At 70.0% G+C, this 57,671-nt stretch carries 44 protein-coding genes; 27 read left to right on the top strand and 17 right to left on the bottom strand.

The window, feature by feature from the left end; all coding sequences use genetic code 11:
• Positions 1 to 117: 117 nt before the first annotated feature.
• The 4 genes from cgtA to ACX93N_RS10525 are packed head-to-tail and all read left to right on the top strand — an operon-like array spanning position 118 to position 3,758.
• Positions 118 to 1,299: an Obg family GTPase CgtA gene (gene cgtA, locus ACX93N_RS10540; RefSeq protein WP_459428379.1), complete on the top strand. Its 1,182-nt coding sequence runs from the start codon at positions 118 to 120 to the stop codon at positions 1,297 to 1,299.
• Entirely contained in the window at positions 1,296 to 2,432 is a 1,137-nt protein-coding gene (gene proB, locus ACX93N_RS10535) for a glutamate 5-kinase (protein ID WP_459428378.1), read from the top strand. The genes cgtA and proB overlap by 4 nt, the downstream gene beginning before the upstream one ends.
• The gene (locus ACX93N_RS10530) at positions 2,425 to 3,309 is read left to right on the top strand and encodes a ZIP family metal transporter (RefSeq protein ID WP_459428377.1); all 885 of its coding nucleotides are present in this window, start codon (positions 2,425 to 2,427) and stop codon (positions 3,307 to 3,309) included. The genes proB and ACX93N_RS10530 overlap by 8 nt, the downstream gene beginning before the upstream one ends.
• Positions 3,306 to 3,758, top strand: coding sequence for a methyltransferase family protein (locus tag ACX93N_RS10525; protein ID WP_459428376.1), 453 nt, complete (start codon positions 3,306 to 3,308; stop codon positions 3,756 to 3,758). The genes ACX93N_RS10530 and ACX93N_RS10525 overlap by 4 nt, the downstream gene beginning before the upstream one ends.
• Before the next feature lie 7 nt (positions 3,759 to 3,765).
• Here ACX93N_RS10525 and hemH read toward each other — a convergent pair whose 3' ends face one another.
• Positions 3,766 to 4,854 (bottom strand): ferrochelatase, encoded by a 1,089-nt coding sequence (gene hemH, locus ACX93N_RS10520; protein WP_459428375.1) that lies wholly within the window; start codon positions 4,852 to 4,854, stop codon positions 3,766 to 3,768.
• Between the two features lie 258 nt (positions 4,855 to 5,112).
• Between hemH and ACX93N_RS10515 the strand changes: the two genes are divergently transcribed.
• From ACX93N_RS10515 to ACX93N_RS10505, 3 genes are all read left to right on the top strand, one after another.
• Positions 5,113 to 5,463, top strand: a complete 351-nt coding sequence (locus tag ACX93N_RS10515) for a UrcA family protein (RefSeq protein WP_459428374.1) — start codon at positions 5,113 to 5,115, stop codon at positions 5,461 to 5,463.
• Positions 5,464 to 6,028: 565 nt separating this feature from the next.
• Positions 6,029 to 7,453 carry an amidohydrolase gene (locus ACX93N_RS10510; protein ID WP_459428373.1) on the top strand — a complete coding sequence of 475 codons (1,425 nt, stop codon included), beginning with the start codon at positions 6,029 to 6,031 and terminating at the stop codon, positions 7,451 to 7,453.
• A gap of 60 nt (positions 7,454 to 7,513) precedes the next feature.
• Entirely contained in the window at positions 7,514 to 9,190 is a 1,677-nt protein-coding gene (locus ACX93N_RS10505; RefSeq protein ID WP_459428372.1) for an alkaline phosphatase D family protein, read from the top strand.
• A 535-nt stretch (positions 9,191 to 9,725) separates the two neighbouring features.
• Here ACX93N_RS10505 and ACX93N_RS10500 read toward each other — a convergent pair.
• The gene (locus tag ACX93N_RS10500; RefSeq protein WP_459428371.1) at positions 9,726 to 12,092 is read right to left on the bottom strand and encodes a TonB-dependent receptor; all 2,367 of its coding nucleotides are present in this window, start codon (positions 12,090 to 12,092) and stop codon (positions 9,726 to 9,728) included.
• A gap of 274 nt (positions 12,093 to 12,366) precedes the next feature.
• Between ACX93N_RS10500 and ACX93N_RS10495 the strand changes: the two genes are divergently transcribed.
• The 8 genes from ACX93N_RS10495 to ACX93N_RS10460 all read left to right on the top strand — a co-directional run bounded on the left by ACX93N_RS10495 (position 12,367) and on the right by ACX93N_RS10460 (position 23,723).
• Positions 12,367 to 13,539 carry an acyl-CoA dehydrogenase family protein gene (locus ACX93N_RS10495; RefSeq protein WP_459428370.1) on the top strand — a complete coding sequence of 391 codons (1,173 nt, stop codon included), beginning with the start codon at positions 12,367 to 12,369 and terminating at the stop codon, positions 13,537 to 13,539.
• 24 nt (positions 13,540 to 13,563) lie between these two features.
• Positions 13,564 to 14,199 carry a glutathione S-transferase family protein gene (locus ACX93N_RS10490; protein ID WP_459428369.1) on the top strand — a complete coding sequence of 212 codons (636 nt, stop codon included), beginning with the start codon at positions 13,564 to 13,566 and terminating at the stop codon, positions 14,197 to 14,199.
• A 24-nt stretch (positions 14,200 to 14,223) separates the two neighbouring features.
• Positions 14,224 to 15,426: an acyl-CoA dehydrogenase family protein gene (locus ACX93N_RS10485; RefSeq protein ID WP_459428368.1), complete on the top strand. Its 1,203-nt coding sequence runs from the start codon at positions 14,224 to 14,226 to the stop codon at positions 15,424 to 15,426.
• A 10-nt stretch (positions 15,427 to 15,436) separates the two neighbouring features.
• Positions 15,437 to 16,558: an acyl-CoA dehydrogenase family protein gene (locus ACX93N_RS10480; protein WP_459428367.1), complete on the top strand. Its 1,122-nt coding sequence runs from the start codon at positions 15,437 to 15,439 to the stop codon at positions 16,556 to 16,558.
• Positions 16,559 to 16,749: 191 nt separating this feature from the next.
• Positions 16,750 to 18,150, top strand: coding sequence for an ABC1 kinase family protein (locus ACX93N_RS10475; RefSeq protein ID WP_459428366.1), 1,401 nt, complete (start codon positions 16,750 to 16,752; stop codon positions 18,148 to 18,150).
• On the top strand, positions 18,147 to 19,487 hold the full coding sequence (locus tag ACX93N_RS10470; RefSeq protein ID WP_459428365.1) for an ABC1 kinase family protein: 1,341 nt from the start codon (positions 18,147 to 18,149) through the stop codon (positions 19,485 to 19,487). The genes ACX93N_RS10475 and ACX93N_RS10470 overlap by 4 nt, the downstream gene beginning before the upstream one ends.
• 182 nt (positions 19,488 to 19,669) lie before the next feature.
• Positions 19,670 to 22,135 carry a penicillin acylase family protein gene (locus ACX93N_RS10465; protein ID WP_459428364.1) on the top strand — a complete coding sequence of 822 codons (2,466 nt, stop codon included), beginning with the start codon at positions 19,670 to 19,672 and terminating at the stop codon, positions 22,133 to 22,135.
• A gap of 49 nt (positions 22,136 to 22,184) precedes the next feature.
• Positions 22,185 to 23,723, top strand: a complete 1,539-nt coding sequence (locus tag ACX93N_RS10460) for a cryptochrome/photolyase family protein (RefSeq protein ID WP_459428363.1) — start codon at positions 22,185 to 22,187, stop codon at positions 23,721 to 23,723.
• Here ACX93N_RS10460 and ACX93N_RS10455 read toward each other — a convergent pair.
• From ACX93N_RS10455 to ACX93N_RS10420, 8 genes are all read right to left on the bottom strand, one after another.
• Entirely contained in the window at positions 23,720 to 23,875 is a 156-nt protein-coding gene (locus ACX93N_RS10455; protein WP_459428362.1) for a DUF2256 domain-containing protein, read from the bottom strand. The genes ACX93N_RS10460 and ACX93N_RS10455 overlap by 4 nt on opposite strands.
• A gap of 2 nt (positions 23,876 to 23,877) precedes the next feature.
• Positions 23,878 to 25,182 carry a DASH family cryptochrome gene (locus ACX93N_RS10450; RefSeq protein ID WP_459428361.1) on the bottom strand — a complete coding sequence of 435 codons (1,305 nt, stop codon included), beginning with the start codon at positions 25,180 to 25,182 and terminating at the stop codon, positions 23,878 to 23,880.
• A gap of 63 nt (positions 25,183 to 25,245) precedes the next feature.
• A complete protein-coding gene (locus ACX93N_RS10445) occupies positions 25,246 to 28,278 on the bottom strand; it encodes a PAS domain-containing protein (protein ID WP_459428360.1) in 3,033 nt (1,010 codons plus the stop codon).
• On the bottom strand, positions 28,275 to 31,721 hold the full coding sequence (locus ACX93N_RS10440) for a hybrid sensor histidine kinase/response regulator (RefSeq protein WP_459428359.1): 3,447 nt from the start codon (positions 31,719 to 31,721) through the stop codon (positions 28,275 to 28,277). The genes ACX93N_RS10445 and ACX93N_RS10440 overlap by 4 nt, the downstream gene beginning before the upstream one ends.
• 27 nt (positions 31,722 to 31,748) lie before the next feature.
• Positions 31,749 to 32,183: a response regulator gene (locus ACX93N_RS10435; protein ID WP_459428358.1), complete on the bottom strand. Its 435-nt coding sequence runs from the start codon at positions 32,181 to 32,183 to the stop codon at positions 31,749 to 31,751.
• On the bottom strand, positions 32,180 to 35,251 hold the full coding sequence (locus ACX93N_RS10430; protein ID WP_459428357.1) for a sensor histidine kinase: 3,072 nt from the start codon (positions 35,249 to 35,251) through the stop codon (positions 32,180 to 32,182). Before ACX93N_RS10430 ends, ACX93N_RS10435 begins: the two co-directional genes overlap by 4 nt.
• 116 nt (positions 35,252 to 35,367) lie before the next feature.
• A complete protein-coding gene (locus ACX93N_RS10425; RefSeq protein WP_459428356.1) occupies positions 35,368 to 36,591 on the bottom strand; it encodes a hypothetical protein in 1,224 nt (407 codons plus the stop codon).
• 6 nt (positions 36,592 to 36,597) lie between these two features.
• Entirely contained in the window at positions 36,598 to 37,692 is a 1,095-nt protein-coding gene (locus tag ACX93N_RS10420; RefSeq protein ID WP_459428355.1) for a GGDEF domain-containing protein, read from the bottom strand.
• A 190-nt stretch (positions 37,693 to 37,882) separates the two neighbouring features.
• On the opposite strand from ACX93N_RS10420, the gene ACX93N_RS10415 reads away from it, so the two are divergent.
• Positions 37,883 to 38,941 (top strand): GGDEF domain-containing protein, encoded by a 1,059-nt coding sequence (locus ACX93N_RS10415; protein WP_459428354.1) that lies wholly within the window; start codon positions 37,883 to 37,885, stop codon positions 38,939 to 38,941.
• 24 nt (positions 38,942 to 38,965) lie between these two features.
• Here ACX93N_RS10415 and ACX93N_RS10410 read toward each other — a convergent pair whose 3' ends face one another.
• From ACX93N_RS10410 to flgA, 7 genes are all read right to left on the bottom strand, one after another.
• Complete coding sequence (locus tag ACX93N_RS10410; RefSeq protein WP_459428353.1) at positions 38,966 to 40,060, bottom strand: HD-GYP domain-containing protein; 1,095 nt, start codon at positions 40,058 to 40,060, stop codon at positions 38,966 to 38,968.
• Positions 40,061 to 40,079: 19 nt separating this feature from the next.
• Positions 40,080 to 43,853, bottom strand: coding sequence for a PAS domain-containing protein (locus ACX93N_RS10405; RefSeq protein ID WP_459428352.1), 3,774 nt, complete (start codon positions 43,851 to 43,853; stop codon positions 40,080 to 40,082).
• 128 nt (positions 43,854 to 43,981) lie between these two features.
• Positions 43,982 to 45,241: an EAL and HDOD domain-containing protein gene (locus ACX93N_RS10400; protein WP_459428351.1), complete on the bottom strand. Its 1,260-nt coding sequence runs from the start codon at positions 45,239 to 45,241 to the stop codon at positions 43,982 to 43,984.
• 17 nt (positions 45,242 to 45,258) lie between these two features.
• Complete coding sequence (locus ACX93N_RS10395) at positions 45,259 to 45,954, bottom strand: flagellar brake protein (RefSeq protein WP_459428350.1); 696 nt, start codon at positions 45,952 to 45,954, stop codon at positions 45,259 to 45,261.
• Between the two features lie 48 nt (positions 45,955 to 46,002).
• The gene (locus ACX93N_RS10390; protein WP_459428349.1) at positions 46,003 to 46,491 is read right to left on the bottom strand and encodes a flagella synthesis protein FlgN; all 489 of its coding nucleotides are present in this window, start codon (positions 46,489 to 46,491) and stop codon (positions 46,003 to 46,005) included.
• A gap of 17 nt (positions 46,492 to 46,508) precedes the next feature.
• A complete protein-coding gene (gene flgM / locus ACX93N_RS10385) occupies positions 46,509 to 46,802 on the bottom strand; it encodes a flagellar biosynthesis anti-sigma factor FlgM (protein WP_459428348.1) in 294 nt (97 codons plus the stop codon).
• 72 nt (positions 46,803 to 46,874) lie between these two features.
• Complete coding sequence (flgA, locus tag ACX93N_RS10380) at positions 46,875 to 47,624, bottom strand: flagellar basal body P-ring formation chaperone FlgA (protein ID WP_459428347.1); 750 nt, start codon at positions 47,622 to 47,624, stop codon at positions 46,875 to 46,877.
• Positions 47,625 to 47,833: 209 nt separating this feature from the next.
• On the opposite strand from flgA, the gene flgB reads away from it, so the two are divergent.
• From flgB to flgL, 11 genes are read left to right on the top strand one after another with little or no spacing between them, the layout of a single operon-like run.
• Complete coding sequence (gene flgB, locus ACX93N_RS10375; protein ID WP_459428346.1) at positions 47,834 to 48,244, top strand: flagellar basal body rod protein FlgB; 411 nt, start codon at positions 47,834 to 47,836, stop codon at positions 48,242 to 48,244.
• Positions 48,244 to 48,654 carry a flagellar basal body rod protein FlgC gene (flgC, locus tag ACX93N_RS10370; RefSeq protein WP_459428345.1) on the top strand — a complete coding sequence of 137 codons (411 nt, stop codon included), beginning with the start codon at positions 48,244 to 48,246 and terminating at the stop codon, positions 48,652 to 48,654. Before flgB ends, flgC begins: the two co-directional genes overlap by 1 nt.
• Positions 48,655 to 48,659: 5 nt before the next feature.
• Positions 48,660 to 49,325 (top strand): flagellar hook assembly protein FlgD, encoded by a 666-nt coding sequence (locus tag ACX93N_RS10365; protein WP_459428344.1) that lies wholly within the window; start codon positions 48,660 to 48,662, stop codon positions 49,323 to 49,325.
• Positions 49,326 to 49,337: 12 nt separating this feature from the next.
• Complete coding sequence (gene flgE, locus ACX93N_RS10360; protein WP_459428343.1) at positions 49,338 to 50,552, top strand: flagellar hook protein FlgE; 1,215 nt, start codon at positions 49,338 to 49,340, stop codon at positions 50,550 to 50,552.
• 36 nt (positions 50,553 to 50,588) lie between these two features.
• Positions 50,589 to 51,332 carry a flagellar basal body rod protein FlgF gene (locus tag ACX93N_RS10355; protein WP_459428342.1) on the top strand — a complete coding sequence of 248 codons (744 nt, stop codon included), beginning with the start codon at positions 50,589 to 50,591 and terminating at the stop codon, positions 51,330 to 51,332.
• 27 nt (positions 51,333 to 51,359) lie between these two features.
• The gene (gene flgG / locus ACX93N_RS10350; RefSeq protein WP_459428341.1) at positions 51,360 to 52,142 is read left to right on the top strand and encodes a flagellar basal-body rod protein FlgG; all 783 of its coding nucleotides are present in this window, start codon (positions 51,360 to 51,362) and stop codon (positions 52,140 to 52,142) included.
• 11 nt (positions 52,143 to 52,153) lie between these two features.
• Entirely contained in the window at positions 52,154 to 52,852 is a 699-nt protein-coding gene (gene flgH, locus ACX93N_RS10345) for a flagellar basal body L-ring protein FlgH (protein ID WP_459428340.1), read from the top strand.
• Positions 52,853 to 52,863: 11 nt separating this feature from the next.
• A complete protein-coding gene (locus tag ACX93N_RS10340) occupies positions 52,864 to 53,988 on the top strand; it encodes a flagellar basal body P-ring protein FlgI (protein ID WP_459428339.1) in 1,125 nt (374 codons plus the stop codon).
• A gap of 2 nt (positions 53,989 to 53,990) precedes the next feature.
• Positions 53,991 to 54,365 carry a rod-binding protein gene (locus ACX93N_RS10335; protein ID WP_459428338.1) on the top strand — a complete coding sequence of 125 codons (375 nt, stop codon included), beginning with the start codon at positions 53,991 to 53,993 and terminating at the stop codon, positions 54,363 to 54,365.
• A gap of 48 nt (positions 54,366 to 54,413) precedes the next feature.
• Positions 54,414 to 56,291, top strand: a complete 1,878-nt coding sequence (gene flgK / locus ACX93N_RS10330; RefSeq protein ID WP_459428337.1) for a flagellar hook-associated protein FlgK — start codon at positions 54,414 to 54,416, stop codon at positions 56,289 to 56,291.
• A gap of 10 nt (positions 56,292 to 56,301) precedes the next feature.
• On the top strand, positions 56,302 to 57,495 hold the full coding sequence (gene flgL, locus ACX93N_RS10325) for a flagellar hook-associated protein FlgL (protein ID WP_459428336.1): 1,194 nt from the start codon (positions 56,302 to 56,304) through the stop codon (positions 57,493 to 57,495).
• The last annotated feature ends 176 nt before the right edge of the window (positions 57,496 to 57,671 follow it).

Below are 57,671 nucleotides of genomic sequence, written 5' to 3'. Positions count from 1 at the left end.
CGGGGCGGGTGTCGATTACCGGAGCGGGCGCCCCGGAACTCTGCGATAACCTTCTCCATCTGCACCGTACTTTTTGTACCGGTGGGAGCGCCACGGGCGCCGGGATAAACTGACAGTATGAAATTCGTCGACGAAGCCATTATCCGGGTCAGCGCCGGCAAGGGCGGCAATGGCTGCCTGAGCTTCCGGCGGGAGAAGTACGTTGCGAAGGGCGGCCCGGACGGGGGCGACGGCGGCGACGGGGGCAGCGTGTACCTGCGCGCCGACCCGGCGCTGAATACCATGGTGGACTACCGCTACCAGCGCGCCTTCCGCGCGGCCAACGGCGAGCCCGGCCGCGGTCGCAACTGTACCGGCGCCGGCGGTGACGACCTGGTGCTGCCGGTCCCCGTGGGCACCACGGTCATGGATGCCGACAGCGACGAGGTGCTCGGCGACCTCACGACACCGGGCGAGGAACTGCTGGTCGCCCGCGGCGGCTTTCACGGCCTGGGCAACACCCGCTTCAAGTCCTCGGTCAACCGCGCGCCGCGGCAGACCACCGCGGGCACGGAAGGCGAGGAGCGGCAGCTCCGCCTCGAGCTCAAGGTGCTCGCGGACGTCGGCCTGCTGGGCCTGCCCAATGCCGGCAAGTCCACCTTCGTACGCGCCGTTTCCGCGGCGCGCCCGCGGGTGGCGGATTATCCGTTCACGACGCTCGTTCCCAGTCTCGGGGTCGTTCGCGTCGACCCGCTGCGCAGCTTCGTGGTCGCCGATATCCCGGGCCTCATTGCCGGTGCGGCCGAGGGTGCGGGGCTCGGCGTGCGCTTCCTGCGCCACCTTACGCGGACGCGCATTCTCCTGCATCTCGTCGATGCAGCGCCGCCGGACGGCAGCGATCCGGTTGAGGCGGTGCGTACCATCGCCCGGGAAATCGAGGCCTTCAGTCCAGCCCTGGCGGCGCGGCCGCGCTGGCTGGTGCTGAACAAGGAGGACCTCCTCGACGAGGAGGCCATGGATGCCCTGGCGGCGCGGCTGCGCGAGGAACTGTCCTGGGAGGGACCACTCTACCGGATCGCCGCCGCCAGTAGTGCCGGTACCGAGCGGCTCTGCCAGGACCTCATGACCGCCCTCGAGGAACGCCGCGCGGCCGAGGCCGCGGACCCGGCCCTCGCCCAGGCGGAGGCCGAGGCGCAGGCGCGACTGCAGCGGGAGGCACGGGAGCGCATCGACGCCCTGCGCGCCCGGCGCCGGGCGGCCCCGGAGGATGACAGCGACGACGACAGCGATTACGACGTCGAGGTCGAGTACGCCCCATGACCGACAGCCGCGCCGAACTGGCCAGCGCCAGGCGCTGGGTCGTCAAGGTCGGTTCGGCCCTGCTGACCGCGAACGGCCGCGGCCTCGACGCGGGCGTGATCGGGGGCCTGGCAGCACAGCTCGCTGCCCTGCGCGCGGACGGTCGCGAGGTGGTGCTGGTGTCCAGCGGCGCCGTGGCCGCCGGTGTCGTGCGCCTCGGCTGGCCGGCGCGACCGGCGGCGCTGCACGACCTGCAGGCCGCGGCAGCGGTGGGGCAGTCGAGCCTGCTCCAGGCCTGGGAGCAGGCTTTCGGCGCGCACGGGATCGCCACGGCGCAGGTGCTCCTCGGCCACGACGATGTCGTCGCCCGCGACCGCTACCTGAATGCCCGCGCCACTCTGAACACGCTCCTGCGCCTGGGCGTGATGCCGGTGGTCAACGAGAACGACACCGTGGCCACGGACGAAATCCGCTTCGGCGACAACGACTCCCTCGCAGCGCTCGTCGGCAACCTGATCGATGCCGATGCACTGCTCCTGCTGACGGACCAGGCCGGGCTCTTTGAGGCTGACCCCCGCCGTGTCCCGGGCGCAAGCCTCGTGGGCGAGGCGGAGGTCGGGGACCCCGCCCTGGACGCGATGGTGGGCGAGGGCGGCGCCCTCGGCCGCGGCGGCATGGTTACCAAGCTCCGCGCCGCCCGCCTCGCGGCCCGCTCGGGCACCGAGACGGTGATCGCCGGGGGCGGTAAAGCGGGTATCATCGCCGCTGTGGCTGCCGGTGACCCCGCGGGAACCTGGCTGCGCAGCGGCCGGGAGCCGCAGCGCGCGCGCAAGCAATGGCTCGCGGGGCTGGTTCAGGTCGCCGGCGCGGTGGAACTGGACGATGGCGCCGTGGCGGTGCTGCGCGGCGCCGGGCGCAGCCTGCTGCCCGTGGGCGTGCGCGCCGTGCGCGGCGATTTCCGTCGCGGTGACGTGGTGGCCTGCGTCGATGGCGCGGGGCGTGAGATCGCCCGGGGCCTGGTGAACTACCACGCCCCGGAAGTGCGGCGCATCGCCGGTCGGAGCTCCCGGGACATCGAGGCGATCCTCGGGTACGGTGGCGACGAGGAGCTTATCCACCGCGACAACCTGGTACTGCTGGACCCCTGTGACTGAGCCGCTGTTCCTGCTGCTGGCCTACTGCGCCGCCATTGCACTCGCCTCCGTGGCCGGTGGCGCGCTACCCAACCGCGTGCGCATGACGCACACGCGCACTCAGCTGGCCATGAGCGGGGTGTCCGGCCTCATGCTCGGTGTGGCGTTCTTCCACCTGCTGCCCCATGCCATTGTCCTCGGCCCCGCGCCCGACGCCATTGACCACGCCAGCGGTTTCGTGGTGCTGGGCCTGGTGACGATGTTTCTCCTGCTGCGCATGTTCCACTTTCACCAGCACGAGTTCGAGGCGCAGGGGCGGGGCTGTAACCACGACCACCGGGACGGTCACCCGCAGGTACACGGCCACGATCCCCGGAGCGCCGCTGAGGCGCACGGCCTGAGCGGCCTGGGCATCGCCCTCGGCCTCTCCGTACACACGGTCATCGATGGCATCGCCCTCGGCGCGGCAGTCGGCGGGGGCGGGCACGCGGGCGGTTTCCTCGGTGCGGGGGTGTTCCTGGCGGTGCTCCTGCACAAGCCGCTGGACGCCATGTCCATCACCGCGCTCATGCAGGCCGGCGGCTGGCGCCGCGGGGCGACCGGCCGCGTCAACCTGGCCTTCGCGGTGCTCTGCCCGCTCGCCGCGGTTCTTTTCTACCTCGGCCTGGACAGCCTGAGCGGTGACGCAGCGCCGGTACTGGCCGCGGCCCTCGCCTTCGCGGCCGGCGCCTTCGTCTGCATTGCCCTGTCGGACCTCCTCCCGGAAGTGCATTTCCACAGCCATGACCGGCTGAAGCTCACCGCCGTGTTCCTCGCGGGCATCGCCCTGGCCTGGCTGATCGGAGGCTTTGAACCGGCCGGCGCGCACCATGTCGCGATCCTGGAGTCCCATCCGTGAGCGAGCAGCGCATCATCTACCCGCCCGTGTGGCTGGTCATCGGTGTCGTGGTGATCTTCGTCCTGGACGAGTTCCTGCCGGGGCCGCGCTTTGCCGGCGCGGCGGCGCAGTTCGCGGGCAGTGCGCTGCTCGTCGCCGGGCTCGCCCTGCTGGTGGTGGCCGGTGGGCTGTTTACCCGGGCCGGCACGGGCATGGTGCCCTTCAAGGACACCCGGGCCCTCGTCACCCATGGCCTGTACCGCTACAGCCGCAATCCCATGTACCTCGCCATGGCCCTGGTGCTGCTGGGGGTCGCCGTCACGGTGGGTGCCTCGCTGGCGCTGCTGGTGCCGGCAGCTTTCCTCCTGGTCATCGACCGGCGTTTCATCCGCGCCGAGGAGCGGCAGCTGGAGGCGCTGTTCGGCGAGGAATACCGGGCCTACTGCCGGCGGGTGCGGCGATGGCTTTGAGCGGCCTTCACGCGGCCCCGGAGTAGCCGAGGGCCGCCGCCCGCTCAGCGGCGACGGCGGGGTCGGTACGCTCCTCGAGCCAGCCGCCGAGCTGCTCGCCGGCGAGGTCGGCCAGGAACGCCACGTGCGCTTCGCTGGCGTTGAGGCAGGGGATGTACTGGTAGGTTTCGCCGCCTGCCTCGAGGAAATACTCCCGGTTCTCCTCGCCGATCTCCTCGATAGTCTCGAGGCAATCCGCCGAGAAGCCCGGGCAGATCACCTGCACGGACTTCACGCCCTGCGCCGGCAGCCCCTTCAGGGTCTCGTCGGTGTAGGGCTGCAGCCACTCCTCGCGGCCGAAGCGGGACTGGAAGCTGGTCAGGTACTCGTCTTCCGCAAGGCCCAGGGCCTCTGCCACCAGCCGCGTGGTCTTGTGGCACTGGCAGTGGTAGGGGTCTCCCTCCTCGAGGTAGCGCAGCGGCTCTCCGTGATAGGAGAAAACAAGCTTCTGCGCGCTGCCGTGCTCGGCGCGGAAGGCGCGCACGCTGTCCGCGAGGGCCGCGATATAGCCCGGATGGTCGTGGTAGCAGGAGACGAAGCGCAGGTCCGGGAGCCAGCGCCGGGCGCGGAAATCCTCCGCCACCGCGTCGAAGGTCGAGCCGGTGGTGGGGCCGCTGTACTGCGGGTAGAGCGGCAGGACCAGCAGCTTTCGCGCGCCGGCCTCGATCAGCCCCTGGATTTTCTCCGCCACCGAGGGCTGCCCGTAGCGCATGGCGAAATCGACCAGGACGCGCTCGCCGTAACGCTCCCTGAGCACGGCCCGCAGGCCCTCGGCCTGGTCCCGGGTGTGCAGCAGCAGCGGCGACCCCTCGTCTGTCCACACCGTTTCGTAGGCCTCGGCGGAGCGGGCGGGGCGCACGTTGAGGATGATGACGTTGAGGATGAACCACCAGAGCAGCCGCGGCACCTCGACGACCCGCGGGTCCGAGAGGAATTGCTTCAGGTAGGGGCGCAGGGCCTGGCGCGTCGGCGCCTCCGGCGTGCCGAGGTTGGTGATCAACACGCCAATGCGGGGAGCCTGGCCGTGATCAAAGCCGGGGGAGCCGAGGTATTTCATAACCGCGCCAATATACGTTCGTGTGCTTGTCGTGCCAAGCGAAACGGCTCGCCGCAGCGCTTTGCATCCCTCCGCGCCATGATACGGCAACCGTTCGTCGCCGGATTCCGGCATTTGACCGCGCGCTAGCTGCTATCCGGCGAAAGCGCCTGTCGACAGGGGCGGCGCTGCCCTAGCCTGTGACTGTCGGCGAGCGATGGCGCTTGACCGGAAACAGCAGGCAGACAGCGAAGGACAGCGAATGTGGAGAGAGACACCATGAACAGCAGCAGAAAGAGCATGATGGCAGGTATCGGGGCGAGCATCGGGATCCTCGTGCTGTCGGTGAGCGCCGGCGCGGGGGCCTTCGAGGGCGAAACCGTGAAGACGACGGCCCCGGCGGCCCGGGAGACGACGGTCGCTTACGGCGACCTCGACCTGGGGAGCCCCGCCGGGCAGGCCACCCTGGCGTACCGCATCGAGCGCGCCGCCCGCGAAGTTTGCGGCGCGACGGATCTGCGCCGGGCCGGCAGCCTGGCCCTGGCGACGCGCAACAGCGCCTGCGTCGAGCAGGCGGTGAATGCGGCCACCCGGAAGGTCCCCCGGCCGATGGTTGCCACCGCAGAGTAAGCAGCACCACGGCCGGCGTTTCCCCTGGCGTCGACCGTGCGGGGAGCGGGTTCCGCCCGCTCCCCTTTTTATTATGGGTTGCTTTAGGGGCTGCCAGTTTGAGGCCGGCGTCGGATTGACGGGGAGACCGCGCTTCTGTCCTGCAGGTCCCGGGGCGATGGCGGGCGTCTTCTCTCAGTCGCTCCCCGATACACGCTTGGTGAGAGAAGACGCCCGCCCTCACCCCTCGCGCCTCGCCTGTTTCCAGGGCGGCCGACGCTCCACCCACGGCAGGGGCGGGTGCGGGGAAAATGCCCCCACAAAGCAAGTATCGGGGAGCGACTGGGGGCATTTTCCCCGCATCCGTCCCGGGAAACTGCGATAAGTGACCGGCAGCGGGCGACCGAAAGAGAGAAAGAGAGAAAGAGAGAAAGAGAGAAAGAGAGAAAGAGAGAAAGAGAGAAAGAAGTCTTCCGCCCTCTCCCCGTGAATCCTGTGAGCAACCTGTCCCGTCGCAGGTGAGGTGGGTGGCATTCACAGTCGCAGGTGCTATCGTGAGCGACCCGTTCACCGACAGGAGCCCGCCATGCGACGCCTCGCGATCCTCGCTCTTTGCTGTTTCGGCCTCGCCACCCCGGCGCTTGCCGACGACCGCGACAGCATCCTCGCTTACCTCGACACCCAGGGCGAGCGGTTCGGCAGCCTCGCCCGGCAGATCTGGGAGGAGGCCGAGGTGGGCTACCAGGAGACCGAGAGCTCCAGGCTGCTCCGGGAGGCGCTCGCCGGGGAGGGCTTCAGCATCGAGAAGGGGGTCGCCGATATCCCTACCGCCTTCGTCGCCAGCTACGGCAGCGGCGAGCCGGTGATCGCGTTCCTCGCCGAGTTCGACGCGCTCCCGGGCATCAGCCAGTCCGATCAGCCGGTGCGCGACCCGCTGCCGGAGAAAGCCGCCGGCCACGCCTGCGGCCACCACCTCTTCGGCGCCGGCTCCACCGCCGCCGCGGTGGCCCTGCGCCACTGGCTGGAGGACACGGGGCAGCAGGGTACCGTGCGCCTCTACGGGACGCCGGCGGAAGAGGGTGGCTCGGGCAAGGTCTACATGGTCCGCGCGGGCCTCTTCGACGACGTCGATGCGGTCCTCGGCTGGCACCCCTCCGACCGCAACGCCGCCGATGCCGCCACCACGCTGGCCAACAAGTCGGCGAAGTTCCGCTTCCGCGGGACCTCCTCCCACGCCGCCGTCGCGCCGGAGCGCGGCCGCTCCGCTCTGGACGGCGTCGAGGCCATGAACTTCATGGTCAACCTGCTGCGTGAGCACGTGCCGCAGGAAACGCGCATCCACTATGTGATCACCAGCGGTGGCTCCGCGCCCAACGTGGTGCCGGATTTCGCCGAGGTGTTTTATTACGTCCGCCACCCGCAGCGGGATGTCCTCGCCGGTATCTGGGACCGGGTCGTGGCCGCTGCCGAGGCCGCTGCGCAGGGCACGGGGACCGAGCTCGACTTCGAGGTCATCCATGGCAACTACAACAAGCTGCCCAACGAGACCCTCGCCGAGATCATGCACGGCAACCTGCTGCGCGTGGGCGGGGTCAGCTGGAACGCCGACGAGCAGGCCTTCGCCGATACCCTGGCCGGGTCCCTCGACCGCGATGCGTCGGTAGTCGGCCAGCAGGGGCGCATCAAGCCCCTCGGCTTCACCCAGAGCATGGGCTCCACGGATGTGGGTGACGTCAGCTGGATGGCCCCGACCACGGAAATGCGCGCCGCGACCTGGGTGCCCGGCACCGCGCCTCACTCCTGGCAGGCGATCGCCGCCGGCGGCACCAGCATCGGGACCAAGGGCATGCTGGTCGCGGCCAAGACCCTCGCGCTCACCGGCGCCGAGCTGATCCGGTCCCCGGCGGTGCTCGCAGCCGCAAAGGAGGAGTTCGAGGAACGCCGCGGCGCCGACTTCGAGTATGTGCCGCTGCTCGGCGACCGCGCGCCGCCGCTGGACTACCGTCGCTGATGTCATGGCGCCGTAACAAAGGCCCGCTAGCCTTGCGGTGCCACTAGCCGGAGAATGCCCATGCTGTCCCGCCGCCACTTTCTGCGCCTCTCGTCCGGCGTCGTCCTCTCCACCGCCGTCACCGGCTGCGCGCTGGGCGGGCGCCAGCCGGCGCTCTCCGCGGCCCGCTTCGATCACGGCGTCGCCAGCGGCGACCCCCTCGCCGACGGATTCATGCTCTGGACCCGCGCCAACCCGGTGGCCGGCGCGGGCCCGGTGAGCGTGGCCTGGGAGCTGGCGGCGGACGCGGCCTTCCGCGAGGTGCTGCGTGACGGTGTGGCCGAAACGGGGCCGGCCCGCGACTACACCGTGAAGGTCGACGTGCGCGACCTCCAGCCGGGGCAGACCTATTACTACCGCTTCCGGGCCGACGGCGCCGAGAGCACCACGGGCCGCGCACGCACGCTGCCCGCCCCGGGTGCCCGGCAGGTTCGCCTCGCTGTATTCTCCTGCTCGAACTACCCGGCGGGCTATTTCTATCCCTACCGCGAGGCGGCCCGCCGGGACGACCTCGATGCCTTCCTCCACCTCGGCGACTATTTCTACGAGTACGGCGCCGGCGGCTACGCCACGGAGCGCAGCGAGGAACTGGGCCGGGCGCTGCCGGCGGACAACGACGGCGAGCTGTACACGCTCACCGACTACCGCCGCCGCTACGCCCTCTACCGCGGTGATGCGGATCTGCAGGCGATGCATGCCGCCGCGCCCTGCATCAGTGTCTGGGACGACCACGAGTTCGCCAACGACGCCTGGCGCGGGGGTGCCCAGAACCACGGCCCCGGCGAGGGTGACTGGGAGCCGCGCCTGCTGGCGGCGCTGCAGGCCTACTACGAGTGGATGCCCATCCGTCCGCCGGCGGGCGAGGGGTCCCTGCGCATCTACCGCAGTTTCGATTTCGGCGGCCTGCTGGCCCTGCACATGCTCGACACGCGCCTCATCGGCCGGGACGAGCAGCTCGAGTACGAGGATTACATCGACGAGGCCACGGGCCGGCTCGACCGCGACCGCTTCCTCGCCGACCTCGGCAACCCTGCCCGCCGTCTCCTCGGCGACGCCCAGCGCGAGTGGCTCGCCGGCCGGCTGGCGCAGTCCAGCGCGCCCTGGCAGCTCCTGGGCCAGCAGATTCTCATGGCGCGCATGCTGATGCCCGCGGAAATGCTCTCCGCCCCGTCCTACGCCGACATCCCGCCGATCCTCGAGGAACTCGCGCGCCTGAAGGCCGCCGCCGAGGCCGGACAGTCGCTCACGGACGCCGAGCTTGCGCGCCTCGCCGACGTCACGCCCTACAACCTCGATGCCTGGGATGGCTACCCGGTGGAGCGCGAACTGCTCTACGCCGCGGCACAGGCCGCGGGCAAGCGCATCGTCTCCCTCGCCGGCGATACGCACAACGCCTGGTTCGCCACGCTGCGCGACCGCAGCGGCAGCGAGGTGGGCATCGAGCTCGCCACCCCGAGTGTCTCCTCGCCGGGCATGGAAAGCTATTTCCGGATGGATGCCCCCACGGCGCAGCAGATGGCCCGGGCCCTGCCCCTGCTCATCGACGAGCTCAACTACTGCAACCTCCACCAGCGCGGCTATCTCCTGGTCACCGCCACCCCGGACGAGCTACGCGCCGACTGGACGTTCGTCGACTCGGTGCAGACGCCTGAGTATTCGATTGCAGGGACGCACACGGAGCGCTTTACCCACGGTTAGAGCCGGGTGATTCCCCTAGCCACGATAGCCCGTGGGGTTGGCAGGTTCGCGGAATCGTGTCCTAGCGGCCGCTGGGGGTGCCAGTAGGTCGGCCCGGCCGTGATGGTATACCCCCCGGGAACCGCAAAAGCGCCGTCCATGGCAGCTCGACGGAGGCCATCCATGGCCTCCGACGTTCCCGGGGGGTATACCACCACGTCCGGACCTTGCGCCTGAGCAGCTTCAGGGCTGCGGTCTTCGCGACGTTCTGCGAGAAGGTACATCACATTTGCTGGAGCATGCTCATGCCCACCGGCAGTTACCGCTAGCGCCAGTTCGCTGGCACCACGGTCAGGCGCTGGCCCGCTATAAACTCTCACGGGACGTCAGCGGCCATGGATGGCCGCTGCCGAGCTGCCATGGATGGCGCTTTTGCGGTCCCGTGAGAGTTTATAGCGGGGCAGCGCCGAAGCTAGAGGCACCCCCGGTCCCAAGCGCCTGCACTGCCCCAACTGGAGAAGTTGAAACGGGGTCGGGTGGCCCGCAAAGTGCAGCTTCAATAAGCCCCGAAGTCGTAATCCAGCTGGACGCCCCAGAAGAGGGGCGGGCCGGCGACGAAGGTGGGGTTGCCGAAGGAGCCGCCGGTGTTGCCGGCGTCGACCAGGTACTCCTCGTCGAGGAGATTGCTGGCGAAGACGCTGAGCTCCCAGCCCCGGCCCGGGTTGGCGATGCCCAGGCGGGCGTTGAGGAGGCCGTAGGCGTCCTCCTCGATGGGCAGGCCGGCGATCGGCGCGTTTTCCGGCTCGAAGAACACCTCCGACCGCCAGCTGTAGACCAGCGAGCCCGTGAGCCTCATGTCGCCGGCGAGCGGGTGGTCCAGGAACAGGCCCGTACTGGCCGTCCACTCCGGCTGCAGGCGGAAGCGGTTGCCGGCGAGCGTGCCGTTGCTGGCGTCGTCGTCGATCTCCGCGTCTATCCAGGCCGCGTTCGCGAACAGCTCGACGCTGGCGCCGAGGAGGGCGCGCACGTCCGCCTCCACGCCGAGGTTCGTCGCCGAGCCGGCGTTCGCCGTGAAGAAATTGCCGGCGTCATCCTGCAGCGTGACCTGGAAATCCGAGTAGTCCTGGTAGAACACGGAGACGTTCCAGGACACGCGGCGGTCGTCGCTGGAGCCCTTCGCACCGAGCTCGTAGTTCCAGACGATCTCGGCGGGGACCTCCGTGACGTCGGCGACCGGGTTGCCGGTGGCTCCCGTGGCGGCGACCACGTCGATCACGTCCGAGCGGCGGCCCTTCGAGACCGTGGCGTAGAGGTTGGTGTTGTCGTCCATGCGCCAGAGGGCGTTGAAGCGCGGCAGCCAGTCGTCGAAGCTGCCGTCGGCGCTGACGATGACGCCGTCCGTGTTGACCACCGGCAGCAGCGGCTGGTTGAGGCCGAGGAAACCCAGGATCGTCGAGTTCGGGGCGATCGCGCTGAAGCCGCTCTCGCGGGTCTCGTCGATATAACGCAGGCCGACGGTGAGCTCGAGGGCATCGTTCACGGCCCAGGTAACGTCGGCGAAGGCCGAGAGGATCTCGTTCTCGCCGTAGTTGGCAAACTCCGACTCGTAGGGCAGGGCCTCGACGAGCCCGCCGGACAGTACCGGTGTCAGGAGGTTAACGCGGCCGTCTGGCTCAATGCAGGGGGCATCGACGAGGCCGCTGAGTGCGCCGGCGCAGTTCAGGAAAATCGATTCCTCGGTGCTGAAGGGCACCCGCTGGCTGCCTTCCTCCTCGAAATAGTTGGCGCCGAGGATCGTCGTGAAGCGGTCGCCGCTGTAGACGGCGCGCAGCTCCTGGTTGAACTGCTCGCCCTCGGCGTCCTCGCCGAACTCGAGGAACCAGGCCTGGGTGCCGTCGGCGTCGAAGACCTCGAGGGACTCGAACTCGCGCCAGGCGGAGATGGAGGTCAGCGTGAGCCGGTCCGTCGGCTGCCACTCGATGCGCAGGTTGTAGTCCTCCACTTCGCGCTCGATGCCGAGGTCCGCCTTGCCCAGGGCCGCCTCGGATACCGGGCTGCCGGCCATCTCGACGAAGGAGAAGGGGCTGCTGTCGCCGCCGGTGGGGGCGTAGAGGCCGTTCTTGAAGGAGGTGCCGGTGTCGTCGTTCTCCTCCCAGGTGTAGACGAAGTCGATGGTCAGTTCGTCCGTCGGTGTCAGGCGCAGCGACGGGCGCAGGGCCGTGCGCTCGATGCCCTGCATGTCGTCCTGGCGGAAACCGCCGGGGTTCTGCGAGGCGGGGCCGCCGGCGATATTGTCGATGAAACCGTCGCGCTCCCGGTACTGGAAGGCGAGGCGCGCCTGCACGAGGTCGCTGCCGCCGGTGACGTAACCGCGGGCGAGGCGGGCATTGTAGTTGCCGGCGTTCAGGGTCAGGGCGCCGGCGAGTTCCTCCTGCGGCCGGGCCGTGTAGACGCTCACGGCCCCCACGGAGGCGGCGGTACCGAAGAGCGTGGCCTGCGGGCCCTTCACCACCTCGATGCGCTCGATGTCGAAGAGCTCGAAATAGGAGCCGCGAGAGCGCGATACGTCGACGCCGTTGTAGTAAACGGAGACGCGCGGCGCGGCCTGGGCGGAACCGCTGTCCGAGGTAATGCCGCGGATGACGAAGCCCGGGTTGTTCGGGCTCTGCTCCTGGATGACCAGGCCGGGCGTGATGTCCGAGACCGCGTCGAGCTCGACGATGTTGGCGCGCTCGAGGAGATCGCCGCTGTAGGCGGTGATGCTCATGGGCACATCGGCGACGGTCTGCTCCCGGCGCTGGGCGTAGACGGTCACCTCTTCGATCCGGCCCGCCGCGGGCACACCATCACCCTGGGCCAGGGCGCTCGTTGCGCCGGCCGACAGGGCGGCGAGAGCAAGGTAGAGGGCTGTGTGTTGTTTCATCGCGGGCTCCGCATGGCTGGTTGGTGAAATCGGCGGGAGCTTACGCCGGAAACGGGGCGTCTTGATGACGCTTCGGTGAAGCTTCTGTGACAGGCGGGGGGGCTGGCGGCGCCCCGGGGCTTGCTGCGGGTGACCTGCCCCGCGTTTTGCGCGTGCCAGCAGGGCGCGTGCCGGCAGGGTGCGGGCTTTCGCCGGGCAGGGGCTAAAGTTATACTCAAATATCTCAAGCATCACTCAACGCCGATTCTCAAACAAAGCGCCCGGAGGCGTGCCCATGGCCCTGGACTTCGACAGCGCCCGCTTGCCCAATCCCAACCTCACGGAAGCCCACGAGGCCTGGCGCACGCAGCTGCGGCGCTTCGTCGATACGGAGATCGCGCCCTTCGCCGACGACTGGGATGAGGCCGGTCGAATCCCGGCGGAGCTCTGGCCGAAGGCGGCGGCGGTGGGCCTCCTCGGCCTCGGTTACCCCGAGGCGTACGGCGGCACCAGCGAGGGCATCGACAGCTGGTACCACTGGATTGCCGCCGAGGAGCTGGCCCGCTTCGCCGTCGGCGGTGTCAACGCGAGCCTCATGGTCCACGGCATCGGCCTGCCGCCGGTGCTCAACTGGGGCAGCGAGGCGATGAAGCAGGCCGTGGCGCCGCCGGTGCTCGCCGGCGAGAAGCACATCTGCCTCGGCATCACCGAGCCCGGCGGCGGCTCCGACGTGGCGGCACTCGCCACGACGGCCGTGCGTGACGGTGACCATTACGTGGTCAACGGCTCCAAGACCTACATTACCGGTGGGCTGCGCGCGGACTGGGTGTCCACCGCCGTGCGCACGGGCGGCGAAGGCCCGGGCGGTGTCTCCATGCTGCTCATCCCCACCGATGCCGCTGGCTTTTCCCGCACGCCGCTGGACCGGAAGATGGGCTGGTGGGCCTCGGACACGGCCACGCTGTACTTCGATAACGTGCGTGTGCCTGCGGACAATCTCATCGGTGAGGAAAACCAGGGCTTCCGGGTGATCATGACCAACTTCAACGGTGAGCGCATGGGCATGGCAGCGGCCATGGAGGCGCTCGGCCGCGTCTGCCTCGAGGAGGCCGTGCAGTGGGCGCGGGAACGGCGTACCTTCGGCACGCGCCTCGCCGACCACCAGGTGATCCGCCACAAGATCGCCCAGATGAAGCAGCGGTTGAACGCGACCCAGGCCTACCTCCGCGCCTGCTACGAGGCGATCGAGGCGGGCCGCGCCAACCCCGGCGATATCGCCCTGCTCAAGGTCCAGGCCAGCGAGACCCTGGAGTTCTGTGCCCGCGAGGCCATGCAGGTCCTCGGCGGTATCGGCTACCTTCGCGGCAACCGCGTCGAGCGGATCTACCGCGAGGTCCGGGTCAACGCCATCGGCGGCGGCTCGGAAGAGATCATGCGCGACCTCGCGGCGCGCCAGTACGGGCTGTGACCGGGGCGGAAGAGGAGAATGACGATGAAACTCTGGCACTGCGGCGGCGCCCGCTCCCTGCGCCCCCTCTGGACCCTCGAGGAGCTGGGCCTTCCCTACGAGCTCGAGGTGCTGCAATTCCCGCCGCGGCTTCTCGACAAGGATTTCCTCAAGCTGAATGCGCTGGGTACGGTGCCTTACTTCACCGACGGCGACAGCTCCATGACCGAGTCCGTCGCCATCTGCCAGTACCTCGTCGACCGCTACCCGAACCAGGGGCTGGGGCTCGAGCCCGCGCACCCGGAATATGGCGACTACCTGAACTGGCTGCACCAGGCGGACGCCACACTGACCTTCCCGCAGACGATCTACCTGCGCTACACGGCCTTTGAGCCGGCTCCTGAGAAGCTCGCCGTGGCCGAAGACTATGCGAAGTGGTTCCTGGCGCGCCTGCGTCGCCTGGATGCCTTCCTCGAGACGCGTGACTACCTGGTCGCCGGCCGCTTTACCATCGCCGATGTGGCCATCGGCTACGCGCTCTACCTGGGGCGGGTGCTGCGCCTCGACGACCGCTACCAGCCGCAGACCGCCGCCTACCTGGACCGGCTGCTGGCGCGCCCGGCCTTCCAGCGCGCCGACGGACGGGCCCCGGGCTTCAATCCCTTCCCCGAGGGCCGCTGAGCCCCGCCCAACGGAGGTACCATCATGACCGCCCCGCAGAACGAACTTGACGCCTTCCGCGCCGAGGTCTCGGCCTGGCTCAAGGACAACAGGCCCGCCGACCCGGGCTTCCTGCTGCCCCAGTCCTTCATGGAGGTGGGCAGCGACGAGCAACTCGACTTCCTGCGCGAGTGGCAGTACACCGTCTGGTCTGCCGGCTACCTCGGTCTTGCCTGGCCGAAGGAGTATGGCGGTGGCGGCATGGACCCGGCCTTTCAGTCCGTCGCCGACCAGGAAATGCGCCGCGCGGGGGTGCCGATCTGCTTCAACGTCATCGGCCTCGGCTGGGCCGGCCCGCTGATCAACGAGATCGGCACGGAGGCGGAAAAGGCGAAGTACCTGAAGGGCATCCTCACCGGCGAGGATATCTGGTGCCAGGGCTTCTCGGAGCCGGACCACGGCTCGGATCTCGGCAACGCGCAGACCCGCGCCGTGCGCGACAGCGACAGCTACGTGGTCAACGGCACCAAGATCTGGACCACCATGGGCAACTACGCGAAGTACATGATCCTGCTGGCGCGCACCAACCCGGAAGCCGAGCGCAAGTACGACGGCCTGTCCTTCTTCCTTGCACCCATGACCGTCCCCGGTGTCGAGGCGCGGCCGATCCGCAAGCTCACCGGCGAGTACGGCTTCACCGAGACCTTCTTCACCGACGCGCGCATCCCCGCCGACTGCCTGATGGGCGAGGAGGGTGACGGCTGGAAAATCGCCATGAAGACCCTGCAGTACGAGCGCGGCGCCGAAGCCGGCGCCGCAGGCGGTCTCGCCTTCGTGCGGATCGTGCTCGACGACCTCGTCGCGGGGCTCGCGGACGTGCGCCGCGACGGCGCGCCGGTGCTCGAGGATCCGCTGCTGCGCGATCAGCTCGTTCGCCTGGCGATGGAGGAAAAAGCCATTGCCCTCGGCGACAAGCGCGCTGCCATCGCGCCGTTGACCACCGACTACCCGTTTTCCCTGCCCCTGTCGCACAAGCTGCGCTGGACCGAGTACACCCGGCGCATGCGCCAGTTTGCCATCGCCGCCCAGGGTGCCGATGGCGCCCGCTACGTCGGTGATGACGAGGCAGTGGCCGGCGGTTTCTGGCAGCGCGCCTACCTGAACAGCTTCTCCGCCACCATCGGCGGCGGCACCAGCCAGGTGCAGGCCAACATCATTGCCGAGCATGTGCTCGGCCTGCCGAAATAGGAGGTCGCCCATGTCCCTGGTCGGCACTACGCAAATCGCCCTTTCCGAAGAACAGGCCATGCTCCTGGATGTTGCCCGGGAGTTCTGCCGCGACAAGGCACCGCGCGAGGTGGTACGGGCACAGCTGGAGACACACCGTGGCTACGACCCGGATACCTGGGCAGCCCTCGTGGAACTCGGCTGGACCGGCATCGCGCTCCCGGAAAGCGCCGGTGGCTCCGCCCTCGGCGCCGGCAGCGTGGTGCCCGTGCTCGAGGCCATGGGGCGGGCCATGCTCGGCACGCCATTCCTCAACACGACCCTGGCCGGCCAGCTTCTCCGGCGCGCGGCTCCCGGCATGCACGACGAGGTGCTGGCGGCGATCGCCGCGGGGGCGGTGGCCACCATTGCGCAGCTCGAGGACGGCGACTGGGGCGCCGCGCCCGCCTGCCACCTCGACGACGACGGCCTGCTTGTCGGCACGAAGCGGCTGGTGGGCGACGCCCACGTCGCCCAGCATTACCTCGTCGTGCTCACGGTGGACGGCGCGCCCGCCCTGGCGCTCGTCCACCGCGATCATTTCGATCGCACGCGGGTCCGCGACAGCGAGCTGATCGACCAGACCCGGCGCGCGGCGACCGTGGACTTCACCGGCGTGGAGCCCGCGGCGCTCATCGTCGGGCCCTCGGTAGCGCCGGCGCTGCGCGACGTGGCGCTCCTCGGTGCCCTCTACGTCGCGGCGGAGGCCGCCGGCAGCGCGGCGGCCTGCCTGGACACCACGGTGGATTACCTGAAGACCCGCAAGCAGTTCGGCAGGCTCATCGGCTCCTACCAGGCCCTCAAGCACCCGGCCGTGGACATCCTCTGTGCCGTGGATGCCACCCGCTCCTTCGTCTACCACGGGGCCACCCTGGTCGGCGACGAGGCCCTGGGCCGGGATGCGGAGATCGCCTGCCGGATGGCCAAGGCCCAGGCCACGGAAACGCTCTGTCATGCAGGCGACCGGGCGGTGCAGTTCCACGGCGGCATGGGCTTCACCTATGAGTGCGACGCGCAGCTCTACATCCGCCGCGCGCAGTGGGTGCAGCAGCAGTACGGCGACGCCCGGCACCACCGCAAGCGACTGGCCGGGTTGTTGCTGGACGCCGCCTGAAAGCGCTACCGTTAGTCGCCCGCGGCAGCCCTGTCGCGCAGGACCCCGGTGCTTCGCTCAGTGCTTCAACGGTAGGTGCGGGGGGTGGAGCTTGCCCCCACAAAGCGTGGGTCGGGGAGCGATTGGGGGCAAGCTCCACCCTCCGCCCCGGCAATTTGCGACGAAGCTTAAGAAAGGCCTGACGGTAGCTGATGAGCAAACGACCCTCCCTGACGCGCCGCGGCGCCTTCGGCCGCGGCCTCGCCGTGTCCGTGGCCGGCCTGCGCGCGGGCGGCGCCTTTGCCCTCGACAGCGCCCTCAGCCGCCTGCGCGGCGGCGACGGCCAGGACTCGGAGCTGCTGCGCCGCGAAGCGCGGCGCTTCGTCGCCGAACTGGGGCGCCTCAAGGGCACCTACGTGAAGATCGGCCAGATGTTCGCCCTGCTCGGCGAGCATTTCCTGCCGCCCGCCCTGACTGAGGCGCTGCACGAGCTGGAGGCGGCCACGGAGCCGCTGCCCTGGCCGGAAATCGAGCCGGCGCTGCGCGAAGCGCTGGGTGAGCGCCTCGACGAGCTCGAGGTGGAGCCGGAGGCCATCGCCGCCGCCTCCCTCGCCCAGGTGCACCGCGCGGTGATCCGCAAGACCGGCGAAGCCATCGTCCTCAAGGTGCAGTATCCGGGCCTCGCAGACGTCATCGACAGCGACTTCGATGCCGTGGTGCGCATGCTCCTGCTCGCGCGCTGGATCAAGGCGGGCCGCGAGCTGGATGACTGGCTGGGCAGCCTGCGCCAGCAGCTGCACAACGAGATCGACTACGAGCGCGAGGCCGCTATCGGCGACCGGGTGGCCGCGCTGGTTGCCGAGCGCCGGGAGGCCTTTGCGGCGCGGGGTATCCACTACCACGTACCGGTGCGTTACGCCCGCTACTGCGCCGGGACGGTGCTGGCCCTCGAGTACATCGACGGCGACCCGGTGGGGTCGCCGGCGGTGGCAAAGCTGTCGCTGGCGCGCCGCAACGCGCTGGGGCGCGCCATGCTTGAACTGTTCTTCCTCGAGCTCTACGACTGGGGCCTCCTGCAGACCGACCCCAACTTCGGCAACTTCCTCATCCGCCGCCGCGCCGATGGCGACGAGCTGGTGCTGCTGGACTTCGGCTCGACGCTCCATTGCGACGACGACTTCCTCGCCAACCTCGGCAGCGCCATCGCCGCCGGCCAGCGCCAGGACCGGGAGGCCCTGGTCGCTGCGCTGGTCGGCCTCGGTTGCCTGCGCGAGGACTCGAGCGACTTTGCCCGGCAGACTTTCAGTGACTTCTGCCTGCAGCTCCTGGAGCCCCTGCGCCCGCCGGAGGCACTGCCCCGGGAGTACCTGAACCGCCGCGGTGCGTACTGCTGGGGCCGCTCCCGGCTCATGCAGCGCGTGGGCAGGCAGGCGGCCTCCTCGGCGGCGACGCGCCACTTCGCCACGCCGTCGCGGGAGTTCGCCATGATCGCGCGCAAGCTCACCGGCGTATTCACCTTCATCGCCGTGCTGGACGCGCAGTTCAACGCCCACGACACGGTCCACGACTACATCGACGATCACGCGGAGGAAGGGGGCGAAACAGGGCCGTGAGCGAGGACAGCGACAAGGAGGCCGGCCGCGAGAGAACCCGCAGCCTTGCGGTACCCACGGGCCGCACCGGGCGTGCCCTGCGCGTGGCGGGCCTCGCCGGGAGGGTCGCCGGCAGCATGCTCGCCGAGGGCACCCGCCAGTGGCGCGCCGGCAAGCGCCCGCGCAAGCGCGACCTCCTGCTGACGCCCGGCAACGCCCGCCGGGTGGCGGACCAGCTCTCGGAGATGCGCGGCGCCGCCATGAAGCTCGGGCAGATCCTGTCCATGGACAACGGCGACTTCCTGCCGCGGGAACTCGCCGACATCCTCGCCCGGCTGCGCTCCGAGGCCACCGCCATGCCGGAGGCGCAGCTCGAGGCGGCCCTGCGTAACGCCTACGGCAAGGCCTGGCGGCGCAAGTTCGCCGAGTTCGACCCGCACCCGGTCGCCGCCGCGTCCATCGGCCAGGTGCACCGGGCCGTGAGCCACGAGGGGGAGGAACTGGCGCTCAAGATCCAGTACCCCGGCATCGCCGACAGCATCGACAGCGACATCGACAACATTGCCTATGTGCTGCGCGTGGCGAACGTGCTGCCGTCGCACGTGGACGTCGAACCGCTCCTCGAGGATGCCAAGCGACAGCTCAAGGATGAGGCGGACTACCTCCTGGAGGCCGGGTACCTCGAGGACTTCCACCGGGTGCTCGGCGACGACGAGCGCTTCGTGCTGCCGCGGCTGCAGCGGGACCTCACCCGCGGGAACGTGCTCGCCATGAGCTACGAGAGCGGCGGACCGATGGAGAGCCTGGCGCGCAAGCCCCGGGCGGAGCGCGACCGTGTGATGAGCGCGCTGGTGGGCCTCATGGTCACCGAGCTCTTCGATCTACACATGGTGCAGACGGACCCGAACTTCGCGAACTACCAGTACCGTTACGCCAGCGGCGAGATCGTGCTGCTGGACTTCGGCGCCACCCGGCGCTTCGAGGAAGGCTTCGTCGACAGCTACCGGGAACTGGCGGGTGCGGCGATCGACGGTGACACGGACGCCATGGCCGAGGCGGCGGAGAAGGTCGGCTACGCCGTCGGCGATGAGGACGGCGAGTACCGGGCCCTGCTGCTCGAGCTGCTGCTGCTTGTCCTCGAGCCCCTGCGCCACGAGGGGCCCTACGACTTCGGCGCCTCGGACATGCCTGAACGGCTCGCCGCCCTCGCCCGCAAGGCCGCCACCTATGCCGACTTCTGGCACGCGCCGCCGACGGACGTGGTCTACTTCCACCGCAAGGTCGGCGGCATGTTCCTGCTGGCGAACCGCATGGATGCCAGGGTCGACGCCAATGCGCTGATGGTCGAGCGCCTCTGACGGCTGTCTGTGCCGGGGCGTGCGCGCTGCAACGCTTCCTGCATCGCCCCCCGGATTGGCTAGAATGCGGGACGGCACCACGCCAGCACGATAAGCCATACCCGGAAGCAACACCCAAAGGCAATAACCAGAAGCAATAACCAGTAGCAATAACCAGCAGCAACAACAAGAAGGAACCTCCGATGCCGCTCAAGCCCCTGCTCGCCGCCTGCCTGCTGCCGCTCGCCATCATCGCCTGCAGCGACGGCAGCGGCCCCGACATCCCGCCCGCACCGGAACCGCCGGAGCCGGAGCCGGAACCCGTGCTGAGCGCGGAGATCCGCCGCACCGAGTACGGCATCCCGCACATCAAGGCCGATGACTGGGAGAGCCTTGGCTACGGCTTCGGCTATGCCTATGCGCAGGACAACTTCTGCGTGACCATGCGCGAGATCGTCTTCGCCACGGGCCGGTCGGCGGCGCTCATGGGCGAGGGCATGGGCAGCGTCGGGTCGGACCTTCTGTTCACCTACCTGAACGGCGACCGCGAGTCCTTCCGCGCCGAGTTCATCGACGCGCTGCCGCCCTTCGCCCGGGACCTCGCGAGCGGTTTTACCGCGGGCATGAACCGCTACCTCGACGAGACCGGCGTCGACAACCTCCCGGAAGGTGAGCTCGGCTGTCGCGGCGCCGACTGGGTCTATGCCTTCGACGTGGTCGATTACTTCTACTACCTGCGCCGGGAGGCCCTGCGCGGCAGCTCCGACCAGGGCCTCTTCCGCAACGCGCTGCTCTCGGTAACCGGCCCCGATGCCATGGCGCCGGATGTCAGCCCGGAAGATCTCGCGGGCGCCCGCGAGGCCATCGGCGCGGCTGCGGCCGAGCTTCGCGACCTCGACCGCGGCAGCAACGGCCTCGCCCTCGGCAGCGAGGCCACCGTGGACGGCAGCGGCATGCTCCTCGGCAACCCACACCAGCCCTGGTTCGGTGCCGGTGCCTGGTACCAGGCGCACCTGACCCTGCCGGGCGAGTACGACGTTGCGGGGGCCGCGCTTCACGGCTTCCCCTTCATCGGCATCGGCTTCAACAAGGACGTGGCCTGGACCCACACCGTGTCCTACGCCAACCGCTTCACGCTCTACGAGCTCACCCTGAACCCGGACGACCCGCTGCAGTACGACTACGACGGCAGCTGGGAGGACATTGTCCCCGTCCCCGTGGAGGTCGACGTCAGGCTCGCCGACGGCAGCATGGAAACGCGCAGCTACACCTTTTATGAGACCCGCTACGGCCCGGTGGTGAACCTCGCCGGCGTGTCGCCGCTGCTCGGCGGCTGGCCCCTGCCCGGTGGCCGCCTGCTCGCTTTCAAGGATGCCAACCTCGATACCGGTGTGCGCGGCATCGAGCAGTGGATCGAAAAGGGCAAGGCCACGGACCTCGACGGTTACATCGCCGCCCTCGACAAGCTCGGCAACCCCGTGTTCCACGAGCTCGCGGCCGACCGCAACGGCGAGGCTTTCTACGGCGAGATCTCGGCGATTCCCTACCTGACGCAGGCGCAGCTCGACCGCTGCGTGGACGGTGTCCTCGGGCCGCTGCTCGCCGACGCCACCAGCAACGTGATCCTGGCGCTCGACGGCGCCGACCCGGGCTGTGCCTGGGGCGAGGATCCGGAAGCGCCCGAGGGCAGCGGGCTTTACCCCAGCCGCCTGCTGCCGCAGCTGCGCACCCGGGACTACGTGGGCAACAGTAACAACAGCTATTGGCTGAGCGACGCCAACAATCCCCTGGAGGGCTTCCCGACGATCATGGGCCCGCTCGGTTACGAGGGCCTGCAGCAGTTCCTGCGCACGCGCATCGGCCACCTCATGGTCGCCGAGCGCAAGGTGGCCACGGACGGCCTTTCCGAGACACCCCTGTTCACCCTCGATACCCTCGAAGGGATGATGTACTCGAACCGCGTCTACGGCGCCGAGGTTACCCTCGACGACGTGCTCGCGGTCTGCGAGCGTGAGGCTGCCGAAGCGGTGAGCGAGGCCTGCGCGGTGCTCGCCGCCTGGGACCGGCGCGTGGAGCTGGACAGCCGCGGCGCCCAGCTCTTCAACGAGTTCTGGCGGGAGATTCGCGCCGAGCTTGGCGACGGCTTCCAGAACGTGGTCGCCAGTGATGAGTTCTGGGCGGTGGACTTCGATCCGGCGGATCCGCTGAACACGCCGCGCGGCATTGCCATTGATGTGCCGGCGAACGCGACCCGCGTCATCGAGGCCCTCGCCGCCGCCAGCAAGCGCCTGGCCGATGCCGGTGTCGCCCTCGATGCGCCCTGGGGCGAGGTACAGTTTCTCGAACGCGGCAACGAGCGGGTGCCGATCCACGGCGGCTCGGGCAGCATGGGGGTATACGGCGCGATCAGCGCGGGCCTTTCCGAGGGCGGCTACGCCAACCCGTCGTCGGGCAACTCCTACCTCCAGGCCGTGACCTGGGACGAGAGCGAATGCCCCATTGCCGATGTTATCCTGGTGCCGTCGCAGTCCACGGACCCGGCCTCGCCGCACTTCGCGGACCAGACAAAACTCTACGCAGACAAGCGCTGGGTGCGTTTCCCGTTCTGCGAGGACGACATCGCCGCGAACCAGCTCGGCGACACGCTGCTGCTGGAAAAGTTCGACTGAAGCGCGACAGGAGCACGCCCGCGGTGCGCCGCGGGCGTAAGTTTCTTCCATGAGCGATGCGACCCTGACGCTGATCCTCGGCGACCAGCTCTCCCTTGCCAACCCCGCCCTCGCCGCCACGGACCGCGAGCGTGACGTCGTGCTCCTCGCCGAGGTGGCCGAGGAGGCCGCCTACGTCGCCCACAACCGGCACAAGATCGCGCTGATCTTCTCCGCCATGCGCCACTTTCGCGAGGCGCTCGAGGCCGAGGGCTACACGGTGCACTACATCGCCTGCGAGGACGGCGTGGAAAGCCTCGAGGCCGCTGCCCGGCTGGCGCTGGATGCCGCGCAAGCCGGAGCACTGCGCTGCTGCGAGCCCGGTGAGGCGCGCCTGGCGCAGGCGATGGCGGGCTGGGAGGAGCGGTTGGGTGTGCCGGTGACGCTGATCGAGGACACGCGCTTTCTCTGCTCCATCGACGACTTCGCCGCCTGGGCCAAGGGGCGCAAGCAGCTGCGCATGGAGTACTTCTACCGGGAGATGCGCCGCCGTTACGACCTGCTCCTCGACGACGACGGCCAGCCCGAGGGCGGCCAGTGGAACTACGATGCCGACAACCGCAGCGGCTGGCGCAACCGTGAAGCGGTGCCGGAGCGCCCGGCAGCGCCGCGGGATGCCATCACGGAGGCCGTCCTGGCCCTGGTGGCCGAGCGTTTCCCGGAAAACCCCGGGGACCTCGAGGCCTTCCGTCTCGCGGTGACCCCCGCCGAGGCGGAAGCACAGTTCGAGTGGTTCCTCGACCACGCGCTGGACCGCTTCGGCACCTACCAGGACGCGCTGGCGGAGGAGTCACCCTGGCTGTTCCACAGCCTCATCTCCATGTACCTCAATATCGGCCTGCTCGAGCCGCTGGCCCTGTGCCGGGCGGCGGAGGCGCGCTGGCGCGGCGGCCGGTGCTCGCTGGCCGCGGCCGAGGGCTTCATCCGCCAGGTCCTCGGCTGGCGCGAGTACGTGCGCGGCATCTACTGGCTGCACATGCCGGGCTACGGCGAGCGCAACGCCCTGGACGCGCACCGGCCCCTGCCCGGCTGGTTCTGGAGCGGGGAGACGGACCTGCGCTGCCTGCAGCAGGCGCTTCGCCAGACCCTCGACCTCGGCTACGCCCATCACATCCAGCGGCTCATGGTTATCGGCAATTTCGCCCTGCTCGCCGGCCTCGACGTGCGCGCGGTGTGCGACTGGTACCTCGCGGTATACGTCGACGCCTTCGAGTGGGTCGAGCTGCCTAACACCCTCGGCATGGCGCTCTACGGCGATGGTGGCATCATGGCGAGCAAACCCTACGCTGCCTCCGGCAAGTACATCCAGCGCCAGGGCAATCACTGTGCGAGCTGCCGCTACGATGTGCGCAGGACCACCGGGGAGGGCGCCTGCCCCTACAACGCCCTCTACTGGCGTTTCATCGCCCGCCATGCCGACTACCTGAAGAAGAACGCCCGCATGGGGCTCATGGTGGGCAGCTGGCAGAAGCGCGGGGCCGCCGAGCGCGAGGCGATCGTCGCCTGGGCCGACGGCGAGCTCGAGCGCCTCGCGCCCGGGGACGGCTAGCCGTTCCGGCGGTCCCGCCGCTTCCAGCGCTGGCCCGCGCAGCGCCGGGAGCAGTACACCACCTCCTCCCAGTTCGTCTTCCAGCGGGCGCGCCAGGTAAAGGAGCGCTCACACACCGGGCAGACCTTGCTCGGCTTGGGCTTCCGCGACACTATCAGTGGCCGATGGGCCAGTCGGCGGCGTCGGTGACGTAGTCCGGCTGCTCCGGCCGCTCCCCGTCCCACTTGGCCGTGAACACGCCCTCCGGGTCGTGGCGCGCGGCCTGCGCCGCCTGGTCGAAGCGGCGGCCGCCGCGCGGGTCGGCGCCGACGCCGGCAAGGTACTGCCAGTTGCCGTAGTTGCTGGCGACATCGAAGTCGATGAGGTGCTTCTCGAAGAAGGCCGCCCCGAAGCGCCAGTCGATGCCGTACTCGTGCACGAGACAGCTGGCCGTCAGCTGGCGGCCGCGGTTGCTCATCCAGCCCGTCTCCACCAGCTGGTGCATGCAGGCGTTCACCAGCGGGAAGTTGGTATCGCCCTGGCACCAGCGGGCGAAGTTGCGCGGCTCGAAGGTGCAGTTGTGCAGCCGTCGCTTGCGGCCTCCGCCGTGCAGGCGGAACAGGCTGCGGCTGTCGGCGAGTGCCCGCCAGTGGTAGAACTCGCGCCAGAGCAGCTCGAAGTACAGCCAGTAGCTGGATTCGTTGGCGCCGTGGGCGGCCTCGCAGTCGGCGATGGCCGCGGCTACCTCCCGCGGCGACAGGCAGCCGGTGGCCAGCCAGGGCGACAGGGTGGAAGAGCCGTCGAGCGGGTCGAGCCCGTCGCGGGTCTCCTTGTAGCGGTAGAGGCCGCCCTCGGGGCTCACGAAGCGGGCGAGGCGGCGCTCGCCCTCGGCGCGGCCGCCGCGCAGCGGCAGCGCGGCGGGCGGGCGGGTGGGCGGAAGGGGCGTTTCATCGAAGGGCACGGCCGGCGGCGGCGGGAGCAGCGTCGGCGCCGGGAGCGGCGGCAGCGGGACGGCCCTTTCCTCCACGGCGTGGCGAAAGGGGGTGAACTGCGGCGGCAGCCCGTCGAGCGGGAAGGGCAGGTCTGCCTCGGCGAACAGCGTATTGCCGGTGTGTACCTCGACCGGGACGGACAGCGTGCGCCGGAGCCGGGCCAGCGCGGCGTCCTCGTAGGCGCCGGGGGTCCGTGCCGTGGCCACCCGGTCGATACCGAGCTGTGCGACCAGCTCCGGGATGACCAGTTCCGGCGATCCCTGCAGTACGAGCAGGTCCTGGCCATAGGCGGCGAGCTCTTCGCGCAGGGCGCGGACGCTCTCCACCAGGAAGCGCTCCCGCTGCGGTCCGGGTCCCTGCTGGTGGCACCAGGGACGCTGCCGCGGCCACAGGTAGAGCAGCAGCAGCTGTTCGCCCTCGGCCTGGGCCGCGAGGCCCGGGTTGTCGGCAAGGCGCAGGTCGTTCTGAAACCAGTAGAGGCGGCGCATCAGGAGACTCGGAGGGAGTGTGTGGAGGCTACGCAGGCGTTGCGGCGCCGGATTGGCTTCCCCTCAGTGCGTATCCGCCACGCTGGTCGATGGGTGCAGCGCGCCGGCCAGGGGCAGCTCGATGGTAAAGGTGGAACCCCGCCCCGCCGCAGTCTGAACGCTGATACTGCCGGCCATGAGGTCCACCAGGCGCCGGGTGATGCTGAGGCCGATGCCGGTGCCCTCGATCGCGGTGCTGTCAGCACCCAGCCGCTCGAAGGGTTCGTAGAGCCGTTCCAGCTTGTCTTCGGGGATGCCCGTTCCCGTGTCGACGACGTGGATGCAGATCCGCCGCAGCGATGGCTGGACTTCGCTTCGCAGTGATACCTGCCCCCCGGGGTGGTTGTACTTGATCGCGTTCGACAGGAGGTTCAGGATCGCCTCCTTCAGGCGCTTCGGGTCCGCCCAGGCCATGGCCTCGTCGGCCACTTCCTGGTGAAGGGTGACCTCATGGCGCCGTGCCATGCTCCCGACCAGGCTCAGGCATTCCTCTGCGAGCGGCGCCAGGGAAACGGCCTCGGTGACAACCTCGATGTGGCCCGCCTCGATCTTGCTGAGATCCAGCACGTCATCGATGAGCTCGAGCAGGTGATGGCCGGCCCGGATGATCTCCCCGCAGTTCTCCCGGTGCTCTTCCGGCAGTTCCGGGTCCGCCTCGATGAGCTGGGCAAAGCCGAGCACCGCGTTCATCGGCGTGCGCAGCTCGTGGCTCATCCGCGACAGGAACTCGGACTTTGCCCGGTTGGCCCGGTCGGCCTGCTCGCGGGCGGCCTCCAGCTCCATGGCGGCCCGCCGGCGCTCGCTGATGTCCTGCACCACGCCGACCACGCGCAACACCTCCCCGTCCGGTGAGCGCTCCACGGCACCGTGTTCGTGGAGCCAGGCAATGGTGCCGTCCGGCCACAGGACCCGGTGCTCGATCTCCAGGGGCTCGCCGGTCGCCACGCAGCGGTCCGCCGCGGCCAGGACTGCCTCCCGGTCCTCCGGGTGGATGGCGGCGACGTAGGCATCGAAGGTCATTTCCAGCTCGCCGTCGGCATAGCCCAGCATGGGGGCGATGGCCTCGGTCCAGTACACGTCACCGCTGCGCGGGTCCCACTCCCAGGTGCCGATGTTGGCGCACTGCTGCGCCCGCTGCAGGCGCTTCCGCTCCCGTGCTTCCGCCTGCTCGGCCTCGACGCGCGCGGTGACGTCGGTCTGGATGCCGATGACGTGGGTCAGCTGCCCGTGCTCGTCGAAGATCGGTGACAGGGTCAGCTGGTTCCAGAAGGGCGTGCCGTCCTTGCGGTAGTTCAGCAGGGTAACCTCGGTCGAGCGCGCTTCCCGGAGCGCCGCGCGAAGCTCGCCGACGGCCGCCGGGTCCGTGTCCGGCCCCTGCAGGAAGCGGCAGTTGCGGCCGATGAACTCTTCGGGCCGGTAGCCGGTGATGGTCTCGATGGCGGCGTTGACCTCGATGATCGGCTCATCGGGGCTGCGCATGTCGGCGAGCATGATGCCGCTGGTGGCCGCCTCGATGGCCCGGGAGCGGAGGAAATTCGCCCGCTCGCTTTCTACGAGCCGGGTGACGTCGGTGCGCAGGGCCACGTAGCGGTAGGGCCGCCCTTCGCTGTCCAGGAAGGGCACGATCGTCGTCTCCACCCAGAAGTGGCTGCCGTCCCGGGCCCGTTTGCAGATCGTGCCGTGCCAGCTGCGGCCGGCCGCGATCGTGTCCCAGATGCCGCGTATAAAGCTTGGCGGATGGGCGCCGGAGCGGATCAGGCTGTGTTCCTGGCCGATGAGCTCCTCCCGGCGGTAGCCGGCGATGGCGCAGAACCTGTCATTGGCATAGAAGATCCGGCCCTCCGCATCGGTGGCGGTCACCATGGCGTGCTCGTTCACCGCCCTGGACGCCTGCTCGAGGTCCAGGCTGCGCTGCAGCCGGCGCTCGCTCTTGAGTCGCCGTGCCCGGTGCGCCAGCGCGAGCCTGCGTGCCCGGGCCGGCAGCTGCGCGGCGTCGCGGCCGGCCGCCAGGACCTCGACGCCGGCGGCCAGCAGGCGTTCGCGCTCCCCGGTGGGGGTGGCCTCGCCGGCCAGGGCAGCGATGGCTGGGTCGACGGCGGGCGAAAGCAGCGCGAGCAGCTCCGTCAGTTCCGCGGGCGACGATCCGTTGGCCGCTGCGGCCAGGAGCACCAGGTCCGGGCGCAGCTCGTCGATCACAGCCGGCAGCTCCGCCGGCGCCTGCTGTGTCACCACGGCGAGGCCGGCGGCCTCGAGCAGCGCCGCGCAGGCGGCGCGCGGCAGTTCGTCGTCATCCATCAGCAGCACGGTAGCGGCGCCGCTGGTCGCGCGGCACTGCGCTGCCGCCGCCTGGATGCAGGGGCCCAGCGCGAACTCCCCCCGGTCGGGGCTTTCCACGGCGCTGCAGCCCGCCGCCCCGGCGCGCTGCAGGGTTTCCAGGGTCCGGTTGCCGGTCAGCAGGACCATCGCCAGCCGGCCCGCTTGCAGCTCCGTGCCCAGCGCCGCGCCCAGCCGGGCCGTCACCGGCTCGGTAAAGCTGTCCTCGTCAATGAGCAGGACCGTCACCACGTCCGGCCAGCCCTGTACCGTGGCCACCGCCTCTGCCGGTGTCGTCACGATCCGCCGCCGGCTGTCCGGGCCGCGGGGGGGATCGCTGAAGAGTTGCGCCAGGCCCCGGGCCGGAGGCTCGTTCCTGCTGAGCAACAGCAGGGCGGGCTCCCCATGGTCGGCGGCATCGCGGCACGGCAGCTGCACGCCACCGCCCGGTGACGGGGAGCCGGCCGCTGCGGCCAGGCGCTCGGCCAGCGCCTCCGCCGTGGGCAGCGCGCCGCGCAGGGCACCGGGGTCCGGGGTGGCGCCGGACAGCAGGCGCCGGCTGTCCCGGGCCAGGGTCTCGAGGCCGAGGCGGTCCGCCGCGTCGCAGAGGCCGGCGGCGAGGCGACGGAAGTCTGCGTTCTCCGGGGCGCCCGTGGCCAGGCTCCGTTCGAGTTGCCGCAGCCGCTCGGCGAAGCGCCCGCTCAGCGATCGCTCCCGCGCCAGGTCATCCCGCCCGTGCGTCATCCCGCGGTCTCCGTTGCCGCCCACCGGTCGATACGGGCCAGCAGTTCCGCGAGATCAAGGGGCTTGGTCAGGTAGTCCGCGAAGCCCGCCTTGCGACCGCGCTCGACATCCCGCGGCATGGCGTTGGCGGTGACCGCCAGCACCGGGGTGTCGCGGGTGACGGGGTTTTCCCGCAGCCGGCGCAGGGCCTCGAAGCCGTCCATGCCGGGCAGGTTGATGTCGAGGAGGATCAGGGCCGGGCGCTCCCTCGCTGCCAGCGCGAGCCCTTCCTCCGCCGTGCCCGCCGTGAGCAGCTTGATGGCCGGGCGCCGGGCCAGGAACTTCTCGACCAGGCGCAGGTTCGCCGGGCTGTCCTCCACGTACAGGACCTTCCGGCGCGCCTGCGGCACCGGGTCCGGCGGCTGGGCGGGTTGCAGTGCCGGCGCATCAGCGGGCTCCGGGTCATCGCTCGGCGGCAGCTCGAACCAGAAAGTACTGCCCTCGCCCGGTGCGCTCTCCACGCCGATCCGCCCGGCCATCGCCTCGACCAGCCGCCTGGCGATGGCGAGCCCGATGCCCGATCCCTCGATGCCCTCGTAGGCGGTTTCCAGGCGTTCGAAGGGCCGGAACAGGCGCGCCTGCTGCGCATCGCTGAGGCCCGGGCCGGTGTCGCGCACGGCGACGCGAACGGCCCCGTCCCGGCGGGTGACGGAGACCGCGACGCGTCCACTCTCGCGGTTGTACTTGATGGCGTTGGAGAGCAGGTTCAGCAGCACCTCCCGGATTCGCGTGCGATCGGCCAGCACCGTGCAGGGCACCCCGGCGTCCACCGTTACTGTGATCCCGCGCGCCGATGCTGCGGGGCCGACCTGCCGGGTGCAGTGCTCGAGGAGCGGCGGCAGCGCCACGGGGGCGACGTCGACGGCGAGCTGCCCGCTCTCGATCTGCTCGAGTTCCAGCACTTCGTTGACCAGGGTCAGCAGGTGTTTGCCGGCCTCGTGGATCTCCCGCACCTGCTCGTCCTGTTGTTCATCCAGGGCGCGCGCGCCGGGCAGCTGCAGGAGCTGCGTGAAGCCGAGGATGGCGTTCAGCGGCGTGCGCAGTTCGTGGCTCATGCGGGAGAGGAAATCGGACTTGGCGGCGTTCGCCCGCTGCGCCTCGTCGCGGGACTCGCGCAGGGCGGCTTCCGCCGCCTTGCGCTCGCTGATGTCGTTGATGAACGCGTAGTAGCAGTCCTCCCCATCCAGCTCGAGTGCCCGGATGCTAACCTCGACTTCCACCGTCGATCCGTCCTTGCGCCGGTGCCGGCTGTCGAAACGCGCATGACCCCGGGTCCTGACACGCTCGACCTTGCCCATGAATTCGTCTTCACTGTCGATGGCCTCGATATCCCTCAGGGTCAGCGCCTCCAGCTCGGCCTTCTCATAGCCCAGCATGGTGCAGAGGGCAGGGTTCGCCTCGCGGACATGGCCGTCGCCGTCCAGCACCAGGAACCCGTCGAGGGCCGTATCGATGATCATCCGGTTGCGCTGGAGGGCCGCGTCCAGGGCGCTGGTGCGCTCCGCGATGCGCTCCTCCAGCGACTGGTTGAGACGCCAGAGGTCATCCTCGAGCCGCTTGCGCTCGGTGATATCGCGGATCAGCCCGACGTACAGGGTCCGGCCCGAGCGCTCGATCTCCCAGACCGCGGCGTCGATGGGGAAGAGTGTGCCGTCGCTGCGGCGGCCCTCCAGCTCGCGGCCCTTGCCGATGATCTTCGCGACACCGCTGGTCCGGTAGTTGCTGATGTAGCTGTCGTGCCGACGGCCGTGGGCGGACGGCATCAGCATCGCCACGTTCTGCCCGATCATGTCCGCTGCCGCGTAGGCGAAGATGCGCTCCGCCGCCGGGTTCACGGACTGGATGAGGCCGTCGCCGTCGATAGTGACGAGGCCGTCGACCATCTGCTGCAGGATGGCCTCGGTATACTGTGCCTCCTCCCGAAGCCGGGCCACGAATTCCCGCTGTGCCGAGATGTCCTCGACAAAGCTCCAGATCACCCTCGCGCCGGACGGGTCCTCCACGACCACGCCCTGGAGGCGAACGGGATAGCGGCTGCCGTCCTTGCGCAGCGCCTCCTTTTCGTAGGGCCCGTAGCGCCCGGTGTCGCGGACCTGCTTGAATTCCCGCAGGTCACTCTCCGCGTACTCGTCGGGGGTCACGTCCCGGATGCTCAGCTCGCGCAGTTCCTCGCGCGTATAGCCGGTCTGGGCGAGGAAGGCGGCGTTGCAGTCGATGAGGCGGGTGCTGGCGAAGTCGTTGAGGATGATGCCCACGGGCGCGGTCTCGAAGAGCCCGCGCATCAGGCTCTCGCTGCGTTCGAGCTTCTCCGCATTCTGCTTCTGCTCGGTGATCTCCGACTCGATGGCCATGAAGCCCTGCAGCGTGCCGTCGGGGCCATGCAAGGGGTTGCAGCTGATCCGGATCCAGTAGGGTTCGCCGGTCTTCGTATAGTTGACGAGGTCGGCCTCGAACCCTTCGCGGCGCGCCAGCGCGGCACCGATGGCGGCCACGGTATCACGGTCCGTGGCCGGGCCCTGCAGCACTGCCCCCGGCTTGCGGCCGCGGATCTCCTCCAGCGTGTAGCCGGTGATCCGGGTGAAGCCCGGGTTGATCCACTCGATAGCGCCGGTGGGGTCGGTGATGATGACGCCGTTGGTCGTCTCGCTGGCCACCCGCGACAGGCGTGCGAGCTCGCCCCGGGTTGCCTCGATGAGGCGGCGCTGGATAAAGAAGTTGACGAAGCCGACGGCGAGGAAGACCGCGCACAGGCCCCGGGGAAGCTGCACCGGGAGCCCGGTGAGGGCGGCGAAATCCGCCGTGGTCGGCAGCCAGCCCGCCAGCAGCGCGCCGGAGGCCGGCGACACGAGGAGGGTGAGGGCCGCATAGGCCAGCATGGCCAGCGCGGACAGCCGCAGCCAGGCCCCCGCGCTGCTTCCCGCGAAGGCCGGCGCTTCGCTCCGGGCACCGGCGAGCATGCTCAGCCCGGCCAGCAGGGCCCCGGGCGCGCCGAGGAGGTAGCGGCCACCGAGCTCCAGGCTGGCCGCAGGCGACGGCAGCGCCAGGGCGAGCCCCGCCGTTGCCGCGCCGGCGGCGAGACCCAGCGGGAGGGCCGCGAGCCGGGGGCGCAGCTTCCGCCTGTTCCACTGCCGCCGGCCGAACTCGAACAGGGCGGCGAAGGAGGTCACCAGCAGCAGGGTGGCGAGCGGGGCGAGCCAGGCCGCGTCGCTGCGCAGCCGTTCACCGTCGATGAATTCCTGCAGCCCGTGCAGCAGGCCGAAGGCGGCGAGCCAGCCGAGGTTCGCCGTCGCGCTGGCGCCGGGGGCACGCTCCCGGGCCATGAGGGCGGCGACGCCGAGCGCGAAGAAGGCGAGGCCGTAGCCCTGGTAGATGAGGCCGAGATGCTGGTCAAACCAGCTGGTCATGGCTCCGACCCCGCCGGCGGCATGGGCTCAGCGGCCGAGCCAGTGGCTGACGCTGTCCAGCAGCGCGGCCAGGTTGATGGGCTTGGTGATGTAGTCGGCGAAGCCCGCCTGCCGCCCGCGCTCGACATCCTGTGGCATGGCGTTGGCGGTCACCGCCAGCACCGGGATGGCTTTCAGCGCCTCGTCTTCCCGCAGCCGTTCCAGCAGCTCATAGCCGCTCATGCCGGGCATGTTGATATCCATGAGAACCAGCGCCGGCCGGTGCTCCCGGGCGAGCTCCAGCCCGTGGGCCGGGCGCTGCGCGGTCAGCAGCTCGATGCCCGGGAGCCGCCCGAGGGCGCTGCTCATGAGCTTCAGGTTCGCCGGGTTGTCCTCGACGACGAGCACGGCCTGGGCCGCTCCTGCCGTTCCCGCGGCAGCGGCTTCCTGATCCGCGCCCTCTTTGCCGTCACGCTGAGTCAATGCATCTGTCCCCTTTCCGTCGGCAACGCTACCCAGAAGGTGCTGCCACTGCCCGGTGTACTTTTTACGCCGATGGCGCCGCCCATCGCATCGACCAGGTGGCGGGTAATGTTCAGCCCGATGCCGAAGCCCTCGATGGTGCCGCCCTCGGCGCCGAGGCGGTTGAACGGCTCGAACAGCTCGGCCTGCCGCTCGGGCGCGATACCCGGCCCCTCGTCGCTGACCAGGATGCGCACGCGGTGTTCCCCCGCCGGCCTGCACGCGACCCGCACTGTACCACCTTCACGGTTGTATTTGACGGCATTGGACAGCAGGTTGACCAGTGCCTGCTTGAGGCGCCGGCGGTCGGCGCGGACGGTGGCGTCGCCGGGGATCCCGCAGTGGAGGGAAACGCCGCGCCGCTCGGCCGCCAGCGCCACCAGCGCGAGACATTCTCCCACCAGCGGGGCGAGCGGGACCACCGCGGGTGAAAGCTGCAACTCCCCCGCCTCGATTTTCGCGAGATCGAGGACATCGCTTACCAGGGAGAGCAGGTGCTGGCCCGCATCCACGATCTCCCGCACGTGATCCCGCTGCGCCTCCGGCACGGCGCCGTCCGTTTCCAGCAGCTGGCCGAAGCCGAGGATGGCATTCAGCGGTGTCCGCAGCTCGTGGCTCATGCTGGAGAGGAATTCGGACTTCGCCCGGCTGGCCGCTTCCGCCGCCTCCCTGGCCCGGATGAGCTCGGTCACGTCGAGGATCGTGCCCACCATGCGGCAGGGAACGCCGTCATCGTCGCAGAGCGTTTCGCCCATGCCGCGCATCCAGCGCACCTCGCCGTTGTCGTGGCGCTGGATACGGAACAACCGGTCCCAGTCGTCACCGTCGGCAGCGGCCGGACGCCGCGGGCCGTGGCCGACCCGGCCTGCAGCCCTGTCGCGAAGGCCCTCGACATAGCGTTTCACGGCCGGCCGGTCCTCGGGATGGATCAGCGCCTCCCAGTCGGCGCTGCTGCCGCCCCGTGTGCCGGGGGGCAGGCCGGTGAGCCTGCACAGCTGGTCGTTCCAGCTGAAGCGGTCGCTGTCGAGCTCGTGCTCCCACATGCCCAGCCGGGCCGTCTGCGCCGCCAGGGCGAGCTTGGCCTGCGTCGACGCGACCTGTTCCTCGGCCTCGACCCGCTGCGTGATGTCCTGCACGGTACCGTGCATGTGGCGTCCCCCTTCGCCGGGCAGGACGCGGGCCAGCTCCTGCACGGTCCGGACCGTGCCGTCCGGGCGCACAATGCGGTGGACGACGTCGTAGTGACCGGTCTCCTGTGCGAGCTGCTCCGCTGCCCGCACCCGCTCCCGGTCCCCGGGGTGCACGGCCTCGCGGAACGCGTCCACGCTCGGCGTGTGACGCTGCGGGGAAAGGCCGAAGATCCGGTAGACCTCCTCGGACCAGTGCAGCTCGCCGGTGGCCAGGTCGGCGCGCCAGTGGCCGAGGGACGCGAGCCGCTGCGCTTCCAGCAGCTCGTCAGTCCGCTGCGAGAGCGCCTGCTGGGTGCGCTTCCACTCGGTGATATCGCGGAAGCACCAGACCCGCCCGCCGGCCCGGGCGCTGCCGCGCAGCGGCAGGCACGAGCGCTCGAGGACGCGGCCGTCGAGCAATTCGATCAGGTCCATGGCGCCGTCTGCTGCACGGTAGAGTTCGCGCACACGAGCGATGAAGCCATCCGGATCGACCAGCTGGCGGCTGGCATGCGCGAGAAGCTCCGCGTCCGTGGTGCCCGGCCGGGCCAGCGCGGCGGGCAGCTGCCACAGGTCCCGGAAAGGCTGGTTCATGAAAAGCACCCGGCCGTCGGCATCGACCGCGAGGATGCCTTCCCGGGTCGAGGCGAGCGTGGCGTCCAGCCGGCCGAGGCCCTCCGCCAGTTCCGCCTCGCCCGCCGCGCGCAGCAGGGCGCTGTTGATCAGACCGCCCAGCACGCCGAGCAGCTGCACCTCCTGTGCTTCCCAGGGGCGCGGCTTGCCGACCTGGTCGAGACCGATGAAGGCCGTGGTACGATCGTCCCGTTCGATCGGTACGATACAGATGGCCGTGATGCCCTGGCTCTCCATCAGGGCCCTCTCTTCCTCCGCCTGCGCCGGGAGCTCGTCGATGTGAGACACGAGGATGACATCCCCCTTTCGTGTCTGCGGCCACCCCCAGGGGAAGGCCTCCACGGGAATACCCTGCATCGCGTCTTTCTGTGGCGCGACCCCGGGGGCGCACCACACGTGGGTGTTGTTCATGCAGCTGCCGTCCGCGGAGGCCTGGAACAGATAGGCGCGGTCGGCGGACAGGCGCTCGCCGGCGAGGCGCAGCGCGTCGTCGATGGCCGCATCGAGGGTGTCGGCGCGGGAGGCAAGCAGCCGCGCGGCCGCCCCGGTGAGCACATCGCCCATGGCATGCTGCCTGGCCGCCGCCGTTGAACTCGCGGACAGGAGGCGCCACTGGCGCGTGGCACTGAACAGCTCGAAGCCGACAAAGGCTGCGATCATCGCGCTTATCGCCGTGGCCATGACGCCGGGCTGCAGCAGGAAGCAGGCGAGCAGGGGCAGCAGGGAGAGAAGGGTGAAGGCGAGCAGGCTGGCGCGATCCGGCGCCAGGGAGGTGACCGACCCGGCGCTGAGACCGGCGAGCACGAAGGCCATGAAAACCTGCAGGGTCAGGTCTGTGGCGGGAAAGAGTACCGCCACCCCCGCCCCCCACAGGGCGCCGGTGGCGATAGCGCCCGCCCGGAAGCGCAGCAGCCAGCGCGGCGCCTGCGCGCCCGCCGCAGCGCCGGCGCGCTCGAAGGACGACCAGAGCCAGAGCCGCAGTGCCTGCAGCGCCGCCTGCAGCGCGAGCCAGCCGGTGGCCATCGCGGCCGGCGTGGAAGACCACAGCACGGCCACCAGGAGGACGGCGAGGAACAGGTTGCCGGCGACCGCCAGCGGGAGGCCCTGGAACAGGATGCGCAAGCCGTAGTCCGCGGGCCCGAGTCCGTCGAGGCTTTCCCCGGGGCGGAAACGCGCGGGCGCCCGGCGCGGGGCGCTGTCGAGGTAGGCAGCGCCGCCCCGGCTCACCGCTGCCGTGCCCGCTGCCCGAGGTTTACCGGCGTCGCGAGCATGGCACGATCCCGCCCCGAAAGCCGTAAAAATGGCGCATACGCCCTCGCTTGTAAAGCCGTGGGGAAGTGCCTTCAGGCGAAAACAAAGGGCACGTGGTCGCTGGATGACCAGCGGGCGTGGTCCGGGACCCGGTCGGTCGGCACGCGCGTGCGCGCTTCCCGCAGCGCGTCGGCGATGCGGCGATCGGCGACCCGGTATCGCTGCGCCAGGTCCAGTTCCCCGATCGACGCGCAGGGTTCGCCGAAAACAGCGCGATAGAGGCCGCTCATCATGGCGTAGCGGCTCGCCATGAGCATGTTGGTCGCGTTCCTGATGGCTTCGACGTCCTCCTCGTCCTGGACCAGTAGCGCCGTGGCCACCATCACCGCGATCGCGTGTTCCACGTCCTGGCGCACGTGCCCCGACAGCACTTCCACATGGCGGGGTGTCCAGGCGAGGCCCTCGCGCCCGGCGAGCCGGAGCAGCCCGCCGAGAAGCAGTGAGAAAATCGTCGGCACGCCCCATTCCATGCCCAGCCCGACGGAGGCCAGCGCCTCGATCTCGCGGAAGGCCCCGGACCCTGCCAGCAGTCGCTGCACCAGTACGTTGTCGGCGACCTCCGGCAGGAAGGGCACATCCTGGTCGGCCGGCTCCACCGCCAGCAGTTCGAACAGCTGGCGGTACAGCACGATATGGGTGCGCTTGTTGACCAGTTCGTCGATGGCCAGCGTGGCGCCGCGGTCCGCCGGCTGGCCGTCGGTGCCGTACTCGTCTGCGAGGAGGCCGGCGAGCACCACCTGCACCAGCTCGGAGACGGCCTCGTTGAGCGGGCCGAAGGGCAGCGCGGCGAGGCTGTGGAAGCGGCCGCAGGCCAGCGCCACGCACTGGCGCGTGTTCTTGACCTGGTTCAGGTAGTGGCACAGGAAACGGGCGGCCTGGTCCCGGGTCATGGCGGCGTCGAAGAAGCGCCGGAAAAACGGATGCACCCAGACCGGGTGAGCCATGACATGTTCGTGCAGCTCGGTGAACAGCGCCTGCATCCTGTCCGGGGCCGCATTGCGGCCGACGGGATTGCCCGGATCAAGCGCCAGTGCGGCGCGCAGGGCGGGCAGGGCCGGCAGCATGCCGCCCCCCTCCCGCAGGCGCCGGAAGGCGGCCTCGAAATCCGCGCGCTGCTGCTGCCGGTAGCGTTCGAGGACCGCCTCCGGCGTCAGCGCCAGGAGGTCGGGGAAGGGGTGGACGGCGGCCGGGAGCAACGGCCCGGGCGTGGTGCCGCCGTCACCTCCCGGGCCCGCTGGGGTACCCGTCCGGACCATGCTCGTTCAGCCGGTCCGGACGCAGTTCTTGCCTTCGCCCTTGGCGAGGTAGAGCGCGTCGTCGGCCCGTTTCATGAGCCCGGCGTAATCGTCCCCCGCCTGGTGCTCCGTCACACCGATGCTGACGCTCATGGCGAGGTTCACGGCCGGCTCATCGTCGGTTTCCTCGGTGGTGAAGACGGTGCCGTTGACGATCTCGCAGATCTCGCGGCCCTTGCGCGCGGCGATGCGTGCCGAGGCGCCGGTGAAGACGATGGCGAACTCGTCGCCGCCGTAGCGGGCGAAGAAATCCTCGCTGCGGATGACGCTGCGGCAGATGCCGACCAGGGCGAGCAGCACCCGGTCGCCCACGGGGTGGCCGTGCCGGTCGTTGATGTGCTTGAAGTTGTCGAGGTCGAGCATCATGAGCGCGAACTTCCTGCGGCGCGCGCCGCCCGGGTCCAGCAGGCCGCCGAGGAAACTGTCGAAGGCGCGGCGGTTGAAGGTGCCGGTGAGCCCGTCGCGGCGGGACTCCTCCTGGGCCTGCTCGAGCTCCACGCGCAGGACGTCCACCTGGTCCTTCAGGCCGTGCATGCCCGATGCGTCGGCCTGCTGCTTTTTCTCCAGCGTCTGGCGGAGCTGGCCCAGCTCCTCGAGGAGACCGGAGCGGAGCCGGCGTATGTCCTCCAGGCGGGTCAGCTCCGTCATGCTGTCAAGCTGCTCGCGGACCGTGGAATCGTAGGCCTCGTTGCGCGAATTCATGTCCACCACGGCCCGGGTCAGGATACCGATGACATCGCGCAGCTCCCGGTCCCGTTCCTGCAGGTGGCCCTGCTGGCGGGCGATGAATTCCGGAATGAAGGCGGCGTGCCGGTTGACCGGCGCCGGCGCCTTGTCTTTCCTGTCGAGCTCGCGCAGCCGCGCGCGGAGCTTCTCCAGGCCGCCTCGGAAGCCGGCCGCGTCGATGTCCGCCTCGTCCAGCGCGAAGTCGCCGAGCCAGCCGAGGAAATCATCGGCCAGGAGCCGGTACAGCTTCTCCCGGGCGGCGACGGTTTCCAGCTTCGCCTCCAACTGCGCGGCGCCGGCGCCGCTTTCTTTCTTGCTCTGCTTGCGGAACAGCATCGGGTCTTTCCTCTGGCTCTCAACGGCCGGACCGGTTGCCGCCAAGAATACCGCGTCCGGGGCCGCTTGGCAGCCGCGCGCCGGGAGAGCGCGCGCCGCCCCGGCAGGGGGGGCGGAACCGGGTGGCAAATTGAAAAGCCCCTTTCGAAGTGGTAGTTTCAACCGCTGGAGGGGACAGCCGGAATTTCCCATGCAGGCGACAGTGGCAAGGTCGGGGGTGGACGATGAGGTGCTGCAGCACATCGTCGAACTCTCCTCAATCACGGACACCCGGGTCCTCGACCGTCGCTTCCTCGACAGTGTCTGCGCCTTGCTGCCCGTGGACTATGCGCTGCTTTGCGTGTTCACCCCCCGGGGCAACATGACCTGGGTGCGGCGCTACCGGGAACCGAAAAGCGGCACCTACCAGACCTGCTGGCAGCAGCAGCCCCTGAGCAGCGAGCAGCTGGCATTGATCGACCGGGCGAAGCAGGCGCCCGAGGGCGCGCATCGCGCCGCTCCCCAGGGGCGTGAACTGGCGGCCTTCAGCCACCACGGCGAGCGCGGCCGGGCCGTGACCCTGCTGCTCCAGTACCCGGCGTCGGTGGACGAGGCGCGCCTGGCCGGTTTTGCCGCCTTCCTGCGAACCTACTTCAATTTCCGCGCGTTCATGGACGCCTCCCAGCGCGATCCGCTCACGGGTCTCCTGAACCGGCGCTACTTCGACGACTGCATTCACCGGGCCCTCGAGGTCATCGCCGAGGAAAAGTCCCCGAAGGTAGTGGAGGCCCGGCGCCGCAGCGCCGACATCCGGTCGTCGCGCTACTGGCTGGCGATCCTCGACATCGACCACTTCAAGCGCTTCAACGATGCCTACGGTCACCTCTACGGCGACGAAATCCTGCTGCTGTTCGCACGTATCATGGAACAGACCTTCCGCGAGGCGGACCTGCTGTTCCGCTTCGGGGGCGAGGAGTTCGTTGTCCTCATGGAGAATGCCAGTGCCGAGGAGGCGCTCGCGGCCCTCGAGCGCTTCCGCTGCGCGGTCGAGGCCTACCGGTTTCCCCAGGGCGAGCGGGTCACCGTCAGCAGTGGGGTCACCGAGGCCCTCGGCGAGTGCTCGGCCACGACACTGCTCGGTCGGGCTGACGAGGCCCTGTACTACGCCAAGGACCACGGGCGCAATCGTACGGTCATTTACGAGGAACTGCTGGCCTCGGGGGAGCGCGCCGGCCCGGCGAGGGCTGCCGGGAGCGCGGAGCTGTTCTAGTGCCTGCCGCTCCGGCCGGAGCGTTCAGTCGCCGCTGCCGGAGGCGGCGGGTTCCGTAACCGCGACTTCATCCTGGTGGCGCTCGCGGATGGCGAACACCTCCGGCAGGTTGGCCTCCAGGATCTCGACGAGCTGCGGGTCGAAGTGCTTGCCGCTGTTCTCCCGGACGAACGCCATGGCCTCCTCGTTGCTCCACGCCTGCTTGTAGGGGCGGTCCGAGGTCAGTGCGTCGAACACATCCGATAGGGCGGCGATCCGCCCCGCCAGGGGAATGGCCTCGCCGGCCAGGCCGTTGGGGTAGCCGCTGCCGTCCCACTTCTCGTGGTGCGTCAGCGCGATGTCGCGCGCCATGCGCATCAGAGTGGAGTTGTCACCGTCGAGCATGTTCGCGCCGATGGTCGTGTGCGTCTGCATGATGCTCCACTCGTGCGCATCCAGGCGGCCCGGCTTGAGGAGGATCGCATCGGGGATGCCGATCTTGCCGATGTCGTGCATGGGGCTGGCGTTCAGAATCAGGTCGATCTGATTGTCATCCCAGCCATACTCCCGCGCCAGCATGGCGCAGCACTCGCTCATGCGCATGATGTGCGAGCCCGTTTCCTCGTCGCGGTATTCCGCCGCCTTGCCGAGGCGGCGCACCACCTCCAGGCGCGTCTTGTGCAGCTCCTGCGTGCGCTGGCGCACCTTCTCCTCGAGGAAGGTTTTCTGGTCGTGGAGCAGCCGGTGTCCCAGCTGGACATCGAGGAGATTGTTGACGCGCATGATCAGCTCATTGCGGTCGAAGGGCTTGGTGATGTAGTCCCGGGCCCCCGTGGCCAGCGCCTGCAGCAGGAAGTCCCTGCCGTGTTGCGCCGTCAGGATGACGATGGGCGGCTGTAGCGGATCCTCGAGTGCCTTGAGCTGCTGCATGACCTCGAAGCCGTCGAGGTGGGGCATGTTGATGTCGAGGAGGATCAGGTCGGGCCGCTGTGCCTGGTACTGGCCGAGCACCTCGCGCGGGTCCGCGATGAGAACGAGGTTCTGGTAGTTCTGGTTGCCGAGCATCTTTTCGAGGAGGCGCAGGTTCGTCGCCTCGTCGTCCACGATCATGATGCGGCTGAAGTCCTTGCTCGTCGTCATGGCGCTGTGCTGTCCGTCTCTAGTCCTGCTTGTTCCCGGGCTCGGTGCCCAGGTAGTGATCAAGTGTCTTCAGAAAGTATTCGAGCTGCAAGGGCTTCGTGATGTACTCGGCAAAGCCCGCCTGCCGGCCCCGGTCGATATCCTTGGGCATGGCGTTGGCGCTCAGGGCGAGCACCGGGATGTCTTTCAGGCTGTCCTCGCTCTTGAGAATGCGCAGCACCTGGTAGCCATCGAGGCCGGGCAGGTTGATGTCGAGCAGGATGAGATCCGGCGGCTCGCTGAGCGCGAGCTCGATCCCGAGGTCGGCGTTGTGCGCCGTCTTCAGCCGGATCCCGGGACGGCGGGACAGGACCTCGACCATGAGGCGGATGTTCGACGGGTTGTCCTCGATGTAGATGATGCGCCGCGTGCCGCTGGCGGCTGCGACCTCCGGCGCGGCCGCCGGCGCCTCGGTCGTCGCGCCGGCTCTCACCGCGGTGGCGGGCAGCTCCTGCTTCGCCAGCTCGATCCAGAAGGTGCTGCCGCGGCCGGGCTCGCTGGCGACGCCGATGGTCCCTCCCATCATCTCGACGATGCGCCGGGTGATCGTCAGGCCGATGCCGCTGCCCTCGATGCCGCTGGTCCTGTCGCCGAGGCGCTCGAAGGGCTGGAAGATGCGCTCGATCTCCGCCTCGCGCAGCCCCCGCCCGGTGTCCGCCACCCGGATCTGCAGGCTTCCCGTCCCGGCGTCCTCCACGACGGAAAGGGTCAGCCGGCCCTCGTCGCGGTTGTACTTGACGCCGTTCGACAACAGGTTGAGGAGGGCCTGCTTGAGGCGCATCCGGTCCGCGCGCACCGCCTGCCGGGGCGCAACCTCCTGCGTGATCGCGATGGCCTTCTTGGCGGCGATGGGCCGGATCAGCGACATGCATTCCTCGACGATGCTGTGCAGCTCCACCACCTCGAGGGACAGGTCGATGTGGCCCGACTCCACCTTGGCGAGGTCGAGCACCGTGTTGATCAGGGAGAGCAGGTGGTTGCCGGCGCGGATGATCTCGGTGACGTTCTCGACCTGGCACTCGTCCAGGGACTCGTCGTACTGCAGGATCTGCGCGAAGCCCAGCACCGCGTTCATGGGCGTGCGCAGCTCGTGGCTCATGCTGGACAGGAAGTCTGACTTGGCCCGGTTCGCGCGCTCGGCCTCTTCCCGCGTGGCCACCAGCTCGATCTCCGCCCGCTTGCGGTCGTCGATGTCCTGGACCACGCCGAGCATCCGCACGGCCTCGCCGCGCTCGTCGCGGACCACGGCCCCGGTCTCGCTGAGCCAGCGGACCGTGCCGTCCGGCCAGACCACCCGGTGCTCGCAGCGGTAGGGCGCGTCTCCCTCGATACTGGCGTTGATGGCGTTGAGCACGCTTTCCCGGTCATCGGGGTGCAGGGCCGCCTGGAAGTTCTCGAAAGAGGTCTCCAGTTCCCCTTCCGGGTAACCGAAGAGCGGCGCGATACGCTCGGTCCAGAAGAGTTCGCCGGTGGTGATGTTCCAGTCCCAGGTGCCGATGTTGGCGTACTTCTGGCCCAGCTGCAGGCGCCGTTGGTAGGTCTCCATGCGGCGCTGGACCTCGTGCAGCCGGGTGACGTCGCGGAAGTGCCAGACGCGGCCGGCGATCCGGCCGTCCCGGTGCAGGGGCATGGAGGTGCGCTCGATGACCCGGCCGTCCGTTCGCTCGCAGGTGTCCTCGGACGGCAGCTCGGGCCGGGCGTAGATGGCCTCCAGCCGCTCCTCGAAGCGCCCGGGCTGGCGGACCTGGGTGTGCAGCGCCTCCCGGTCGACCACGGGGACGGCGCCGGGTGTCAGGCTTTCGGGCGTGAACAGCGACAGGGGGCCGCCGCGGGCACCGTGGAAGATCGTGCGCCGCTCCTCGTCCACGGCGAGCACTTCGTCGTCGATGGCGTCGAGGACCGCGCGCAGGTTCTCCTCGGATTCGCGCAGGGCTTCCTCGTCCGCCACCCGCTTGCTGATGTCGTGCTGCACGCCGATGTAATGGCTCAGCCGGCCGCCTTCGTCGAAGAGCGGCGACAGGTGGAGTTCGTTCCAGAACGGGCTGCCGTCCTTGCGGTAGTTGCGCAGCACCACGGAGACCGGCTGCTGCTCGTCGAGCGCGCGGCGCAGTTCGACCAGGCCCGGCTGGTCCCGGTCGCCGTTCTGCAGGAAGCGGCAGTTGCGGCCCAGCGCCTCGTCGGCGCTGTAGCCGGTGATCGCCGCGAAGGCGGGGTTTACGTAGATCAGCCTGGCGTCGCCGGCGCGCATGTCGGCGATGGTGACGCCGTCGGTAGCCTCGTCCAGGGCGCGGTTCTTGAGGTGCATTTCCTCCTGCAGCAGCTTGAGCCGGGTGACCTCCGTGCGCAGGGAAACATAGCTTCGCGGCCGGCCGTTCTCGACTTCGTAGGGGGCGATGGTCGACAGCACCCAGTAGAGGCGCCCGTCCTTGCGCCGGTTGCAGATCAGGCCGCGCCAGACATCGCCACCGCTGATGGTGCGCCAGAGGTCTTCGTAGAAGGCTGGTTCGTGCTCGCCCGACTTGACCAGGCGGTGGGTCTGCCCGATGAGCTCTTCCCGGCGATAGCCGCTCACCTCGCAGAACTGGTCGTTGGCAAAGGTAATGGCGCCGGCCCGGTCGGTCATGCTGACCAGGCAGTGGGCATCGATGATGCGGTGTTCCCGCAGGCGCTGCTCGCGCTCCTGCCACCACCCCGCCGACAGGCGGGCGCGCTCGCGGGTTGCGGCGGCCTTCTGCCCCAGCGCCGCCAGCAGGTCCCGGGGGGGGGCGTCGGCGGCCAGCGCGGGCGGCGCGCCCGGCGGGGCGGTGCCCACCAGCAGGGCCGCCGCGGGCAGCGCTTCGTCCTCGCTGCCGAGAGTGGCGAGCACCTGCCGGAGCGGGAGTGCGCCGAGCCCCGTATCCACCAGCAGGACAGCGGGTGTCGCCTCGCGCAGCGCCGGCGGCAGCTGCTCGGGCCCTGCCACGGCGCGCACCCGGAAGCCTGCCTCGCTCAATACCGCGCTGCGGGCATCCCGGGACAAGGCGTCGTCGTCCACGACCAGCACCGCGGTGCCGCCCTCCGGCGGCAGGAAGCAGGCCAGGGTGGCCGTCAGCCGCTCCTCGCTGGTCGGCGGGGCGAGATAGCGCTCGGCGCCGGCGGCCAGTGCGGCGAGCTGTGCCGCGTCGCTCCTCTCGTCACTGCTTTCGTCGCCGCTTTCGTCGCTGCTTTCGTCACCGAGAACGATGACCCGCCAGCCCGCGCTGTGCAGGGCGGGCAGGCAGTCCGGCAGGAAGTCCGAGAGAAGAACGCCGGCCGGCGCCCCGGGGCACTGCGCCGCGACGGCTGCGGGGCCGTCGAGCCGTTGCGGCGCTGGCGCGCCGAGGCGGCCCAGGGCGCGCTCGGCCAGGGCGGCGCGCGCCGGATCGCGCACAGCCAGCCAGGGAAGCGGTCCTGCCGCCGGGGCGGGCCTTTCCGCACCCGGCACCCCCGGCTCGCCGGCCAGCCGGGTGAGCCTTGCCTGCAGTCCGGCGCGTTCCGCCGGCGCGGCGCCGTCCTCGCCGCTGAGGACGCGGCCGGCGGCGGCGGCGGCGCTTGCCAGTTCCTGCTGTCCCAGCACGGCGGCAGCGGCTGCGAGACCGAGTGCCGCTCGCGCGCACGCCCCCATTTCGCCCGGGGCGACGCCGGAGGGCTCCAGCGAATGGCTGATCTGTGTCGCGCGCTCTTGGAGGCGTTTGCCCAGGGCGCGGAAGTCCGCACTATCGGTACTGTTGCTCAAGCTGCTTTCCGTCGGCGCGCACCCGTTTCTGACGTTAGCGCAATGTCGGGCACGAAAAAAGTCTGCGCATTTTCCCGTATTATAAATGTGGTTTTTCCGGAAGGCTAACGGTCCGGCCCGGGGAGGCCTCAGCCGCCCAGCGCGTCGAACTGGGCCCGCGCCCAGGGCAGGGCGCCGAGGTAACAGCGGGTGACGGTGTCGAGCGCGTAGAGTCCGTCTTCCTCCAGCGGCGTCCAGTCGCCGCTCTCGTAGCAGGTCACGGTGCCCAGGAGCCGGCCGTAGGGGCCTGCGCCGGAGGCCAGCGCGCCCGCCACGTCCCGGTCCAGGGGCAGCTTTTCGAGAATGAGGTCCATGGGCGTGTCGAACACGGCGTCGAGGAGGGAGAAGAGGCCCGTGGTGAAGGCCTTGTCCTGCTCGTCCTTGCCGGGGCCGGCGATGAGCTGCTCGCACATGCGGGCGCGGATCAGGGCGAGGCGCAGGACCTCCGGCGGCTTTTCGTCCTCCGCCGCGAGGAGTTGCAGGGCGGCCCAGCGCCGCACCGCCACCATGCCCAGGCAGGTGATGGCGTGGCCGATCGACTTCACCTCGACGGGCAGGCCGTAGTAGGCGGAGTTCACGGTGCGCAGCAGCCGGTAGTGCAGGGTGAGATCGGTGCGGATGATGGCCTCGAGCTCGTCCGGCTCTGCCTCCGGCGACTGCAGGGCCGCCATCAGCCGCAGGGTATTGAGCTTGCTGTCGGGCAGGCCCGGGGCGCTGAGCGCGCGCGGCCGGCACAGGAAAAAGCCCTGGAAGTAGTTGAAGCCCAGGGCGTGGCAGTGGTCGAAGGCCTCCTGGCTGTCGACGTTGAGTGCGAGCAGCGTCGCCGGGCCGCCGCGCAGCCTTTCCAGCAGCTGCGCCAGGGTGCCCGGCTCCGCGGCGCGCACGTCGATCTTCACCAGCCGGGCCTGCTCGAGCAGGCGCTGCACCCCGGGCACCCAGCGGAAGTCGTCCAGGGCCACGGCGACTCCCTGCGCGTTCAGCTGCGCCAGTACTGCGACGGCCTCGTCGTCGTTGCAGGCGGCGCAGGGCACTTCGATGCCCGTGCCCGTCGCCCGGGACAGCAGATCGTGGTGGTCGAGGAGAAAGTCCCGGGACACGTTGATGAACGCCGGCCGGCTGTCGGTGACCTGCTCCAGGTCCAGCCGGGTCAGCGCCGCGATCGCGGCGCGCGCGCTGGCGACCCCGTCGGCCGCGGCGGTCTCCGCCGACGGGTCGGCCCCGGCTGCGTGCACGAGCAGCTCATAGGCGAAAATGTCCCGGTTCCTGTCATAGATGGGCTGGCGGGCGACGGGGGCATGCCCGGCTCCCGTGTCCCCGGCCTGCGGCCGGCCCTGGTCAGTCTGCTCCATGCGTCCCTGCTCCCCCGTCAGCGGCGTGCGCCCCCGCGCCGGATGGCGTGCCGCTCGAGCGCCCGCACGAGCTTCTCGACCTGCGCCTCCTGGCCTGGCGAGAGTCCCCGGAAAGCCGCCCCGATGCGCATGAAGCGCCCCCGGGCCGGGATACGCACAGCCATGATTCTTATCGTCGTTTTCAATGCCAGGCCGTCGATCGCCAGCGTGCTTTCGACCTCCTCGCGTTCCCGCAGCGACGCAGCGCGATCGACGAGGGCCCCGAAACCGCCCGCCGAGAGGTCCGTGAGCCGCCCCCGGACCACCCGTCCCGCCGCATCGTACAGCTCCAGCCGGCCGCTGCGGTCTCCCCCCACCGGCGCCCGGAAAGCCCTGCGCCGCTGGCGGTACAGGACCGCGTGCGGCCAGGCCGCGCGCAGGGCCGCGTAGCCGCGGAATTCTTCCGCAGCGAGGATCGTCGTGTCAAAGCGGAGTTCGGCGCCGTTGAGCCGGGCCAGCACCGTGATGGCGCGGCCCGCGGGGTCGTCGCCGGCCTGGAGGCCCCGCGGCGCGTCGAGAACCAGTTGCTTTCTGCGCCGGCTGCAGGCCAGGAGCAGGGACAACTCCTGGCCGTCCCCCGCCGCCGGGAGCAGCTGCACGGGGGCTTCCTGGCGCCGGAGGGCGTCGAGGAGGGCGGCGATCCGGTTCCGGTCCGTGATCTTGTCATCCGCCACCGGCGTCCCTCGCGCGACAGCCCGCTGCCGTGGAAGCGGTTGCCCGGGTCAGCCCTCGGCCAGCAGCCTCGAGGGCCGAGTGCCGCCGGGGGAGCCGTCGGGGCCGTAGGTGAGCGTTTCCGCGTGGGCCCGGTGCAGCACATCGATGGCGCGCCGCACGTAGTTCAGGCGGTGCTGGACGAGCAGCCCGTTGCGCTTGTTGTGGCGGTCGCAGGCCACCATCAGCTCGATGACCTGGTCGCAGCGGACGCGCAGGCTGCCGTCCGCATCGCACCAGCCCAGGGCCTGCTCCAGCGGGGTGTCGCTGTCGCCGAAGGGGAGGCCGGCGAGCAGCCGCGCCTCGCGGGCCTTGAGCTCCTCGAGTTCGGCGAGGGCGCTGATCTTGGTGGATGCCGTTTCCTCGATGGCGGCAAGGTCGCCGCTGTTGAGGGCCTCGCGCTCCTGCCGGAGGATGGCGAGCAGGCCTTCGGCGCGTTCCTGCTGGGCCCGGAACAGGTCGTCGAGCGCGCCGGCCAGGCGCCTGGGGCTCTGCAGCATGGGCGTGGCCCCCGGCATCAGTTGTCGAACTGCAGCAGCTGCTCGGCGATCCGCCGGCTGTCGACGCTGTACTGTCCGGCTTCGAGCGCCAGCCTGACCGCCTCCACCCGGCTGCTGTCCACCGGGTCGGTGCCGTCCACTGCCCGGCTTAGCGCCTGCAGCTGTCGCGCCGTGTCGGTCAGGTTCACGGAATCCGTGCCTGCTGCCGGGCGCGCCGCCTGGTTGCCGGCCGGCGCGCTATTGGAGCGCGCGGCAGGGGTCCCCGCTGCCTTTTCCGGGCCCTTGCCCAGGCCGCTGATGCTGTCTGCCATTTCCTGTCGCTCCACTGGTGAGCCTGATACTCTAGGGTAGCGGCAGCGCTCCCGCAAACTTTAGCCCCATCGTCACTGTACCTTGACACCGCCCGAGCGCAGTGCCATTCCCTCCACGATCTTGCCCGACGACAGGTTTCTGACGCGGACCCGCTGCCCGGCCCGTGCGTCCGCGAGGGCCTCGCCGGGCGCCCGCACCGCTATGCCGCTGGCGCTGGACACCAGCGAGACCCGCTGGCCGCGGCGTATCACCGGTGGTTCTTCCACCAGGGCACTGGTGAGCACCGTCCCGCCCGCGGCAGAGCGCTTGAGGGTGTGGCCCACCACCGCCGCGGGCTCTGTGTAGTAGTCACGGGTCAGCCGCGCCGTGTCCATCCGCACCGTATCCAGGTCTTCTGCCGTGATGGTCTCGCCGCGGCGCAGGGGGCGCCTGAGGGCGAGGACCGTGCGCAGCGTCTCGACCTTGACCGGTACGTAAAGCCGCCAGGCGCCGGGGCACGCAACGCCCACGCTGGTATTGCCGCGCAGGCGGTTGCCGGCGGCGGCGAAGGCTTCCAGGGGCTGGTCGCAGCGCGCCAGGCGCAGCCGCGGGTCCAGCCGTCCCGCCGTTGCCGTGGTATCGCTGCGGTCCCCCGGCAGACGCTCGAGCACGAAGGCCTCTGCCGCCGCGCGTATTTCGTCCAGCGGCTGCCGCGGCGGTTGCGTGGCGCCGCCGGCCGCGGCGAGCGCCAGCAGCAGCGCCAGCACCGCCCGCGACAGTCCGCGGGTACCCGGCGCGGGGCGCTGGTGCTTGCGGGGGTAGCGGCGAGCGGCTGATGGCATGGGGCGCGTCCGGTTCATAAGCGGTCTATCATCCATAAGCTAAGCAAGCATCGTGCCGGCTGCCTCTGGCTTGCCGCCGCCGGCAAACCCTTGCCGCCCGCCGGCGCTGCGGCGATGCCGGGGCCGCGGAACCACGCGGTCCGCCGCGCCCGACGCTCGGTGGCACGCAACTTGCTGGCTACCGGGCAAAGGGGGCAGGACGCGCGTCCATGAGTTTCAGTATCGACGACTACTTCGGCATTCACCAGCAGGCGCTCAGCCTGCGCTCGCAGCGCAACACCGTGCTAGCCAGCAACATCGCCAACGCGGACACGCCGGGCTACAAGGCCCGTGATTTCGATTTCCGCGCGGCGCTCGCCGAGGCCGGCGGGCCGGTGGCCGGCGCCGACCGGCTGCGCGTGACGCACGACCGCCACCTCGGCGCCGGTACCGGCGCCGGCGGCGCGGGCCCGCTCCTCTACCGCGTGCCCCTGCAGCCGGCGCAGGACGGCAACACCGTGGAGGTGGACCGGGAGCAGGCGGCCTTCGCGGAGAACGCGGTGCGCTACCAGGCCAGCCTGCAGTTCCTCAGCGGCAAAATCCGCTCGATGATCGACGTGTTGAAGGGAGGTAACAGCTGATGGATCTTTTCCGGGTCTTCTCCATCGCCGGGTCGGGCATGGGTGCCCAGTCCGTGCGCCTGAACGCGACGGCGTCCAACCTCGCCAACATCAATTCGGTCAGCGGCGACCCCGCTGAAGCGTACCGGGCGCGCCACCCCGTCTTCGAGACGGTCATGGCCGGCGCGGGGCAGGAGGCGGGCGCCGGTGTCCGCGTGCTGGGCGTGGTCGAGGACCGCACCGAGCCGATGCCGGTCTACGAGCCGGGCCACCCGCAGGCCGATGACGCGGGCTACATCTACCGCGGCAACGTGGACCTCGCGTCGGAGATGACCAACATGATCTCCGCATCGCGGGCCTACCAGAACAACGTGGAGATTCTCAATACGTCGAAGGACCTCATGCTGCGAACCCTGAACCTCGGGAACTAGAACCCATGAATGACATGACAGCGATCCAGGAGCTTTTCGCGCGCCAGCCGCAGCCGGCGGAGCGCAAGCGCGACGAGCTCGGCCAGGCGGATTTCCTGCGCCTGATGACCACCCAGCTGCAGAACCAGGACCCCTTCAAGCCCATGGAGAACGGCGACTTCCTGGCGCAGATGGCCCAGTTCTCCACCGTGTCCGGCATCGACCGGCTCGAGAGCAGCTTCAACAGCACGGCGGACGCGCTCACCGGCAACCAGGCCCTGCAGGCCGCCAGCCTCGTCGACCGCGAGGTGCTCGTGCCCTCGGGCTCCGGCGCCTTCGACGGGGAGAACCCCCTCGCCGGCGTGGTTGAGGTGCCGGCGGAGGCGGCCGGCGCGGTGCTGGCCGTCAAGGATGCCGGCGGGCAACTGGTGGCGCAGCTGCCGGTCTACGCCGGCCCGGACGGCCGGGCGGCCTTCCGCTGGGATGGAACGACCGCCGAGGGCGGCATCGCCCCCGCGGGCGATTACCGCCTCGAGGCGCGCTACCGCGTCGGCCGCGAGACCACGGCCGCCGAGCCCCTGGTCTGGGGGCGCGTCGACAGCGTCTCCCTGCAGGGCCCCGGTGGCGCCATCAGCATCAACGTGGCTGGCATGGGCGCGATGTCGCTCGGCCGGGCTGTCGAAATTTCCTGAGGAGAGAACCCCATGCCCTTCCAGATTGCACTGTCCGGCCTGAATGCCGCCAACACAGACCTCACGGTCACCGCGAACAATATCGCCAATGTGAACACCACCGGCTTCAAGCAGTCGCGGGCCAACTTCGCGGAACTGTTCGCGGCCGGCCTGCAGTCCGTGTCGTCGTCGGCGACCGGTCTCGGCGCGCGGCTGTCCTCGATCCAGCAGCAGTTCTCCCAGGGGACCATCGACTTCACCGGCAACAACCTGGACCTGGCCATCGTCGGTGACGGTTTCTTCACCCTGAGCGACAACGGCGCGCTCAGCTACAGCCGGGCGGGCGTCTTCAACGTCGACCGCAACGGCTTCGTGGTGGATTCCGAGGGCCTGCGGCTGCAGGCCTTCCCGCCGTCCAGTGACGGCTTCAACACCGCGGAACTGACCGACCTGCAGCTGGTGACCGCCAACAACCCGCCGCGGGCGACCGAGGTGATCACCGCGGGGCTGAACCTGCCCGGCGGCGCGCCGCAGCCGGCCGTCGCGCCGCTCGATCCGGCGGACCCGCAGACCTTCAATCACACCACGTCGCTGTCGATCATCGATTCGCTGGGCGCGACCCACACGGCGAGCTACTACTTCGTCAAGACCGCCAATGTCAATGAATGGGAGGCGTCACTGTACGTGGACGGCAGTCCCGTGGGCGGCCCGCAGACCCTCCAGTTCGATTCCCTGGGCAGCCTCACGGCCCCGGCGAGCGGCGAGCTCACCTTCCCGCCCGTGCCCCTGGCCAACGGTGCCGATCCGCTCAACCTGACCACGGATTTCACCAACGCGACCCAGTTCGGTGACCAGTTCTCGGTCAACGAGCTCAGCCAGGACGGCTTCGAGAGCGGCCGCCTGACCGGCATCGACATCAGCCAGGAAGGTATCGTGTTCGCCCGTTTCACCAACGGCCAGTCGAGCGCGCTGGGCAAGCTGGCCATGGCCAACTTCGCCAACGTCCAGGGCCTGGCGAACAACGGCAACACGGCCTTCACGGAGACCTTCGCCTCCGGCCAGGCGCTTCTCGGTGAGGCCGGAACGTCGAACTACGGCCTGGTGGAGTCCGGTGCCCTCGAGGCCTCGAACGTGGACCTCACGGCGGAGCTGGTACAGATGATCACCGCCCAGCGCAACTTCCAGGCCAACGCGCAGATGATCTCCACGGCGGATACCGTGACGCAGACCATCATCAACATCCGCTGAGGCTTGTCGAATGATGTGTGAACGGGAGCGCGACTGATGGACCGGCTGCTATACGTGAGCATGACCGGGGCGCACCGGGTCATGGAGGCGCAAGCGAGAAACGCGCAGAACCTGGCCAACGTCGGCACCACGGCCTTCAAGCGCAGCCTGGACAGCGCACAGAGCCAGCAGATCGAGGGTCCCGGCCTGCCCAGCCGCCACAATGTGCGGACCAGCGAGGTCCGCCCCGACCTGTCGTCCGGGCCCCTGCAGGCCACCGGGCGCGCCCTGGACGTGGCGGTGCAGGGGGAGGGCTGGCTGGTCGTGCAGGATGCCGAGGGCGGCGAGGCGCTGACCCGCCGCGGGGACCTGCAGATCGACGCCAACGGCCTGCTGCGCACCGGTGCCGGCAACCCGGTCCTGGGGGACCAGGGCCCCATCGCCATCCCGCCGCATACACAGCTCACCATCGGCGTGGACGGCACGATCTCCATCGTGCCCCTGGGCCAGGGGCCCCGGGCCCCGGCGGTGCTCGAGCGCATCCTGCTGGTCCGGCCGGAGCTGGAGAGCCTCGAGCGCGGCACCGACGGCCTCTTCCGTACTGCCGATGGCGAGGTGCCGCCGGCGGATGCAGAGGTGCGGCTGCACTCGGGCCAGCTGGAGGCGAGCAACGTCAACATGGCCCGGTCCATGGTGGAAATGATCGAGCTGGCCCGGCAGTTCGAAATGCAGGTGCGGATGATGCGCAGCGCTGACGAGAACGCGGACACCGCGGCGCAGCTGATGCGTCTCGGGCAGTAACGGTACAGGCAACAGGCAGGGAACAGCATGAGAGCGTTATGGATCGCGAAGACGGGCCTGGATGCCCAGCAGACACGCATGGCCACGGTGTCCAACAACCTGGCGAACGTCAACACGACGGGCTTCAAGCGCGGCCGCGCCGTGTTCGAGGACCTTATCTACCAGAATGTCCGCCAGGCCGGCGGTCAGCAGTCGCAGAACACGGAGATGCCCTCGGGGCTGTACCTCGGCACCGGCGCCCGGGTGGTGGCGACGGAGAAGCTGTTCACCCAGGGGTCGCTGGTGCAGACGGAGAACGCCTTCGACGTCGCCATCCAGGGCCGCGGGTTCTTCCAGGTGCTGATGCCCGACGGCACCCTCAGCTACACCCGCGACGGCTCCTTCCAGATCGACTCCCTGGGCCAGCTGGTGACCTCCGGTGGCTACCAGATCCAGCCCGCCATCAACATCCCCAACAACGCCCAGAGCGTGACCATCGGTGTTGACGGTACCGTCAGTGTCCAGCTGCCGGGGCAGGGGGCGCCGGTGCAGATCGGCATCCTGCAGACCGCGGATTTCGTCAACCCCGCGGGCCTTGAAGCGCGCGGCGAGAACCTGTTCACGGAGACCGGCGCCAGCGGTCCGCCGCTGAACGGCACGCCGGGCGTGAACGGCCTCGGCACGCTGATCCAGGGCATGGTGGAGAGCTCCAACGTGAACACGGTGGAGGAACTGGTGAACATGATCGAGACGCAGCGCGCCTTCGAACTGAACTCCCGGTCGATCCGCACCTCGGACGAGATGCTGCAGTTCGTGACCAACAACCTGTGATGAGCCCCGCCATGACCGCAAAGCTTTCCCCGATGCTGCGGCGGGCAGCGCTGGCGGGCGTGCTCGCGCTGCTCGGCGCCTGCGCGTCGCCGGAGACCCCGATCCGGGACTGGTCCGCCACGCTGCCGCCGGAGCCGCCGGTCCCGCCGGCGGAGGCGGCCAACGGCGCCATCTACCAGGCCGCCACCGGCCTGTCGCTCTTCGGCGACGTCAAGGCCCGGCGCGTGGGCGACACGCTGATCATCCAGCTCGCCGAGCGCACCAATGCCTCCACCAGCGCCAGCACCAGCACCAGCAAGGACGGCTCGGCGAGCATCGAGAACCCGACGCTCTCCGGGGAGCAGTTCCTCCGCGGCGACGAGTTTCCGCTTTTCCAGAGCGAGCTGAGCGCCTCCCGCGAGTTCGAGGGGGAGGGTGACAGCGCGCAGAGCAACCGCGTGGATGGCAACATCGCCGTGACCGTCTACCGGCGCCTGCCCAACGGCAACCTGCTGGTGCGCGGGGAAAAGTGGATCACCGTCAACCAGGGCCGCGAGTACCTGCGCGTCGCCGGCATTGTCCGGCCGGCGGACATCCGGGCGGACAACTCCGTGCCCTCCTTCAAGCTGGCCGACGCGCAGATCGAGTACAGCGGCCGCGGCGCGCTGGCCGACGCCAACCGCCAGGGCTGGCTGAGCCGCTTCTTCAACTCGCCGATCTTTCCCTTCTGATGGCTATCGTCATGGCAATGTTCCGTCCCCTCCTCGCGCTGTGGCTGGCTGGTTTCCTCGCCGTTGCCCTGCCGGCGGTCGCGGCGGCCCAGGCCGAGCGCATCAAGGACCTGGCCTCCGTCGGCGGCGTGCGCTCGAACCAGCTGGTGGGCTACGGGCTGGTGGTGGGCCTCGACTCCTCCGGCGACCAGACGGCGCAGGTGCCCTTCACCCTGCAGTCCCTCAACAACATGCTGCAGCAGTTCGGCATCACGGTGCCCGAGAACATCAACCCGCAGCTGACCAACGTCGCCGCCGTGTCCGTGCACGCGGAGCTGCCGGCCTTCGTCAAGCCCGGCACCCGCCTGGACGTCACCGTGAGCTCCATCGGCAACGCCGGCAGCCTGCGCGGCGGCAGCCTGCTCATGACCCCGCTCAAGGGCGCCGACGGCAACGTCTACGCGGTCGCCCAGGGCAACCTCGTGGTCAGCGGTTTCGGCGCCTCCGGCCAGGACGGCTCCAGTATCACCGTCAATATCCCGAGCAGCGGCCGCGTTCCCGGCGGGGCGACCGTGGAGCGGGCGGTGCCCAGCGGCTTCCTGGAGCGCGCGGCCCTGGCCCTCAACCTGCACACCCCCAATTTCACCACCGCCCACCGCATGGCCGAGACCATCAACGAGACCCTGGGCGAGGGCACGGCCCGCGCCCTGGACGCGGTGTCCGTCGAGGTGCAGGCACCGGCGGACCCGGACCAGCGCATCGCCTATCTCTCCGTGCTCGAGAACCTCGAGGTCACGCCGGGGGCGGAACCGGCGCGGGTCATCGTCAACTCGCGCACGGGCACGGTGGTGATCAGCAACGAGGTGCGCGTGCTGCCCGCCGCCGTGGCCCACGGCTCGCTGTCCGTGACCATCAGCGAGCGGCCGGAGGTCTCCCAGCCCGGCGCCTTCGCCGGGGGCGAGACGGCCGTGGCGCCGCGCTCGCAGATCGAGGTGGCGCAGGAGGATGCGCGCATGTTCCTGTTCGATTCCGGGGTGTCCCTCAACGAGATCATCCAGGCGGTGAACCAGGTCGGCGCCGCGCCCGGCGACCTGGTGGCGATCATGGAAGCATTGAAGGAAGCGGGCGCCCTGCGCGCCCAGCTGGTGGTGATCTGACCGTGGCCGCGTCCCTCGACAACGCGCTGGCCCTGGACCCCTCCGCCCTGGGCGGGCTCAAGCTCGCCGCCCGCCGGGAGGACCCCGAGGCGGTGCGCGAGGCGGCGGAGCAGTTCGAGGCGCTCCTGCTCCAGCGCATGCTCTCGGAGATGCGGGCCGCGAGCGGCGGCGAGGACCTGCTGGGCAGCAGCCAGCTGGACGGTTACTACGACATGTTCGACCGGCAGGTAGCGCAGGACCTGGTGAGGCACGGCGGGCTCGGTCTCGCCGACCAGCTGGTGGGCCAGCTCGAGGGCGCCGCCCGCCGCGGAGCGGCTCAAGAAACCGCGAGTCCTGCCGCTAACCCCCACGATGGGCGTGTGTTTCCGGCCGAATGACGGCCGGAAGGCGCCAGCTGCCGGTGAACGCCCGGCCCGAGGAATGGCATGGCTGATTTTCTGAACACATCGTTGTCCGGTCTCCAGGCGGCCCAGCGCGCGCTGGCGACGACCTCGCACAACATCGCCAATGCGGCGACGCCGGGCTTCAGCCGCCAGCGGGTGGATCTCGGCACCCGGGAGCCGGAATTCGCGGGTGTCGGCTACCTCGGCACGGGGGTCGAGGTCACCGACGTGCGCCGGATCTACGATGCCTTTCTCAGCGAGGAGGTGCGCGCCGGGACCGCCGGGGAAGCGCGGCTGACGGTGTTCTCCGACCTCGCGGGCCGGGTCGGTGACCTCCTCGGCGGGGCCAGTGGCGGCCTCTCGCAGGGGCTGCAGGGCTTTTTCGATGGCCTGCAGGCGCTGGCCAATGACCCGGCGTCGACCCCCGCGCGGCAGACGCTGCTCGGCGAGGCGGGGCAGCTGACCCAGCGCCTGCAGACCCTGGACGGCCAGCTGGCGTCGATCACCGCCGAGGTGAACGGGCGCGTCGATGACTCCGTGGCCACCATCAACAGCCTCGCGCGGGCCATCGCCGACGTCAACGACCAGATTTCCTCCGCCCCCGGCGCCGCCAACGGCAATTTTTCCAGCGACCTGCTGGACCAGCGCGACCGGCTGCTGCAGCAGCTGTCCGAGCAGGTGGAGGTGAGCACCGTGCCGGCGGCCATGGGTGGCCTGAACGTCTTCATCGGCAGCGGCCAGACGCTGGTTCTCGGCGCCGAGGCGGAAACCCTCGGCAGCGGCGCCGGTCCCTTCGGACCCGGTCTGCGCGAGGTCACCGTCGGTGGCTCCGTGGTCACGGGCCAGCTGCGCGGTGGAACGCTCGGCGGCCTGCTCGACTTCCAGCGCGAGGTCCTCGAGCCCGCGCGCAATGAACTCGGCCGCACCGCGGTGGGCCTGACCGAGGCGTTCAACGCCCAGCACCGCCAGGGCCTGGACCTCGCCGGCAACTTCGGCGGGGATTTCTTCGCCGTGGGCGCGCCGACGGTCTACGCGGCGGACAGCAACGGCGGCACGGCCTCCCTCGCGGTCACCATCGAGGCGGCGGCGGGCCTGACCGGGGACGACTACCAGCTGCAGTACGACGGCGCCGCCTACGCCCTGGTCAATACCAGCAGCGGCCAGCCCGTGAGCCTCACCGGCACCGGCACGCCCGCCGATCCGCTGCGCGCCGACGGCCTGTCCATCGTGGTCAGCGGCGCCGCCGCGGCCGGCGACCGCTTCGTCATCCAGCCCACCCGGGAGGCGGCGGCCGACTTCCGCCGGCTGGTGGACGACCCGGAGGCCGTCGCGGCGGCCTTCCCGATCCGCACGGCGTCCTCCCTCGACAACGTCAGCGATGCCGCCATCTCCGGTGGCGAGCTGCTGGACGTCACCGACCCGGACCTGCTGACCCCGGTGACCATCAGCTTCGTCGATCCGACGACCTTCCAGGTCAATGGCGCCGGGGCCTTCGCCTTCACGGCCGGCGGCGACATCGACATCAACGGCTACCGGGTGCAGATCACCGGCAGCCCGGCGGCGGGGGACGAGTTCACGGTCTCGCCGAACAGCGCCGGGGTCGGCGACAACCGCAACGCCCAGGCGCTCCTCGGCCTGCGCGAGGCCGGCATCCTGGAGGGCGGGCTGCGCTCGCTGCCGGAGCAGGCGGACTCCCTGCTGGCCAGCGTCGGCGGGGCGACCGCCGCGGCGCAGACGGCGCTGGAGTCGCAGTCTTCCCTGCTGCGCTCGAGCGAGACCGCGCTGCAGTCCGTCAGCGGCGTGAACCTCGAGGAGGAGGCCGCCAACCTGCTGCGCTTCCAGCAGGCCTACCAGGCGAATGCCCGGGTGATCCAGGCCGCCAACGAGACCTTCCAGTCACTGCTCGCCGCCTTCAACTAGGTAGTCCGCCATGCGTATCTCTACCCAGATGCTGTTTCAACAGGGCCTGAACGGGATCCTGGACCAGCAGGCCCGCACCGCCCGGACCTTCGAGCAGCTCGCCACCGGCCGCCAGGTCAACAACGTCTCCGATGACCCGGTGAAGGCAGCGCGCATCCAGGAACTGGAGCGGGCGGTGTCGCAGCAGTCGGTGTACGTCAGCAACAACGACCGCGCCCAGCAGCGCCTGGCCGTCGAGGAGAACGCCCTGGCCACGGCCGGTACCGTGGTGCGCCGGGTGCGCGAACTGGCGGTGCAGGCCTCGACGGACACCACCGGCCCCGACGGCCGGCGCCTGATCGCCGTGGAGCTGCGCCAGCGCCTGGAGGAACTCACGGCGATCGGCAACAGCCAGAGCGGCGAGGGCGAGTTCATCTTCGCCGGGGCGCAGAGCCAGACCCGGCCCTTCGCCCTCCAGGGCGGTGCCGTCACCTATGCCGGCGACAGCGTGCAGCGAGAACTGCTCATCGGCCCGGGCACCACCGTGGCCGAGGGCGATACCGGGGACGCGGTGTTCATGCGCATTCGCAACGGCAACGGCGTCGTGGCCGCCACCCCCGCCGGTGGTAACAGCGGCACGGGCGTAGTCCGTGCCGAGCCCGGCACCGATACCACCGTCTACGGCGGCGCGAGCTTCACGATCAGCTTCACCGACGCCGAGACCTACGAGATCCTCGACGACACCAGTACCGTGGTCGGCGGTGGCAGTTACGAACCCGGCGGCACCATCAGCTACAACGGCGTGCGCCTGGTCATCAACGGCGAACCGCAGGGCGGCGACAGCTTCGCCGTGGCCCCGGCGCGCAACGAGAGCGCCTTCGCCACCATCGACAAGCTGGCCGACGCGCTGGAAATGGCGCCGGTCACGGACCTCGGCCGCGCGCAGCAGCGCCAGGCCATCGACGACGCGCTCTCGCAGCTGGACCGCGTCGAGAACCGCCTGCTGGAGGTGCGCGCCTCCGTCGGCGGCCGCCTCAACACCCTCGAGGACGTGCAGGCCGCGCAGGAAGACGTGGGCTTCACGCTCGAGAAGCTCGTCTCCGAGGTCCGCGACCTCGATTTCGCCGAGGCCGCGAGCCGCCTGCAGCAGGAACTGTTCACCCTGCAGGCCTCCCAGCAGGCCTTCACCCGCATCCAGGGCAACAGCCTGTTCAACTTCATCTGAGCCGGGCCGGCGGGCCGCTCCTTGCCGCAGTCGTTCCTGCTGTTCTCCCTCCCTCGCTGAATCCGTTCCTGCCGCCTTCGGTGTTCGCAGGGCGGTAGGGGGGGGGGGGGGGGGGGGGGGGGGGGGGGGGGGGGGGGGGGGGGGGGGGGGGGGGGGGGGGGGGGGGGGGGGAGGGG

The organism is Pseudohaliea sp., from assembly GCF_054552115.1.
This window is presented reverse-complemented; position numbering and strand designations above follow the sequence as displayed.

Bases quoted from the DNA above. Each gene is read 5' to 3' on its own strand.
- ACX93N_RS10480 (WP_459428367.1), top strand. From the start codon at position 15,437: ATGTCCCTGGTCGGCACTACGCAAATCGCCCTTTCCGAAGAACAGGCC.
- ACX93N_RS10425 (WP_459428356.1), bottom strand. From the start codon at position 36,591: ATGGTCCGGACGGGTACCCCAGCGGGCCCGGGAGGTGACGGCGGCACC.
- ACX93N_RS10355 (WP_459428342.1), top strand. From the start codon at position 50,589: ATGGACCGGCTGCTATACGTGAGCATGACCGGGGCGCACCGGGTCATG.
- ACX93N_RS10490 (WP_459428369.1), top strand. From the start codon at position 13,564: ATGAAACTCTGGCACTGCGGCGGCGCCCGCTCCCTGCGCCCCCTCTGG.
- ACX93N_RS10390 (WP_459428349.1), bottom strand. From the start codon at position 46,491: ATGCTGCAGAGCCCCAGGCGCCTGGCCGGCGCGCTCGACGACCTGTTC.
- hemH (WP_459428375.1), bottom strand. From the start codon at position 4,854: ATGAAATACCTCGGCTCCCCCGGCTTTGATCACGGCCAGGCTCCCCGC.
- flgM (WP_459428348.1), bottom strand. From the start codon at position 46,802: ATGGCAGACAGCATCAGCGGCCTGGGCAAGGGCCCGGAAAAGGCAGCG.
- ACX93N_RS10510 (WP_459428373.1), top strand. From the start codon at position 6,029: ATGCGACGCCTCGCGATCCTCGCTCTTTGCTGTTTCGGCCTCGCCACC.
- cgtA (WP_459428379.1), top strand. From the start codon at position 118: ATGAAATTCGTCGACGAAGCCATTATCCGGGTCAGCGCCGGCAAGGGC.
- ACX93N_RS10450 (WP_459428361.1), bottom strand. From the start codon at position 25,182: ATGCGCCGCCTCTACTGGTTTCAGAACGACCTGCGCCTTGCCGACAAC.
- ACX93N_RS10460 (WP_459428363.1), top strand. From the start codon at position 22,185: ATGAGCGATGCGACCCTGACGCTGATCCTCGGCGACCAGCTCTCCCTT.
- proB (WP_459428378.1), top strand. From the start codon at position 1,296: ATGACCGACAGCCGCGCCGAACTGGCCAGCGCCAGGCGCTGGGTCGTC.
- ACX93N_RS10340 (WP_459428339.1), top strand. From the start codon at position 52,864: ATGGCAATGTTCCGTCCCCTCCTCGCGCTGTGGCTGGCTGGTTTCCTC.
- ACX93N_RS10515 (WP_459428374.1), top strand. From the start codon at position 5,113: ATGAACAGCAGCAGAAAGAGCATGATGGCAGGTATCGGGGCGAGCATC.
- flgH (WP_459428340.1), top strand. From the start codon at position 52,154: ATGACCGCAAAGCTTTCCCCGATGCTGCGGCGGGCAGCGCTGGCGGGC.
- ACX93N_RS10445 (WP_459428360.1), bottom strand. From the start codon at position 28,278: ATGACGCACGGGCGGGATGACCTGGCGCGGGAGCGATCGCTGAGCGGG.
- ACX93N_RS10505 (WP_459428372.1), top strand. From the start codon at position 7,514: ATGCTGTCCCGCCGCCACTTTCTGCGCCTCTCGTCCGGCGTCGTCCTC.
- ACX93N_RS10400 (WP_459428351.1), bottom strand. From the start codon at position 45,241: ATGGAGCAGACTGACCAGGGCCGGCCGCAGGCCGGGGACACGGGAGCC.
- ACX93N_RS10465 (WP_459428364.1), top strand. From the start codon at position 19,670: ATGCCGCTCAAGCCCCTGCTCGCCGCCTGCCTGCTGCCGCTCGCCATC.
- ACX93N_RS10420 (WP_459428355.1), bottom strand. From the start codon at position 37,692: ATGCTGTTCCGCAAGCAGAGCAAGAAAGAAAGCGGCGCCGGCGCCGCG.
- flgG (WP_459428341.1), top strand. From the start codon at position 51,360: ATGAGAGCGTTATGGATCGCGAAGACGGGCCTGGATGCCCAGCAGACA.
- flgC (WP_459428345.1), top strand. From the start codon at position 48,244: ATGGATCTTTTCCGGGTCTTCTCCATCGCCGGGTCGGGCATGGGTGCC.
- ACX93N_RS10410 (WP_459428353.1), bottom strand. From the start codon at position 40,060: ATGACGACGAGCAAGGACTTCAGCCGCATCATGATCGTGGACGACGAG.
- flgE (WP_459428343.1), top strand. From the start codon at position 49,338: ATGCCCTTCCAGATTGCACTGTCCGGCCTGAATGCCGCCAACACAGAC.
- ACX93N_RS10415 (WP_459428354.1), top strand. From the start codon at position 37,883: ATGCAGGCGACAGTGGCAAGGTCGGGGGTGGACGATGAGGTGCTGCAG.
- ACX93N_RS10485 (WP_459428368.1), top strand. From the start codon at position 14,224: ATGACCGCCCCGCAGAACGAACTTGACGCCTTCCGCGCCGAGGTCTCG.
- flgK (WP_459428337.1), top strand. From the start codon at position 54,414: ATGGCTGATTTTCTGAACACATCGTTGTCCGGTCTCCAGGCGGCCCAG.
- ACX93N_RS10500 (WP_459428371.1), bottom strand. From the start codon at position 12,092: ATGAAACAACACACAGCCCTCTACCTTGCTCTCGCCGCCCTGTCGGCC.
- flgL (WP_459428336.1), top strand. From the start codon at position 56,302: ATGCGTATCTCTACCCAGATGCTGTTTCAACAGGGCCTGAACGGGATC.
- ACX93N_RS10495 (WP_459428370.1), top strand. From the start codon at position 12,367: ATGGCCCTGGACTTCGACAGCGCCCGCTTGCCCAATCCCAACCTCACG.
- ACX93N_RS10440 (WP_459428359.1), bottom strand. From the start codon at position 31,721: ATGACCAGCTGGTTTGACCAGCATCTCGGCCTCATCTACCAGGGCTAC.
- ACX93N_RS10475 (WP_459428366.1), top strand. From the start codon at position 16,750: ATGAGCAAACGACCCTCCCTGACGCGCCGCGGCGCCTTCGGCCGCGGC.
- ACX93N_RS10365 (WP_459428344.1), top strand. From the start codon at position 48,660: ATGAATGACATGACAGCGATCCAGGAGCTTTTCGCGCGCCAGCCGCAG.
- flgA (WP_459428347.1), bottom strand. From the start codon at position 47,624: ATGCCATCAGCCGCTCGCCGCTACCCCCGCAAGCACCAGCGCCCCGCG.
- flgB (WP_459428346.1), top strand. From the start codon at position 47,834: ATGAGTTTCAGTATCGACGACTACTTCGGCATTCACCAGCAGGCGCTC.